Origin of the sequence: Bifidobacterium commune, assembly GCF_900094885.1 — a bacterium.
GTDB classification, from domain to species: Bacteria; Actinomycetota; Actinomycetes; order Actinomycetales; family Bifidobacteriaceae; genus Bifidobacterium; species Bifidobacterium commune.
In genome coordinates this window covers 190,368-248,038 of sequence record NZ_FMBL01000002.1, presented here as the reverse complement: position 1 = coordinate 248,038, position 57,671 = coordinate 190,368, and the positions used below count along the sequence as shown (strand labels likewise).

The window sequence follows — 57,671 nt, the reverse complement described above, 5'->3', positions numbered from 1 at the left end:
GCACATCGCGATGCCCGCGCCCTTGTCCATTTCGGCGGCGGGGTGGGCGAGAACCGGAACCTTCACCTTGAACAGTGGTGAGTAGACATACTCGCCAAAGTACTTTTGGTAGCGTTCGTCGTCAGGGTTGGCGATCAGAGCGCCGCAGGCGGGCAGCAATTCGGGACGCGTGGTCTCGATGTACAGAGGCGTGCCGTCCTCGAAGCGGAATGCGATTCGATGGTAGAAGCCGTCGTATTCTCGGCTTTCCAGCTCAGCCTGTGCCACTGCGGTCTGGAAGGTGACGTCCCACAGGCCGGGCGCATCCTTCTGATAGGCCTCGCCGCGTGCAAGGTTGCGCAGGAACGCCTTCTGAGCCACACGCTGCGGCATCTTGCCGATGGTGTTGTAGGTCTGACGCCAGTCGATGGACATGCCCAAGGAGCGCCACAGCTCCTCGAACAGCTTTTCGTCTTCCTTGGTCAACCGTTCGCACAGCTCAACGAAGTTCTTACGGCTCACCGGCACCTGGTCGCGAGCGTCCAGTTTCTTGCCTTGCGTTCCCTCAAACGGCGGCTTGAAATCAGGATCGTACTTCAACGAGGTATCCACGCGCACACCGTAGTAGTTCTGCACACGGCGTTCGGTGGGCAGACCGTTGTCGTCCCAACCCATTGGGTAGAAGACGTGCTTGCCCTTCATGCGCTCGTAACGGGCGATGACATCGGTGTGGGTATAAGAGAAAACATGACCTACGTGCAGGCTACCGGAAACGGTGGGAGGCGGGGTGTCGATGGAGTAAACGGCCTTGCGGTCCGGTTCACCGTTTCCGTCGCGCGGGATGTCAAAATGGTAGGTGCCGTCGCCGTCCCATTCGGTGCGCCATTTGTCTTCCAGGCCGTCCACGCCGACTCTGTCGGGGAGCGGTGAAAGGCTTGCGTTGATAGTGCTATTGTCCTGATCAGTCATAAGACCCAATGTTAGAAAGAAACAGTGACATCAACGAAGGGTTGCTCACTGATACGGACGAAAAAGAAATCGTGCTACGAAGCGATGAGAAAAGGTCGTATCGGCAACCCGTGAGATTGAAACTACTTTAGCCTTATGTTGTGCAATGGCAGGAGTTCGTCGGTCATGTTTTCCGGATAACCGGTGACGTTGTCTTTTGTGGCGACCATGCTGCTTTCCGTGTAAAGCCAAGCACTGGCGGCGTCGGCACTTACGGTTTTTGAGTATGCGCGCAGGTTGGTCTGATAATCGACGTCATTGGTGGAGGCTAGCGCCTTGCGGTAATCCTGCTGGGCCTGACCGTTCTGATAGCCGAAGGCTCCGTTGGCGAACGCTCCGGTATCGTTGAAGCCCCCCATCGAGGTAATCGCCATTTTGTAATCGCCCGCTGCGATTCGTTGCGCGAACATTTGGTCGTCGACTACCTGAACCACGGGATTGAGCCGTGTGTTCTTAAGCTGGTCGGCAACTTGTTGCCCGAGGGAAGCGTACTCATTCGGCACCAGAAGTGTGATAGTGCCGATGTAGGAGGGGCTGAAATAGCTGATGTCGTTCTGTCCCTCGGTGAGGTTGTGAGGGAAAAGTTCAGACAAATCATCGTAGCCTGGCTCGAGCGGACTGATGGGACCGCTTAATGCGGAGGCTGCATTGGGCTGATTTTGGGCTATCTTCTTGTTGTCGATGATATAACGAACCGCTTTGCGCGCATGGCTGTCGGAAAAAATCGAATCGGCATTGTTGTTCAGGGCCAGCACCACCTTGGATGTCGTCAATCCCTTTGCAACGGTGACGTTTTTGCTTTCCTTGAACGGCTGCGGTGAGTCAGAGGGGCGCAGGACGGCCAGTTGAATTTCTCTGCTGTTGAGTGCAGCGTGAAGGGCGTCGGCATCGCTGTAATGGCGGATCGTTATCTGTGAGCTTGCGGCTTGGTCCTTCCAATACATGGAATTTCGCGCGAGGACGATGGAACTGCCCGGGTCGAAGCTTCGTACGGTGAAGGGACCGCTTCCGCATGTCTGCTTGGCGTAGTTGGTGTTGGAATTCGCATCATACACGATTCCCGCCCGTGATGACAACGCTCGTAACAATCTCGGATTGGGGTTGTTGAGCGTAATCTGCACAGTGGAGGTGTCGGGGTTCTTGACGGTTTTGAGATCCGACAGGTCTTGGGCGCCCACAAAGTTGTTTTGGATGATCTGTTGCAGCGAATAGACCACATCGGTGGAGTCGAGTGCGTTGCCGTTGGCGAAGCGCATATCGTTGTTCAACGTGAACGTGTAATCGAGCCCATCCTTGGAAACTTTCCAGCTTTTTGCGATTGAGGGAACAAGTCTGTTGTTTTCATCACGTCCGATCAGCGTTTCGTAAACATTTCCAAGCAGGGTCTGATCCAGCTCCTTGCCCGGTGTCGTCCGAATGTCGAGTGATTTCGGCGCTGTGCTGTCCAATCCAACCGTCACTTCCGAACCGGAATGGAGCGCAATCGTCATATTGTCTGAGTTCCTGTTCCAACGGATCAGAGTGAAGCCGGCGGAAGCGATCAATATGAAGGCAACAACGACGAACACCAGACTCTTTACTGGTGCGTTTGAGCGTTGTGCGTGTCTTGACATGAGCTATTACCTTACTATCTGGTCCTGAACGATTGCTGACAATCATCCAAAAATGTCAGTCTGGGGCATTGGTTGCCCGAATTCCGTACGCAGACGCAGGTTGGTTTCGTTGCGAGAGGCGAGGTGTTGTTGTCGAGTTAAAGCTTCGGTGGTTTGTTGTTGCGAATGGCGGAAACGATGGCGGCGCATGTTTACTAGTTCTTGGGCGGGCCTCAATGGCAGGCCGTTGGTTGGTGTTTTCATGGCATCAGAGCGGATGCCCGGCGCTTGGGCATGTATCGTTCAGCAGGCACGATTCGCAGTCGGGGTTGCGGGCCGTACAGACGGTGCGTCCGAAAAGAATGAGTCGATGTGAAAGATCCGACCACTCCGACGGTTCGAAATATTGGGTGATTTCTTTTTCGACCTTAACCGGATCGGGGTGCTTGTCACGCCAATCGGTGCGCCAACGCAAGCGTCCCGTCACACGGATGACATGCGTGTCGACGGGGAACCCAGGAACATCAAACGCATCACCCAAAACGACGTTCGCCGTTTTACGCCCGACGCCGGCGAGTTTGGTCAGCTCTTCCATGGTTTGTGGCACAATACCGTTGAAATCGCTGACGATTTGGTTAGCGAGTTTGATGATATGAGCTGACTTCGTGTGGTAGAAGCCCAGCGGATGAATGATGTCTTCGATGTGCTCCGGATTGGCCACCGCAAGTGTTTCTGGGGTGCCGTAGTTGCTGAACAGTTCTGGTGTGACGCTGTTGACCCTTACATCCGTGGTCTGTGCGCTCAGAACGGTGGCGACGAGCAGTTGGAACGGTGTCTGGAAGTCGAGTGTGCAGATCGCTTCGGGGAACATCCGACACAGCACAGCGTATTCGGCGTGGATGCGATCACTGCGTTGCTGCGTGGTTTCCCTTGGCATGGCTTTTCGTTCCTTTCGCTATGCCTGCATGGGCAGGGCTGAACCGGCCGGATTGCGCTCCGCTGGTTGCGGCCTGTGTGCCTCATCTGTATCAGTGCCCTAGGTGTTCCGTGTCGATTTGATGATGCGCGGCACGACGATCCAAGCGGCCCGCCATCGTCAGGCATCACCGTCTGCGCAGTTGTTTTCCTCGCCGGCATCGTCGCTGCCCTGGACGTCGTCATCGCCGTTCGACGCACCATCTTCCGGCGGGTCGAAACGGTAGCCGACGTTGCGTACCGTGCCAATCAGATGTTCGTATTCACCGCCGAGCTTGGCGCGCAGACGACGTACGTGGACATCGACGGTACGTGTGCCGCCGTAATAGTCATAGCCCCACACCTCTTGCAGCAGCTGGGCGCGGGTAAAGACCCGGTGCGGATGCTGGACCAGATATTTGAGCAGCTCGAATTCTTTGTATGCCAGATTGACCGGTTCGCCGTTGAGCGTTGTGGTGTAGCCGTTGGTATCCACCACCAGATCGCCGGAACGGATTCGTCCGCTTTCTTCGTTGTCGCTGGTGTTGTGTGTGGTGCGTGACGCCGAAGGAACCGAGCGGCAACGTTCCGAAACCAGTCGCAACCGGCCCTCGACCTCGGCTGGTGAAGCGTTGCTGACCACCACGTCCGCCACACCCCACTGGAGATTGATGGCGGCGAATCCGCCTTCGGTGACGACAGGAATTACAGGGACTGCGAGTCCAGAAGCATGAATGAGATTGCACAGCGTTTTGGCATTGGCCAGATCGTCCCGGGCGTCGAGGAAAAGAATGGTGTTTTCCGGCAGTTTCACAATGCTCGCCGCTTCCATCGGCAGCACCCGTACGCGATAGGAGAGCAGCGTAAGGCTTGGCAAAACTCCTGCAGGACGAGGGGCCATCGTCATCAACGTCAAATCCGTCATTGAGCCCCTTTCTGCTCAAGCACGACCTCAAAGGCTTCATCAACCCGTCCGTTGACGACCGGTTAGCGCATAGCTTGACACCAAAAGGGGCATCATTGGGGTTCATGCAGTATTCATGCATTGTACCTGCCGGTTGTGGACACAGGCAGGTACCATATAGCCCTATGGAAACCCCTGTATGTGTCGGCGGTGTTACGTCGGGGTTTCAATGGCTTTGAAATTCCGCAAACGATTGGGCGGCAGGACTTTGGATGACCGGATTTCCGTGTCTACAATGGCACAGATGAGAAAGTAAGGCGGGATGCAATTCACGATGGTTATTGCTGTGAACGACAATGACGGAACATTGCGCTCGCTGCGGGCTTAAGCGAAAAGGATGGGAACTGTGAAGACTATGGAATCGGTGAATGACTCCGAAACTCCCTTGAATGACGCTGCGATGAAGGGGTCGACGAGGCGAATGGTGATGCTTGAGATTGCCGTTTATGCCCTCATTGCGGTGTCTTCGCTTGCTTCCTGCTTTGTTGGCCGGCAGTTCGCACTCGGCATTTCAACTGCGACTGCCTTGATTTTGATGATTGCGATCATGGGGATGTGGCCTTTGTATAGCAATGTCGTTGATGCCGTTGTGGGAGCGATTGGCGGGGTCATCATGATTTTTGCCACCCAGCTGATGGTGATGGATGCTTTGCCTGAAATCGACCAGTTGGATGCCGCCGGTAGGACGTTCCGAGCCGCGGCTGTTGCTATCTATCCAACCCTGTTGAACAGCCTGTACGCGATTTGGGCGTTCGCCCTGCTTTTGACGCTTGTTGTCTTTGTTGTTGCGGGCTTCCTGCAGCAAATGCTGCGACGGAACCGCACGGATATGGTGCGTTCCATGTCTCACAGTCTGATGCTTGATGTTGCGTTGGTTGCCAGTTCGGGATGGGTTCTGTCGCCGCTGCTCTTCCGTTACATCGGGACCAATGTCTGGGGAATGCACGGCCCGCTGGTCGTAGTGATTGTCTTGGCGGTTGCAATCGTTTTGTTCTCCGGACTGTCGTGGGCGTCAACGCGCTGGTGGAAGGATTATGTTGCTTCTATGAGTGTTTCATCCTCGGTGCCGGTCAAGCATGACCGTTCGCATCAATCGTGCGCGGCCATGGGTCTTGCTTCGGTGATGTGCGGTGGGTTCGTCGTTTTTCTGGCGCTGGTCGCATTGCTTTTCTTCGTCGGCTGACGGAGGACATCTGGCTGTTATTCGTTCGGCCGCGCATGTCGTATCTTGGACTACGACGTGCGCGGCCGATTGCAATTGATGCGAATTGACCTGCGATATCAGGCAGGGCACGGCTGTTGACGGTAAGTGAACCGGGCAGTTACCAGGTGATGAAGCCGAGATGTTCCAGCAGTGTTTTCAGACCGATGAGAATCAGGACGACACCGCCGCCGATCTGTGCGACCTGCTGCCATTTCACGCCGATGAAGTGGCCCAAGTAAAGACCGGCCACCGAGAATGCCCCTGTGATGACGCCGATGACGCCTGCTGCAACCCAGATGTTAATCGGCATGAACTGGAAACTGACTCCAACGGCAAAGGCATCGATGCTGCATGCAACCGCGAGTGGAGCCATGTGGCGCCAGTCGAACTGCGGTGTTTCCTTGGCGTCCTCCTCGGGCTCTCCAAGCGCCTCGCGAATCATGTTGCCGCCGATCAATGCGAGCATGGCGAAGATAATCCAGTGGTCCACAACTTCGAGGTATTTGCCGAACAGCGAGGCGAAGAAGTAGCCGAGGACGGGGAAGAGCGCTTGAAATCCACCGAACCAAAGTCCGGTTTTGAGTGCATTAAGGGGCTTTACGCGCTTGGTGGCCAGCCCCTTGCCGATGGCAACGGCAAAAGCGTCCATCGAAACGGACACGGCGATAAGAAAAATTTCGATAATCATCAGTAGGTGTGCGCTTCCGTGTTGTTCATCCGCGGTTTCATGCTCGGCAACGACGTAATCCGCAATCGTTGACATCTGCTGTGCACGGATGGGCCTCGACGGTCAATCCCGCCTGCGCCTCGTGTTGGGCATTGAGAACTGCCGATGACTTATTCGTATCCGGCTTTGAATTCCCTATGTGAACGCAGTTCACATGCCATCTGTACGAGGAACACTATAGTCCGAGGCTTGAATGTATGTCGTGGAATTTTTTCTGTCCGTCGGTGCGCGCTACGTTTTGTTGTCCGTCATGGCTTGATTCCTGTTGTTGCTTACTGTTTCGTAAGCTGTAAACGACTTAAACGATATGGGTGGGTTGGACGGCATCGTCGGTGGTTCGGGGATCGGTGATCTCGACAGCCTAGGTATCTGGGATGATTCAAGAAACAGAAAACCGGAACGCTGCATATTGCGCGTTCCGGTCTCAAATCGTGGAAAGGCGGTTGATCCGGACAGCTATCTGTGGATGTAGCCGTTGAAGCGATATCGCTCGTCTTTCAAATCAGACATGTCACTTTGCCTGACCAGCGAGGCGCTCGCGAGCGGCATTGATTTCCTTTTCAGCTTCGGCAGCACCGGTCCAGTAATCGCCGGGCATAACTTCCTTGCCGGGCTCCAGTGCTTTGTACTGCTCGAAGAAGTGCTTGATTTCGGCCTTGTGGTAATTGTTGACGTCGTCGACGTCCTTGATGTCATCGAAGCGTACGTCTGCAGGCACGCACAGCACCTTGTCGTCGCCACCCTCTTCGTCTTCCATGTGGTACAGGCCCACGGCGCGGCACTCAACCACGCAGCCGGGGAACACGGAGTTCGGAATCATCACGAGTGCATCGAGCGGATCGCCGTCCTCGCCCAGGGTTCCCTCAATGTAGCCGTAGTCATCGGGATAGCCCATTGCGGTAAACAGCGTGCGGTCGAGCTTGATGCGACCGGTTTCTTCGTCCATTTCGTACTTGTTCTTCGACCCGCGCGGGATTTCGACGAGAACGTTAAATGTTTCAGCCATGTTTGCTCCTTTAACTTACATCGCGCATACGGTTGGTTGCGTTGCCAAGTCTAGCGCAGATACCCGCCCATAGTAGGTCCGTAGATCGCTATGGCTCGGCAGTCTGCTGGGCGGTCATTGCGTTGGCTGTATCTGCCGGACTGCCTGTGCTGACTTGCTATGCACATTACCTGATCGGTCGTCGGTGTCGGAGCTTGATTCGCGGACTTTGATGTCCGCGACCGCCAGGGCCGTTTGTTTGGCTATTGTTCATCCAGTCTGTGTCAATGCAGGCTGTTGCTGCTTCCTGTTTTCCTACTGTTCCCCCGGTCCGGAAACCCTGAAAATGTAGGCTGCACGTTTGCTTGGGTCGAGGGTGACTTTATTGTTGCTGGACCAAGTGAACTCTTCGCCACCAAGTTCGTCGTGGACGCTGAATACTCGATCGCGAGGCAGCCCGAGCAGTGCCGGATCGAAGTTGACTTCCGAAGTATGCGCAGATTGGCAATCAAGATTGACCACGGTGATGAGGGTGTCGCCGTAGACCTTGGTGTTGTCTTCCGGTGTCGCTCCTGTGTCTGTGTGACAAAGATTCGACGGAATGTGCCGTGCGAAGGCCACAACGTTCGGGTCGCTGGTCCACAGCATCGTCAGATCGTGGTAGCTGCGACAGGCGGGGTGAGAGCGCCTGATGCGGTTGAGTTCGGTGAGTAGTGTCGCGATGCCGTACTCGTCGGTCTTGCTCCAATCTCGCACCTTGATTTCGTATTTCTCGTTGTCGGCCTGTTCCTCGCGGCCTTCCTGCTGGCGGTTTTCAACCAACTCGTAACCGTTGTAGATGCCCCATGAGGGCGATCCCATCGCTGCGAGGACAGCGCGCACCTTGTGACCTTGCGGACCGTTGTCGCGCAGATAATCCGTGAGGATGTCCGGGGTGGTCGGCCAGAACGTGTTGTGCTGGTAATAGGCCTCGTCGCTGTTCGTGGTTTGCAGGTACTCGGCAACTTCGTCCTTGGTGTTGCGCCAGGGGAAATAGCTGTGCGACTGCGTGAAACCGGCAAAGCTCAGCGCTCGCATGACGGCGGGTCTGGTGAAAGCTTCGGCTAAGAAGAGGATTTCCGGGTGGTTGCGCTGCACTTTTTCGATGACGTCCTGCCAGAAGCGCACCGGCTTGGTATGTGGGTTGTCGACGCGGAATATGGTCACGCCGGACTCGATCCACAGGTTCATGACCCGTTCGGTTTCGTGTTCGATGCCGGGCATGTCGATGTTGAAATCGATGGGATAGATGTCCTGATACTTTTTTGGCGGGTTCTCGGCAAAGGCGATGGTACCGTCGGGTTTGTGACGGAACCAGCCCGGATGCTGCTTGACCCACGGGTGATCGGGAGAGCATTGCAGTGCAAAATCCAGTGCAATCTCCAGACCCAGTTTGTGTGCGTAGTCGCAGAATGCTTTGAAGTCTTCCATGCTGCCCAGCAACGGGTCAACGGTATCATGCCCGCCCAGCGACGAACCGATGCCGAACGGGGAGCCGGGGTCGCCTTGTTGCGCGACCAACGTATTGTTGCGGCCTTTGCGGTTGGTGACACCGATGGGACAGATTGGCGGAAGATACACGACGTCGAAGCCTTCGGCCTTTGCGCGATCAAGCCCTGCGAACGAGGTGGCCAGCGTGCCTTGAATGATATCGCGGGTTTCGGGGTTACGGTAGGCGCCTTCTGAGCGCGGGAAGAACTGGTACCAGGCACTGAAGCTCGATGCCGGGCGTTCGACGCGGAAACGTTGCGGGACACTCGTGGTGAGGCCGTCGCGAAGTGGATTGGTCTCGTGCAGTGTGCTGATGGTTGGATTATCGGCGGCGTTGAGACGTTCTTCGGGTGCTAGTGAGGTGTCGGCAAGGCACTGTGCAGCCTCGCGTAGCGTAGCTTGCTGGTGTGCTTCGAGGTGCGCATCGTCATGCTGCGACCAGCGGGTGAGCAGCTGCGAGCCTGAGATTAGGACGTTGTCGATATCGTCGCCGACCTTGACTTTGATGCGGGCGTCGTCAAGCCATGAGGCGTACGTGTCCTCCCAGCCTTCGAGCGTGACGCTCCATTCTCCCAATTCACGACGAACTTCGGTGTAATCAGTATCCCAAGGCTTGAAATTACTGGGTTTTCCGGCCTGCAAGTAGGTCTTCCAGAGATCAAGACCGGGGTTGATGCAGTCCATGGCGACGCATTGACGCTCGATGCCGTGCTGGTCTCGCAATATCGCTGTGGCGCCGGTATGTACGCGGCCTTCGATGAAAATCTGTGCGGTGACGGTGAACGGTTCACCAACCTCTATGCGGGCCGGAAACATGCCTGATGGTTCGGATGGAGTGGCAGACATTATGACCACGCGACCGAACTGGTCTGGTCGGGAGATGGGGATGCTGGGTGTGGCGGGTTCGTCGAATGTGTGGTTGCTGGTGCTGGCTGTCATGGTGTTCCGCCTTGTCGTCGATGTCCGTGAAGTGCTCTGTAATTCTCATTGTAAAGGGAAAACTGAGGTTTTGGTGACCTGTGGACGAACGCTGCTTGATGTGGATAACTGGATTGTGGATCCTGAAATTGTCAACAAACCTGTGGAGGCTTGTTCGGGTTGTGCTTTGAAAGCGGTGAAATGTGGACAAAGTGGACATTGTTGCCCACAGCATGGCAGGTTTTGTCAACCGTTCGACCACAGCGGTCGGAAAGAACTCGAACATCCATTACATTATGAGAGTATGGCATTACTGATTCAGAAAGTCAGGGAAGTGAGAACTCATGGATGACGATAAGAAAGTGAAACATCTCGATGTCACAGACGAAGAGAGCGGCACTGCGGATAAGATGCGCTCGGATGCGACAGAGGCCGATCTCCTCTCGGATGACGCTGCGTTGGATGACGTTGCGTCGACAGAGGCAAGGCCCGTGTTCTGGCATCGTCGTTCGACGTTGGTCGCTGTGGGTGCGGCCGCTCTTGTGATCGTGTTGGCTGCCGGTGGCGGTTTCGCGTGGAATACGCATGAGAGGGATGCGGCGTTGTCGGGTTGTCGCGAGCATGCGGCGTCGTTTTCGAAGTTGAGGGACGCGAAGGACGGCAAGGATGTCGTTGAGGCGTTGGGTGTCGGCAGGGATGGTGTCGCCGATGCGGGGACGTGGGACGCGTTGCAGCGTGCCGACAAGGAGTGGGGCCGTTTGCGCGGGCAGGGTGTTCCTTCGTGTGATGCTTCCTCTCGTCGTGCCGCGCGCGATCGTGAGCGTGAGGCCGCATCGCGGCCGGATTCCCTGCGTGGTGCGCGTGCCGGTCTGGATTCGGCGGCGAAGGCTGTGTTGGGTAGCCGGGATGCGAAGGCGTTGTCTGACGCGAGGGGTTCGTTGTCGGGCAAGGTGGGGGAGTACCGGGGTCTGTTGGAGTCGTCGGCGGGCAATGTCGCCGATGATGCGACCCGCACGGCGCTGTCGCAGCAGCTTGATGCGGCCGGTGGCCTGTTGGGTTCCAAGGATGCGAGGCTTGCCGATCTTCAGGCGGCGGTGCAGTCGTTGGACGGTGCGGCGGATGGTGTGAACGCGAGTGTGCGGGCGAAGGCCGACGCGGACGCCCAGGCCGCTGCTGCGGCGCAGGCTCAGGCGCAGGCGGCGGAGTCGTCCCGTGCCTCCCGTCAGGGTTCGTCGTCGGGTGCGCAGCCGGGTTCCGGTCGTGGTTCGCGTGCACCGCGTCCTTCGGCCCCGTCGTCGGGTTCCGGCGGCCGGTCGTCCCGTCCATCGGCCCCGTCGCCGAGGCCGTCTGCACCTTCTGGCGGCTCATCGCCGTCGGATTCATCAGGCAATTCAGGATTTGATCTGACCCCCTCAGCACCTATTCCGGGCTGTGTGAATCATCAAGGATTTTGTCCTATTGGTTGATTAAGAGATTTGTCGTTTCCCCCGCTGCTGATCTTGGCGGATAGGGCGGGGGATTCGACTCCAATTTTTTGGAAGAGGACCCTTTGGGGGTGCTCTTCCTCCATCCTATCCGAATTGGAGGAGAATAGTAATGAGATTCAGCAATGTAAGGGCCGGGGTCTTCAGGCGTCTGCTGGCCGGTGCGGTCGTCGGTCTGACTGCCGTGGCGATGCTTGCGCCGAGCATGGCCAACGCCGACGGAGGTGCCGGTTCCGGTGGTTCCGGCGGTGCGAATGGCGGAAGAGGCGCCATCAAGTGGACGTATCGGGATTCGTTCGGGACGCCGAGTGACGCGCTCGTGACCGATGTGCTCCGTGGCATGGGCATGTCCGTGACAGGGGGCGATGCGGACATCGCGATCAATCAGGCGATGAGCGGCGCCGTCGGCGAATGCCAGGCGAGATACGGTGCGTCGCACCCAGGGCAGGCGGCGCAGGCGAATTGCCGTCTCGTGTCCGTTGGCGCGATATACACCCCGACCGCCGGAAACAGCTTCACCGGCCATCCTGCAGGCTTCACTTCAAACCAGTGGGCGACGGCATGGAACGCCGAAACGCAGGGGAAAATCTACAGTCATGGAGGTGTCAGCTATTTAACTTCTTCACCTTTTTCAGATGGTTCAACAACCATTAATTCCCTTGTGGCTCGTGAGGCTTCACGGAACGTGGCTCTTATCGTCGTGGTGCTGAGCCAGGACGAGCCGCCGGTGGATGTGCCGCCGGCCCCTCCGTCGAAGGATGTGCAGAGGGGTGTGTCGGCCGATGCGATGGTGAACCGGACGACCGTCACGAGCGGCACGGGCACCAACGGGCGGGAGTTCTCCTTCTCGGATTCGTTCGACGCGCACGGCCAGTCGTACACGGTGTCGAACCAGAAGGTGTTTGATGTGACGACGGGCCGGGACATCTCCGACCGGTTCGCGTTCGACACCGCCGACGGGTCGGCCCCTGCCGGCGACGTCGCGCACGCGACGTGGAAGGGCGGCGACCGTCTGCCGGACGGCCATACGTGGCGTTGGACGCTGGACGTGACGGTGCACGGCCCCTCCACCTCGAAGGTGGACGACACGGCCCGCGTGCATTGGAAGGGCGCGGCCCAAACCGCCGATCAGGATACGCCGTCGCGTTCGTTCCCGACATGGAAGCCGTCCCCCGACAAGAGCTGGGTGAGGCGGGACGATTCGGGCAAATGGCTCGCCGTGGTGGATCCGACGCATTCGAACGCCACGGGCGCCGACGATATGACGTTCCTTGACGGCGACACGGTGGGCAGCGTGGTCAACGGCACCGTCGACGCGCATCTGATCGACGCCCCGTCGGTGTTCTCGCTCGAGGACGACTGGTCGAAGGCCGGCTATCTGGTCGGTGCGGCCAAGGCGTCGGACGTGCGCGTGTACGAGGCGGACGCGCAGGTGGGCGCCAACGGCCATTACGAACGTTCCAGCGTCAATGACATCGCCAATACCGGCCGTGACGTGACCGGCCAGTTCGACATCAGCCTCAACGGGTCCAAGGCGGTCGCGAAGGCCAAGCCGTCGTACCTGGCGAAGCTCAAGGGCATGGCCACGCCGTTGCAGGTGACGATGCTGGTGCCCATGGGTGTGGACTACGCGAACGGCAAGGGCGCGGCGAAGGTGCGCGAGGACTTCGGCAAGGAGCCGGGCGACGAGGTGGCGTTCTGCACGAACCCCGACGGCTCCGGCCTGACCAACGCCGGCTCCGAGACCGTCAACACCCGGAAGACGGCGACCAACGAGCCGAAGGTGTGCGGCTACGTGCCGCCGGCCAAAAAGGACGTGGTGGGCGAGGCGTCGCAGGGCGGCGACCAGTCCAGCGTGGACGGCAAGGCCGTCTATCCGGGCCAGAAGGTCGAGTACCAGCTCGACACCCAGCCGCACCTGCCGTCGCTCGCCTATCCGGTCAAGACGGTGACCCTGACCGACCGGTACGACCGGTACCTTCAGGTGGACAAGCAGACGCTGGAGATCATGGACCTGAACACCGGCCATGCGGTCCCCAAGAGCAAGTACACGACCACATGGGACGACAAGGCGCACATGGTCGCGGCGAACATCACCGACCCGACGCTGATCGCCCAGTGGCAGGCGGGCGGCGCCCCGAGGTTGCAGCTGCGCTTCGAGGGCACCGTGGCGAAGGACGCGCCCGCCGACCACAAGGTGAACAACCGCTGGGTGCTGACGCTGAACAACAGCCTGACGCCCAGCAACGAGGTGTTCAACATCCCCCCGAGCCTCAACCCCGCCAAGCACGACAACCAGTCCGCCAAACAGGGCGACCCGAAGGTGTCGATCGACGGCAGGACGCTGCTGCTGGGCGACACCGGCAACTACGTCATCGACCTGGACGCCACCCAGTCCAACCCGGCCTACAAGGTCTGGAGGCTCGGCATCGTCGACGACTTCGACGAGCGGTACCTCAAGGTGGACCCGTCGGCCGTGAGCGTGACCGGCGACGACGGCAGGGACTACACGGGCCGGTTCAACATCCAGGTGCGCGACGGCGTGCTCTACGCATTCGCCAAACGCGTCGACACGAAGGTGCCCGCCACCGGCGAGACCGTCAAGGGCGACCCCCAGCCGGCCGACCTGAAGGCCTACTCGGAATCGAACGACTACGACCCGCTGAACGACCCGGCCATCGACCAGACCCTGCTCGGGCAGAAGTACCATGTAACCCTGCCCTACACGGTGGCCAAAGTCACCGACGGGTACGTGGTGCGCAACAAGGCCACGCAGGTGCAGAACACCGTGCGCAAAGACACCAACGAGGTAAGCAACCCGCTCAAACCGATCAACCCGGCAAAGGACGTGGTCGTCAAGGTCGGCGGCGAAAGCGTGGACGGCACGAGCATCTACAGGGACCACGTGTTCCTCTACCGGCTCGACAGCTCCGTGCTGCCCGCCAACCGCGCCTACCCCAAGACCGACAGGTGGCGGATCGCGGACAGGCTGGACCCCGCGTACGACCAGTACACGGGCCAGTGGGCCGTGTACGCCGCGCGCGACCTGTACCGCGACGGCAAGGTCGTGGCTGGCAAGGGCGAGAGGATCGCCGGCAGCGGTTTCGACTCCTCGAAGCTGGGCGGCGACATGTTCGCCATGCACGCCGCCTCCGACGGCACCCTGAACATCGAGGCCACTGCCGCCTACCTCGCCCTCGTGTCGGCGGACAACGGGCACGAGCAGGGCTGGCGCGCCTACGTGCAGGCCAAACGCGTGAAGGTCACCGACCGGCACGAGAACAGGTTCACCGAAACCATCAACGACAGGGACAGCGAGTCGAACGTCGTCTGGACCCGCACGCCGGACATGACCCCGGGCCTGCACATCGAGAAATGGGACAGGGACAGCGGATGGCCCGACGGCGACCGCGACGAGTCCAAGGACGCCAAGAAGCTGTGGCGTGACGGCGACACGATCGTGTTCACCATCACCAACACCAGCAACAACGAAGGCGGACAGGGGGCGGTGTACAAGGCCGGCGACCTGAAGCTCGAGGACCGCACCATCGCGGGCGACGGCACCGTGACCGACCTGAAATACCCCGACAACTGGGACACGCTCGTGCTCAGGCCGGGCGAGCACGTCGATGTGACCGGCACCCTCAAAGGCGTGACCGGCCACCACACCGACCGCGCCAAGGTCACCGGCACCCCGCTGGTCGAATGCCCCGTCCCTGCGGGCGACCCGTTCGACGCGTCCAAGAAGAACAACGCACAGCAACCGGCCCCTGCGGACGGCATGAAGCGTGTGCGGGTCGGCGACAGGACGCTGTGCGCCGACACCAAGGTGGAAAGCAACCAGGACGACTGGAACGCCACCCGCGCATCCATGCTCGCCCGTACCGGCTCGGCCGTGCTCGCGGTTGTGCTTGCGGCCTTGCTGCTTGCCGGTGCCGGCTTCGGCCTGATGTACGTGCGTAGTCGCTCCGACGCCGTCGCGCCGAATGCGGACGGCGGGGAGGAACGGTGAGTGTCCTCGCCGTTGCCGTCCTTCGTGGAAAGCGCATGGGTCGCCGGCCTCGTCATGTCGCGGCCGGCGATTTCCTCAGGGCTTGCGAAAGCACTGAATGAAATGAAATGAATGAATGCGGGTGCGGTGCACGTCGGCCGCGCCCGCACCTTTAGACGTCCCGCCGTTTTTCTCTCTTTCCGGCGGGAACGGGCTGCTGGCAGGCAGTCCCGAGATGATATGCGGGCCGAGGGTGTGGTTCTCTCAATTCCCAATTCCCCCACAGCCATCACGGCCCGCATATCCACCACATTGTCTTTATGGCATGACCCTTTGTGTTGTCATGTCTGCTTTTTCGACGGTTCGTTAGGGTTTTAAAGGGGTGTGTAATGTCTGTGGCATCAGTGTCAGAGATGGTTCGGCAAGGTGTTGTCGTTGCCCGACGGCGGCACGTACCATCCGCCGCCTCCCTGTGGCGCCGAGGGTGCCGCCGGTTGCGATGGCGCAGCGGGCGTGCCGTTCCGGTGGCCCTGCTTTTGCTGCAGGGGTGCCGGTGGTGCGGGCCGGTGTGACGGGTGCCGGGGCTGGCTGGGACGGTTCGGGGGCTGCGGGCTGGTTCTCCTGCGCCTGCGTGTCCGCTGCTGTTTTGGCCTGCATGCTCATGGCGACACGGTTCGACGATTCGCTCAGGGCCCGTTCCTGTCGCTTGAGGGAATCTTCGTTCGTTTCCCGACTGTTCAGAAGCCGTTCGGCGGCGCCGAAGCGATCCAGCATGGCCACGAGGTGCTGGAGGCTGCGTGTCCGGGCCTGTCAAGCTTCCATACCACCACCGTGTCACTCTCACGCAACGATTCGATCATGCGGTCGAGCTGCGGTCTGTGCGCTTTGGCGCCGCTGGCGTGGTCGGTGTAGATCCTCTCGCAACCGGCCTTCCTGGGCGCATCAATCTGTAGATCAGCGTTCTCCGTGGTGCTCACCCTGGCGTATCCAATCAGCGTTCATCCCTCATCGTTCCGAAACCCGTTATCCTTCCATTCTACCGGACGTTGAATAAGGAACGGCTTTCGGGGCACACAGATCCGCAATACAGCCTCAACTTTGCCATATTTCTAACTGTGTTTCACAAACGGATGTTTACAAGACGCTCCAAATTGCTGAACGAACTAGATACAGCAGAAAGTCATGGAACTGAATCCAACTCGACTGAGGTAATGCCAATCAGCACCAACCATTAATTCCTTTTATGACTCATATTTAAGCAAAGATAATATAAGATGATGATGATTAATAATAATCATCATATCGAGTGTCACCCATTGATACTCAATATACATACATTTCAATTAAAGAAGGTTTGGAGATAGATGTTTCATTTAGATGCAAACCATAGAATACGAAAAGCCGTGGTAATTGCACTGTCCCTGACAACGTGTGTTTGCTTTACCCCATTATCAGCTAACGCTGCGGATATACAGTTGTCGGATTCACAAGTGGATGGAATCCTTGACGAATATGCCGCACAAATTCAGAATGATTATTCCGGAATAGCCAGTAGAGCAGACGAGAACAACGAGGAGTCACTACTCGCCAAAAAGAACAGCGAGCAGAAAAGTATGGCTCCTGAAAATCGGAATGACCCTAAAGAGCGCTAAGGTCTCACAAAGTGTTGATTCAGTAGTTAAAAAAGGAACAGGATACAGTGTCGTCTCTGAAATCAGCACCGATCTGCAAATGGTTCCGAATCCAGGGGTAACCATCACGATCGCAGGAGAAAACCGTGACCATTTGGATTCGAGCTTTACCGATCGACATGTGATCACCTTGGGTCGCGACTTGAACAGTTCTCGCGCTTATTCGATTACTTCCGACAGGATGAATCCCGATTTCCCCATTTACGACGAGAAAGGGGACGGAGGAAACTGCGCCAATTTTGTTTCCCAATCAATCTATGCTGGTGGACTTCATACAACGCGCGGGAATTCTTTCGACGTTTGGAACGACAGCGTCTGGACCTGGAACCTCAGCGGTATAGCGCGAGCCTCGCACACTTGGTCTGGAGCACAGCGTAATTACAACTATATGAAAGATCATTCAGGAGCTTTCACTGTAGAGAGCAACGCCTATAACGTAGGACTGGGAGGCGTTATTTATGCCGACTGGGAGGGAACAGGCAATCTCGGTCATGCGATGGTCGTCGTAGGCCACATCAACGGAGGCCCTCATCCCTCCCCGTCATTTGCCAGAAAACTGTAAACAGGTTCGAGTACCCCTTCTACGAGACCGTCCAAAACGCCCGGAGAGCACACGGGAACAAGACAATTTGGAAAGGCCTGCAATTCAAATGCGAGTTCTAGGATCCGTCAATGAGTAAAAAGCTGTTCGTGATTGCCACTGCCATAGTTTTGGTTTATTGCGCATGCTGGGTCCTATCCTTCGGCGTCGCCAAAAAAGCGGCCGGTGAATATGCCTACGCATGGAAAGTAAATGACGAGACGATCGCAGCGGCGTACAATACTAAGGATCTCATTCAATCGCAATGCTCCAGAAAAGACGCCAGGGCTCTCCAGTGGAGTCCGGAGCGAATAAGAAATATTGATAGGAGCAACATCGAGGTACATACGACCCCGTTCATCTGGTCTCTGTGGATCCAGACTGTAAAGATGAACAACAACAAGGGAATCGTGCAGGACAACACCTTGGACAACATAACGTACATTGATCAGGCAACACAGGAGTTCATGACATATGCCCATTAAATTGAAGCAACCTGAATAACTGTATGACATTAAAATGATAGTAACGGCACCGAAAGCATAGAAGCTGCTTCAATACGTTTGATGTCAGCGTCTGCAGCCGTTGCTGAATGTGCTGAACGAACGTCCGCACTTCACGCTTACGGTGGTCCAATTCGCCAATGGTGTTGCGGTCGCCTTCGTTGCCTGTAGGCTCTGCAGTGAGTTAACCGTAGTGATCTCCTTTAATCAGGTGCACCACGTTGGTGCGGTGCATACAAGTGAAGCATATCGCAATTCGATACACTGTCAGCGCTGTTATTAATACGCGAGTCTTGTCATAGCCAGTTTTTTGGAGTCTTTCTGTGTTATCATGATATAAAAATCAGGATTGGTTTTATTTTGCACGTCGGAGTGTGTTGATATGAATGATTTCCCGCTGGCCCTCAACAATGTTTCCTTTCACTACGCCTCAGGCGGACTTGGAATCGATGATGTTTCCCTTTCCTGCAAGGCGGGTTCCTGGACGGCGCTGATGGGACCGTCGGGGGCGGGCAAATCAACCTTCCTCTATTGCGCGTCCGGCCTGTTGCCCGTTGAGAACGGAACGGTGTCGGTAGCCGGCAGGGACATAGCGGGGATGCGTGAGTCCGATCTGACACGGATGCGACGCGACCATATCGGGTTCGTGTTCCAGGACTATAACCTGGTCGATGCCTTTACGTGCCTGCAGAACGTGATGTTGCCGTCGCTTTTCGGAGGCCCTCGCATAAAAAAGGAACGTGCCTTCCAGGCGTTGTCGTTGGTCGGTTTGGATGGGTTCGCAGGCTCGTATCCCGCTGACATGTCGGGCGGTCAGCGTCAGCGTGTGGCGATAGCCAGAGCTTTGGCGTCACAGCCTGACATCGTGTTCGCGGACGAGCCGACTGGCGCATTGGACAGTCGCAGCGCGCTGATGGTCCTCGATGCGTTTTCCACTGTGGTGGAACAGGGGCGTACGGTCCTGATGGTCACTCATGATCCGAATGTGGCGGCGCGTGCGCAGCGTACGGTGTTCCTTGTCGATGGCAAGGTGGATTCGGTGTGCGAAGGATACGATGCGGAGCATCTGGCCATGCACTTGGCTGACATGACGTCTATGGTGGCAGGGAGGTCTCGTCGATGAAGAAGTATGGTTCCTCCACTGCATCCCATGGTCTCCGATCGCATTCGTCCGCCAGCCGGGATTCCCTCCGTTCGCTGGTGTGGTCTTTGGTCAAGGCGCATCGCGCCTCCTACACGGTCCTGGCTCTCACCGTATTCGTGACGTCGCTATTACTGTGCTCGACATTGCAGGTGTACACGGCGGGAAAGATGATGGATGGTGCCGTGGGCATGGATTCCATGAACACCTTACGGCGTCTGATGGCCGTCACGCCATATCAGAATGTTGTCGTGCTGTCCACGGTGTCCGTGCTGTGCATCGGACTGGTGGCTGTCTTCCTGGTGCTGGCATCCGTGTCATCGCTGGTGCAGAATCGCCGGCGAGAGTATGGAATGATGCGTCTCAACGGTGCCGGCCGGTTACGCATTATGGTGATGGCGCTGGGTGAGTTCTCCCTCCCTCTAGCCCTTGCCAATGCGGTTGGATGCCTGGCAGGCTCTTTGCTGACCGTCCCCATGGGGATGGCAGTCAATGGTCCCGCGGAGTTTCCTGGTTCGGGAATGCTCTTCCGTCCGAGGATCCGACCGGTGGTGTCCGTCCTTGCCTTCGTCTTCATGATGGTCGTCTGCCTGCTGGGCGTATGGCTGGCGGTACGCAAAATCGGCAAGGCCACGCCATTGGAGCTGATGGGGCAGGAACCGGTGAAGGATACCGGGAGGATGGGCTGGCTTCGGTCTGTCGTTGCCGGCGTCCTGTTGCTGATCACCCTGATCGTGGGCTTCGCCCCGATCGGCGTGACGCTCGACGTGCGTTGCATGCTGCTGGTCATTCTGGTTATCAGTACCGTCTATGCCTCCTCGCCGCTTCTCGTGTCCGTCTCGGTTTCACTGGTTGGCCTGGTGCCGGAAAAACTTGCGGAAGGACCCGGCATCCTGGCCCGCCAGCGCGCCAGGAGAAAAACGGAGGGATCCATGTCGATCGCCCTGCCGGTCATGATGGTGCTGACCATCGTAGTCTCATTCCTGGCGGTGCTGCGCGCCGGGTCGATAGGCGGTAACATGCTGAACCTGCGACCGCTCAAGGCGGATGTGGTCGCCACGGCGGACACCTCTTCCGGTGTCGACAGGATAGACTCATCTATACGGGACCTTGGCGATGCGGTCAATGAAGCCGACATCTACCAGACCCAGCAGTGGGCGGTGGAGGGTTCCGATAGTATCTTCCAGGTCGCATGGCACGAAGGGCCGGGCCGGCTTCCCGGCGGTACCGGGGTCACTGCCCCCAAGGTCGTCAAGGGCAGCCTGGCTGACTTGGGGCCCGGAAGAATAGCGGTCTCGAACGAACACGCCGATTACCGGCTGGGTGACAAGGTCACACTCTTGGACCGGCATGACAGACGGTACCGGTTGACTGTAGTGGCCATAGTCGACCCGCCTGAGGGCATGCCGGAGTTGCCCATGGACTTCCTGTCATCCGCTGACGGGTTGCCGCGCAGCGGTGAGCTGGATGAGCTCATAGCCATGGTATCCGCGTCTTCATCCGTTGCGGTAAACGGCATCCTCAAAGGTCTTCAAGAAACCGGAGTCAGGGGGATGAGGGTGGAAACGCGCGCGGCTTTCATCGACCGGTTTGTACGCCGCGGCGTATCCGGACAACATGCGTTGTCCGTCATGATCGTCGGCGGCACTGTCCTGGCGATGGTGTTCCTGGTCCAGTCCATCGCCATAGCCCTTGCGGAACGTCGCCGACAGGACCACAGGCTCTATCAGATTGGCGTATCGCATCGGTCCATCATCTGGTCGGCGATACTGGAAATCATGGTGGATGCATTCTCCGGCATCCTCATCGCCATGGTCGCCGTCTGCGTCGTGGTGGCTGCATTGGCTGCCGCTTTCAACGGTGCGGGGATAGGGGTCTCCTACACGCCGATCCCTGTAGGATCGTTCTGCCTGATCGGATTGCTGCTGTTGATCATCGGCGTGGCGGCGACCTTCGAGATCTCACGTAGTATGCTCGGAGACCCCGGATCAGAACAATAGGAGAGCCATGAAACCTGTCTGTCTCATCAAGAAATATACCCAAGGGCACATTGTCGCATATATGGTCGCGCTCCTTCTCGGAATATCCGTGCAGGTACTGACTTTGCTGCAACCAAAGTACAGCGGTGAACTGATTGCCGGGGTCGAAAAGCATGTCTCAATCACGAAGACGACCTTGTTCCTTGGAATGCTCATCATCATTGGTGTTGTACTTACAGCCGTTCAGCAAGCTTTGCTAGGCGTAATAGGGGAGAAAACCGTACGTGATGTGCGCATGCGCATGACTGATCGGTTTTTCGGGATGAGCCTGTTGGCCAGAGAAACGAATCCACCGGCATGGTATTCGCAAAGAATCACCAATGACGCCGAACTGATCAAATCCATACCGACGGAGTTCCTCTCATTACTTCAAGGTGTGATTTTGCTGTTGGGTTCGGGGTTGGCGTTGCTGAAATTGAACCCTATTTTTTTCTGATAGTTCTTCTCCCAGCAGGGTTTTCGATGCTGTTTGTCGAATTGGCGGCAAAACCAATCAAAAAATGGCAGAACGATGTGCAGAACGCGTCAATGGATATGACTATGAACGTGCAGGAGGCGACCTCCGCCATGCGTATGCTCAAAGCATACAATGCTGTTCCTTTTGAAAAAGGAAAATTGAGGAATTCCGTATCCAGAGCCTTCACATTTGGGAAAAACTGATTTATCTATATAGTGCAGTGGGACCGTTGACACAGACTGGTCGCAAGTGGTCAAATGGAATTCACCGTTCTTGTCATGTTCCTGATGTACTTCTCTTATTTTTCCAATGCCACCACTTCGATAGTTTCATCGATTGGGCAATTTCCATGCTACAGATGCACAAATTTCTGATGTACTTAAGGAAGTCGGCTTACGAATCGGAAAAGCGAATGAACAGGAGATTCTTGACTGTCAGGTAGGTGAATCTGGTCTCTCCCTATCAGGTGGTCAAAAACAAAGAATAGCTTTAGCTGGGGCACTAATAAGAAAGCCTAAACTCCTTATTATGGATGAGCCGACGTCCAGTCTAGACGGGATCACAGAGGAAACAATTGCAGAGCTTATGAGAAAAAAATTCCGTGATACCACCATCATATATTCCGCACATCGCCTCTCGCTCATACTCGAAGCGGATTGGATAGTGGTTATCAAAGACGGAAATGTTCTAGATGAAGGCCCGCATAAGGATCTTCTTAACCGTTGTGAATACTACAGACATCTAATCACCGCACAAGCCCATGGTAGTCAGGGATAGATAGCAAAGTGGGAAAGGAGCCTCCTTTCGGCGGCTCCAAAGTCCAAAAGCAACGAGATTTTAACCAGTGACCTCAACTCGATCGCCTGAGAATTTAACGACTTCTCTGCTGTCGATATTCCGGCGATTGTTCGTATATCCTCAATCACTGCTATGGATAATAGCAGATTCTTCACATTTCTATTTTCCAGTGGTCTTTTCGTTTGTCGGCCAGCCGTCGAGGGGTTCGTATCCGTAGCTGGTTTCGGTGCTGAATATCCTGAGCAGCAGCGTATGCGGTTTTCTTGACGGCATGCCGCCGACGATGGCGAAGTCTCCCTTGTGAAGGGGCTTGTATGGTGATGCCATACGGTTCTCGACGTAGATTCGTTGCGTTCCTCTGGCCTCGACGTCGATGTATTCGGTCTTTCTGTCGGCGTGGTTGACGGCGACGATCAGGTAGATGACCGTCTCGATGGTGCCCGGACGCATGGCAGGGGTGTGCATCGGGTGATATTCTAAACGGCGGATTCCTAACACGAACCGAGAAAGGCAAGACGATGGACGGCATTGAAGAGACACAGACCGTTTCGCCGGAACGGACCCCGGCATCCGAACCCGGCTCCAAGGACGGGCGGCCGGAGCGCAGGACCGGGCGCACCGCGCTGATCGCGCTCATCGCGTGCGCCGTGCTGGCGGCGGCTGGCGTCGGCGGCTGGTTCGGCTGGTCGCATCACGAGACAACGAACGCCAACGCGGACTGCGCGCGCGCCGTCGCCGAGGTGTCCAGGATCGAAAGCAAGGGTCTTGACGACCAGGTCAGGCAGGCGGCGGCCGTCAAGAGCTCGGACGTCAGGGACGGCAACACCGTCACGGACCTCGATGCCACGCTCAAGACCTTGAAGGCGAAGCCATCGCTGCCGTCCTGCGACGCCGCCAAGCGCGCCGACGCCCGGCGCGACGCGGACGCGGCCAGGGACGCGCTGGCCAAGCTGACCGCCGCCCGCAGGACCGCCGCGTCCCGGGCCAAGGCCGTGCTGTCCGACCGTGACGCGAAGACCCTCGACTCGCTGCGCGCCGACCTCACCGCACGGCGGGACCAGGCCAGGCAGCTGCTCGACTCGACCGGCGGCGCGGTCGCCGACGACGCGACCCGAACGGCCCTCTCCGCCCAGATCGACAACGCCACCAGGCTCCTGGACGACAAGACCGTGAAGGCCGACGACCTGACTGGCGCCGCCAAGGGCCTCGGCGACGCGACCGACGCCGTCAACGCCAGCGTGCGGGCGAAGGCGGATGCGGACGCGCAGGCCGCTGCTGCGGCGCAGGCTCAGGCACAGTCGGCTCCGTCGTCCCGTTCCCCCCGTCAGGGTTCGCCGTCCGGGTCTTCGTCGGGTTCCGGTCGTGGTTCGCGTGCACCGCGTCCTTCGGCCCCGTCGTCTGGTTCCGCTGGCCGGCCGTCGCGTCCCTCGGCCCCCGCTCCGAGGCCTTCGGCCCCCTCGGGCGGCTCCTCCAACAACGGGGGAGACTTCGACTGGAACGCATGGGTATCATCACATCCCGCTAACGATGATGCGGGTTGTGTTGGCGGTAACCGTGGTTGTCCGATTGGGTGATTGTATTTAACTGTCCGTCATTCCCTTTTTGGGTGCATAGACTCCTTTCGTCAACCAACGAAAGGAGTCTTCCTTATGAGGAAAGACAAGATACAAGGACGGCTGGGCCGCCTTGCCGAATATGGCGTGGCCGTGGCGGCCGCGGCCGCGATGCTGTTGCCGGGCGTGGCGGCCGCCGACGGCGGGGGCGGCTCGGCCGGGGGTTCGGGCGGTTCGGGTTCCGGTGTCGGCGTGGTCACGTGGATCGCTGACGACGACATGGGTGCGCCCACGGTCGGCAACATCAAGGCCCAGCTGTCGGCCCGTGCGGGCATCTCGTATGCCGGCAACGTCGCGCACGCGACGTGGAAGGGCGGCGACCGTCTGCCGGACGGCCATACGTGGCGTTGGACGCTGGACGTGACCGTCCACGGCCCCTCTACCTCGAAGGTGGGAGACACGGCCCATACTCATTGGAAGGGCGCGTCTCAAACCGCTGATCAGGACAGTCCCTGGGGCGAGTTCCCGACGTGGAAGTCTTCTCCCGACAAGAGCTGGGTGAAGCGGGACGCTTCGGGCAATTTGACACACTGTCAACACCGGCGTTATACTTCTGGCGTAAAAATTGACAGTGTGTCAATGATATCTATGGTGGCGTCGGTGAGTGTGGTGTGACGCCAGGCGTATGGAAAAGAGTTTTCATGATGCGGATAGTTTCGATGGAAGCTGAGCAGTCGGATACGATGACGTCTTCTGGTATGCAGTATGAGATGAATAAGCGCAAACAAATCGTGCGTGCTGCCCGCGAAATGAGTTTGGAAAAGGGTTTTACGCACATCACGATTATGGACATTGCACACAAGATCGGCATGACCCGCTCGCTGTTCTACCACTATTTCAAAAATAAGGATGCCGTGGCCGAAGCGGTTCTTGACGAAGATATCAATGAGATTATTGCTCGAATCGATACCTGGAATGAGACCAGAGAAGAGGGCAATATCGACAAAGCGTTGGCCGATATCGTCCAACTGATGCGCGATATCCTGAACGATGAGGGCCCATTCAGCCAACGTATGGTCCAATCCGGCAACGCCGAGCTTTATATACGTTTCGTCGATCAGGTCTCGTGTCGTGTTGCGGATTATATCGAGCACACCACTGCCGAAGATTTCGTGCGTGTGCATGGCGAGCTTCCGGTCAAGCATCTTCATGAAACCTTGATTATGTTGATATCTGGTTCGATTGCCATGCTGCGTAAATATCCGCAAACGGCAAATGACACCATCATTCAAATTTTGGCCCAGACTCTCCATCTGGAGCCATATCTCGATGATTGCCCACACCCAGACGATTCCGCCTCTGTGCAGCAGTCTCGAAAACAACACAATGAACAATAATAATTAAAGGAAGTGAGTTCCGTGTTATTTCAAGTCTATGGGCCCGATGCTCTCTATCAATGGCTGGGCTGGGTGCTGGTTTTTGCAGCGCTTATCGGTGCCAATGAGATTGCCCGTCGTAGCAAGGTCGGTGGCCTCGTCTGTTTCGTCGGCATCCCTTCGGTGTTGACCGTCTACTTTATCTCCATTTATGTGGGTGCCTCCATGGGTGCTGACTGGGCTTTGAATAACCCCACCCACACAGAGATGAACGGCTGGTTTCACTACGCCAAGCTTTACGCCGCCGTGGCCGGCTGCATCGGCTTCATGATTTTGAAATACGGCTGGGGCAAGTTGGGCAAGGTCAACTGGTTCAAGTGCTTCCCGTTCATCATCGTCGCCATTAACATCCTTATTGCTGTGGCCTCTGATTTTGAATCGGCATTCCGCGGCTGGGGCACCACCTTCGTTTCCAGCGAGGGTGTGACGCTCATGGGCGGTTGGTTCAACGTCATCAACGGCACCGCCGGCCTGATCGACATCTTCTGCATGACCGGCTGGTTCGGCATCTATGCTTCCAAGGACAAGCAGGATATGCTCTGGCCCGATATGACCTGGGTCTTCATCCTTGCTTACGATCTGTGGAACTTCTGCTACACCTACAACTGCCTGCCCACGCACTCCTGGTACTGCGGTCTGGCTCTGCTCCTCGCTCCGACTTTCGCCAACTTCCTGTGGAACAAGGGCGGCTGGATCCAGAACAGAGCGAACACCCTGGCCATCTGGTGCATGTTTGCCCAGTGCTTCCCGTTCTTCCTCGATGCCAAGCGCTCTCGCTTCGCTGTGGAATCGGTTAACAACCCGAACGTGAACCTCGCTGTCTCCATTCTTTCCTTGGTTGTCAACATCTGCGCTCTTGCCTACATTCTATGGAGGGCCAAGAAGCAGGGCGTCAATCCTTGGAAGCAGGAAGTCTTCAAGGGTACTCGCGACTTCGACCAGGCTATGGCCCGTGCCGAGCAGCCTGCCGTCGCGGCCAAGGCTTAGGCGAGCTCATTCTCAAGGAACCCAAGCTCGTGTACTGATTTGCATCTGAGCGGCGAGTTCCTTCTAACGCAGAGGGGGATCCGGTTCCGCTGGGTCCCCCTCTGTCATCCCCTTTGGCTGCCATTCACTTGAGGTATTCGCGCTTTTTGATAACCAACATCTTCACATATTCACATATCAACGACACGTGTTTAGGTGTCTGACCCAACTGCGCGGATACCGGCATGGACTGGAACGAATTCCGCTCCCCGCCGAATATGCACCTCCTAAACCGACTGAAAACGCAAGACAGGCAGGCACATCTTTGATCGAGCGTCCCGCGATTTGGCGTATATCTCTATAACTCGTATTCTCAGCGGTTATCTGAAAAACAAAAAGGCCCGAAACCATTGAGATTCCGGGCTTACTGGTAGCGGGGGCAGGATTTGAACCTGTGACCTCTGGGTTATGAGCCCAGCGAGCTACCGAGCTGCTCCACCCCGCGACGGCCGTTTAACACGGCAATAAACTAGAGTACGTGTAATAGGATAAAAGTCAAATCTCTCGGCGCGTTTTTGCTATGAGGGCAGAATAGCAAGGATAATGAAAGCATGCCTATCAAGATTGCCAGCGGACTGCCGGCCCGCGAAATACTCGATTCCGAGCGCATCTTCGCCATCGAGAGGCCCGAAGCGGAGCAACAGGAAATTCGTCCTCTGCGACTGGTCGTCCTGAATCTCATGCCCAAAAAAATCGAGACGGAGACACAGCTTCTGCGTCTGATTTCAAAGTCGCCGTTGCAGGTCGACATTGATTTCATGAAGACCTCCACTCATGAGTCGACCCATGTCAACGCCGATCATCTGCTCAAGTTTTATGAGAATTTCGAAGCGTTCAAAGATAATTGCTATGACGGTCTTATCGTGACGGGTGCGCCGGTCGAGCATCTCGATTTCCAACAGGTTGACTATTGGGGTGAACTGACTCGGATTTTCGATTGGGCGCAGATACATGTGTTTTCGACTGTCTACCTTTGTTGGGGCGCGATGGCCGGGCTCAACTATCGTTACGGCGTGAGCAAAGTCGACTTCAAGGAAAAACTGTTCGGCGTATTCCCGCAATATCTGCAGGACGAGTATTGCTTCATAACCAATGGTTTTGATGAGATCTCACTACAGCCGAACTCGCGTGTTGCCGGTGTCGATGAGAATGACATCGCGGCCAATCCGGACCTGCAGGTGCTCACTTGGGGTCCGCAAAGTGGCCCTGGTCTCATTGCAACCCGCGATTTTTCCGAATTGTTCGTACTTGGCCATTGGGAATACGGTAAGTACACCCTGCGGGATGAATATGAGCGCGATGCAGCCAAAGGCTTGACCAACGTTCCCTTCCCGGCTAATTATTTCCCGCACGACGACCCGACTTTGGAACCGCTTTTTTCGTGGCGATCCCACGCAAATCTGCTTTGGCGCAATTGGCTTAATTGGGTTTATCAGACGACGCCCTACGACCTTAAAGAGGTGCCAAAACTTCGCATTGAGCGAAAACTGGGTACTGACCGTTCCATCCGACATGAACCAGGAGCACCACGAAACGATAATTTTACCCCGATGGAACACGATGGATACGGTCTTGTCGAGAAAACGAGAAGCGGCGCCAAACAATAGGAGTTGAGCGGATATCATTGAATCTTCAGCCTAAAACTGAGATTCGCTGAAGTATGACACGCTTATTAGGGGCGCTTACATTTATCGTGAAAACGACGTACAATCGTGGCCGACTCCATGAAGTCGAGACATCAGCGGGACGGTGATCTCGTGTGGCTTCAGTTCGAGCCGACCAAAGGTGAAACCGTTGTGCTGGCAATGGATTCGTGTGGATTTGTGAACAGCGGCGGTCTTATTTCTTTGGTGCGCAATAGACTTGGTAGGTCTAACACGGAATCAGGAGGGTCAAATGATTGGAGCTGTTGGCACGAAAATGCTGTTGGCGGCCGATTCGGGACCACGTTTGCCTGGTGTCAGTGACTTCCTTCCCCCGGAGATTCTTTTCCAAGGCACTCCGTTCGCAATAAACCGCATTATTTTCATTCGTATCGTTGCCACGGTTCTTCTGCTCATTATTTTGGGTGTGACCGCTGCTCGCGCCAAGCTCATTCCGGGTCATTGGCAAGGCCTGGTCGAACTCGGCATGGATTTCGTGCGAGATAATGTGGTCTACGAGACGATGGGGCAGTTGCGGGGCAAGCGTTATGTGCCCATGATCACGACATTGTTCTTCACCATCTTCTTCTTCAATCTTTTCGGTGTAATTCCTGGCGCCAACATGGCCGCTACGGCAACTGTTACCATGCCGCTGGTTTTCGCTATCTGGGTACTTGTGCAGTACTGGATTGCCGCTACGAGAGAAAAAGGGCTGTGGAACTACATTCGTGACGAATGCTTCACACCGGGAGTGCCGTGGCCTGTTTATATTTTGCTGGCACCAATTCAGTTCTTGGAGCTGGTTATCATCCGCCCGGCTTCGCTGACGATCCGACTGTTCGCCAACATGATTTCCGGACACTTGACTGTGGCCACGTGCCTCGCATTCGCGCAGTTCTGGATGATTGAGTCCGCCAACAAGTTGGTGGGTGTTCCGGTCGGAGCGGCTTGGTTCTTGGGCGGCATCATGATGACGCTTTTCGAGACCTTCGTGGCCTTCCTTCAGGCGTATGTCTTCTCGATTCTCGCCACGGTCTACATCAACCTGAGCTATCCGGAGGCTGAGTAGACGATCGGGCCGCGCAAACGGCAACCGAATTGGCCGCCATTAAGCTGAGCAGGCCAATGATTTGATTTTACAATTGAACAAGGCAGTAATTGTTGTACCGGTTTTAATGCCGACACGGCACTGGAAAGGAAAACAAATGGATATCATCACTCTCGCAGCGGTCTCTGGCAACCTGAGCGTTATCGGCTACGGTCTGGCCACTCTCGGCCCTGGCCTCGGCTTGGGCATTCTCTTTGGCAAGGCCATGGAATCCACCGCCCGTCAACCTGAGGCCAGCGGCAAGATTCAGACGATTATGTTCATCGGCCTCGCTCTTGTCGAGGTTTTGGGCCTGCTCGGCTTCGTTGCCGCGCTGGTGCTTGGCTGATTTCAGAGCTTGACATCAGGCAAACGTATAACAATAACGAACGATGAAAGGAGATCGCGATGACATTTGCTGCCTCGAAGGGCGTCAGCCTGTTCATTCCCGAGGTTTATGACATCGTGTGGTCCCTGATCATTCTTGTCGTGGTCGCGGTGTTCTTCTACAAGTTCTTCATGCCAAAATTCAATGCCATTTTCGACGAGCGCGCCGAAAAGATCGAAGGCAACATCGCCAAGGCCGAAAAGGCCAAGAACGATGCGGACGAGGCCAAGAAGAAATACGAGGACCAGCTCAACCACGCCCGTGTCGATGCTTCCAAGATCACCGATAACGCGCGCAGTGAGGCGACAAAGATAATCTCAGACGCCCACACTCGTGCCGACAAGGAAGCAGAGCAGATTACTGCTAACGCACAACGTTCCATCACCTCGCAGCAACAGCAGGCAATGGTGAGCTTGAAGAGTCAGGTTGGCGAATTGGCAACCGCACTCGCTGGCAAAATTCTGGGGTCAGAACTCCAGGACACCGATGTGCAGAGCGACATGCTCGACAACATGATTGGAGATTTAGACAAGAAAACGGGAAACGGGCAGTGACGACACCACGGATGATTCCGGGAACGTTGCCGCAAGTGGATTTGAAAACAGTATCTATTCAACGAAGTGAGGTGAGAAATGCAAGGCGAAGCGTCAGTCAGCGCCGATCGTGAATCGCGTAATTCCCTGGCTCCGAAGTTTAAGGCCAAGGGAACGGACGTGTGGCGCGTTGGTGAGGAGTTGTTTGTTATCACCAATTTGCTTGACCACGATAATCAGGTCGAGCGTTCGCTCACCGATCCATCTCGTCCTGCCGCCGACAAAGAAAAGCTCATCGTGGCGATTCTTGACGGTCAGGCTGATCCGCTTACCGTTGAAATCCTGAAGGATTTGGTCTCTTGCCGGTGGAGTCGTGCTGGCGACATCGCGGACGCCACCGAGGATTTTGCGATTGATGCCATGATGTACTACGCGGATGCAACCGATAGTACGCTTGTGGTTCCGGATGAGCTTGCCGATCTGCATTCCGCACTGCTGAAGATGTCGGTCCTGCGCTCCAAGCTTTCTGACGAATTTGCATCGGCCCAGGCACGCCTCGACCTTTTGCACAAGGTTTTCGGTGCCTCCAACCTCAATAAGGTGACGATGCGGCTGGCCGAACATGCAGTAGCCAATCCGCGTCACCGTAGGTTCCTCGCATCGTTGGAGTGGCTCATCACCAAATTCACCGATCACATGGGTGAGTCAATGGTTACCGTCACCACGGCAACGCCGTTGAACGAGCAGCAGATCCAACGTCTGGTTTCGATTTATTCGAACAAGCTGGGGCGTTCGGTACATATCAACTCATTCATCGATCCTTCCGTGTTGGGCGGCATGCGAGTACAAGTCGGGTCTGACGTGACGGACAATACCGTGGCGGCGCAGCTTCTGCAGCTCAAGCGCAAGGTAACCACGGAGATGTGAGCGGGACGGTCCGACCAAACGGCACTATGCGGTGCCTGAACAAGACTTACAGTCAACAATTAATCAATAAGGAGTGATCATGGCAGAACTTACCATTGATCCTGCGGAAGTGCGAAAGGCTCTTGACGAGTTCGTCGATTCGTACAAGCCCAGTGACACTCCCACTCAAGAGGTGGGTTATGTCGCTACGGCTGGCGACGGCATCGCGCATGTCACAGGACTGCCTGGTTGCATGGCCAACGAGCTGCTGACCTTCGAAGATGGCACGCTCGGATTGGCCTTCAACCTTGATCCCCGTGAGATCGGCGTGGTTATCCTCGGCGACTTCGCAGGTGTTGAGGAAGGTCAGGAAGTGCGGCGTACCGGAGAGGTACTTTCCGTACCGGTCGGCGACGGCTATCTCGGGCGCACGGTTGACCCTCTGGGCAAACCGATCGATGGCTTGGGTGAAATCAAGAGCGAAGGCCGCAGAATTTTGGAAGCTCAGGCTCCCGATGTGATGCATCGTCATCCCGTCGATCAGCCGCTTTCCACCGGTTTGAAAGCTATCGACGCGATGACACCGATCGGCCGTGGTCAGCGTCAGCTCATCATCGGCGATCGCCAGACAGGCAAAACCGCCATCGCCATCGATGCGATTCTGAATCAGAAGAGCAACTGGGAGAGTGGCGACCCGTCCAAGCAGGTCCGCTGCATCTACGTTGCTATCGGTCAAAAGGGTTCCACCATCGCCTCCGTGCGTCAGAGCCTTGAAGAGGCCGGCGCGATGGAGTACACCACGATCGTGGCCAGCCCGGCTTCCGATTCCGCTGGTTTCAAGTACATTGCCCCCTACACCGGCTCGGCAATTGGCCAGCACTGGATGTACAACGGCAAGCACGTTCTGATTGTTTTCGACGATTTGTCGAAGCAGGCCGAAGCTTACCGTTCGATCTCGCTGCTGCTTCGTCGTCCGCCGGGGCGCGAGGCTTACCCGGGAGACGTGTTTTATCTACACTCCCGCCTGCTCGAACGCTGTGCAAGGGTCTCCGACGATCTCGGCGGTGGCTCGATGACTGGTTTGCCGATCGTTGAGACGAAGGCGAACGATGTGTCCGCCTACATCCCGACGAACGTCATCTCCATCACCGACGGCCAGATCTTCCTGCAGTCCGATTTGTTCAACGCCAACCAGCGTCCCGCTGTGGACGTCGGCATTTCGGTGTCCCGCGTCGGTGGTGCAGCACAGAGCAAGGCGTTGAAGAAGGTCTCAGGTACCTTGAAGATCTCGCTGGCGCAGTACCGTTCTCTGCAGTCCTTCGCGATGTTCGCCTCCGATTTGGATGCGGCTTCCAAGGCGCAGCTGACCCGTGGTGCGCGCCTGACCGAGCTCTTGAAGCAGCCTCAGTTCTCCCCGTATTCGATGGAGCAGGAGGTCGTCTCCGTGTGGGCCGGCACCCATGGCAAGCTTGACGATCTGGAAATCGAAGATGTGCTGCCGTTCGAACATGGTCTGTTGGACTATGTCGAACACAACACCGATATCCTCAAGATCATCCGCGACACCGGTGATTTCACCGCAGATACGGAGAAGGCTTTGGATGAGGCCGTTGAGCAATACCGTGCCGACTACGTGACCAAGGCGGGCAAACCGCTGGTTGTGAAAAAGCCTGCTGACGCCATGGATGCGAAGATTGAGCAAGAAAAGATTGTGGCGGGAGATAAGTAGCCCATGGCCTCGCAACTCGGATTGAAATCACGTATCGCCTCCACCGCGTCGTTGGGGAAAATCTTCAACGCACAGGAGATGATCGCTTCTTCGCATATCGCCAGGGCTCGTACCGTGGCGTTGAACGCGAAGCCATACAGCGACGCGATTTTCGATGCCGTTGAGGCGCTGGCTGCACATACCGAAATTGACCATCCGATTGTCAAATCCACCGAGCACAACCCTCGGGTTGCTGTTCTGGCTTTGACATCGGATCGTGGTATGGCCGGCGCATATACCTCGTCGATCATTCGCGAGACGGAATCGTTGCTCACACGTCTTGATGCGATCGGCAAAGAGCCGTTGCTCTATGTCTTTGGTCGTCGCGGCGTTTCCTACTATCGTTACCGCAATCGTGAGGTTGCGGCCACTTGGGAAGGCAACAGCGACCAGCCGGGAGCGGAACTCGCCAGGGAAATCTCTGACCGTCTGTTGCAGGACTACATGAAGACGGCCGCGCAAGGTGGTGTTTCCGAGCTGTACATCGTCTTCACCGAATTCGTCAACATGGTAGTGCAGAAGGTTCGCGTGCTTCGCATGCTGCCCGTGGAACTGATCAAGTCCAGTGATCAGAAGCCGGCGGTTATGACTGAGTCCATCGAGTCCATGAAGGCCAAGGAATCAGAGGATTCGTCGTCTTCGGCAACCGCCTCCACGGTTGAGGGTGACATCACATCGGTGGCAAAGAAAGACGAGCTGTCTGCCTTGTACACGTTCGAGCCGAATCTGCACGAGGTATTGGATTCGATTCTGCCGAAATATGTGCAAGCTCGGATTCACGAGTGCCTGTTGACCGCTGCCGCCGCTGAGACGGCAAGTCGTCAGAACGCAATGCATACGGCTACCGACAACGCCAACAACTTGATCGATTCCCTGACTAGACAGCTCAATGCTTCGCGCCAGGCTTCCATCACACAAGAACTTACTGAGATAATCAGCAGCGCTGATGCGCTGAACAAAGAGGAAGAGTAGGAACGCTTATGGAACAAAACGAGTCAACGACTCAGTCCAGCGTGACCTCAGCCGATTCGGCGAGCAACCTGAATGCCGGACGCGTTACGCGCGTCCAGGGTTCGGTTATCGACGCCGAATTCCCGGCTGGACACCTGCCCGACATCTACAACGCCCTGAAAGTCAAGATCAACACCGTGGGCGACACCGAAGGTGAAAGCATCAAGGAGATCACCCTTGAGGTCGAACAACAGATCGGTGATTCCACGGTGCGCGCCGTTGCGTTGAAGCCTACCGATGGCCTTGTGCGCGGTGCTACCGTCACCGATACCGGTGGCCCCATCGAGGTGCCGGTCGGCGACGTAACCAAGGGCCACGTGTTCGATGTCACGGGCAATATTCTGAATGCCAAGTCCAATGAGCACATCGAAGTCAAGGAACGTTGGTCGATCCACCGCAATCCGCCAGCCTTCGACCAGCTCGAGAGCCGCACCAAGATGTTCGAAACCGGCATCAAGGTCATTGATTTGCTCACCCCGTACGTCGAGGGCGGCAAGATCGGCCTCTTCGGTGGTGCAGGTGTCGGTAAGACCGTGCTTATCCAGGAGATGATTCAGCGTGTGGCCCAGAACCACGGCGGTGTCTCCGTGTTCGCCGGTGTCGGTGAACGTACCCGTGAGGGCAACGACCTGATCGGTGAGATGGATGATGCGGGCGTTTTGGAGAAGACCGCACTGGTCTTCGGTCAGATGGATGAGCCCCCGGGGACCCGTCTGCGCGTGCCGCTTACCGCTCTGACCATGGCTGAGTATTTCCGCGATGTACAGAACCAGGATGTGTTGCTCTTCATCGACAACATCTTCCGCTTCACCCAGGCCGGTTCTGAGGTCTCCACATTGCTCGGCCGAATGCCGTCCGCAGTGGGTTACCAGCCGAATCTGGCCGATGAGATGGGCTCGCTTCAGGAGCGCATCACCTCGACCCGCGGTCATTCGATTACGTCATTGCAGGCCATTTACGTACCCGCCGATGATTACACCGATCCGGCCCCGGCAACGACCTTCGCCCACTTGGATGCAACCACCGAGCTTTCTCGTGAGATTGCTTCGCAGGGCATCTACCCGGCTGTTGATCCCTTGTCGTCCACCTCGCGAATCCTTGATCCGCGTTATGTCGGCCAAGCTCACTACGACACCGCGAACCGCGTCAAGGCGATTCTGCAGCGCAACAAGGAGCTTCAGGACATCATCGCGCTCATTGGTATCGACGAGCTCGGTGAGGAAGACAAGACCACAGTCAATCGTGCCCGCAAAATCCAGCAGTTCCTTGGACAGAACTTCTACGTCGCCAAGAAATTCACGGGTCTCGAAGGTTCGTATGTCCCGGCAGACGAGACGGTCGAAGCCTTCAAGCGCATTTGCGACGGCGATTATGACGAAGTGCCGGAGCAGGCGTTCAACGGCATCGGTGGTATCGATGACCTTGAGCACAAGTGGCACGACATGCAGAAGGAATTTGCGTGATGGCCGGCTCAACCATGAAGGTGAACATCGTCGCGTCCGACCGCCCTTTGTGGGCCGGTGATGCGAAGTCCGTGAGCATTCCCGCCAGCGAGGGTGGTATGGGTATTTTGCCCGACCATGAACCCCTACTGACGGTTATCGAAAAGGGTACGATTTCCGCCGTGGATGAGGATGGAGAGCGTCACAGTTTCGAGGTGACCGATGGGTTTGCGTCCTTTGATTCCAATTCGCTGACCGTCGCCGTTGAAACCGGTGTGGGTACGGATAAGGATCCGACGCAAACCGCCGACTAGACTATTTGTCGATTACCGATTTCCTCGGTTATTCAGTGGAGACATCGCATATATGTGGTGTCTCCACTGTCGTATGCTGGGCTTGATGGGTATCGTCGTTTTAATTCATCGACGTTTCATTTGCGCTTGTATGCTGTATTTTGTTTCCCCGACACACTCGGGTAAAGTGGTAGGGTGCGAATTATTGTTGCTGACTGTGCTGCCATTTATTCCGGAAGACTCACCGCCTCGTTGCCCATGGCCAAACGTGTGTTGATGATCAAAGCCGACAGCAGTCTGTTGATTTTTTCCGAACTCGGCTCATACAAACCCCTTAACTGGATGGCTGCTCCTTGCACCGTTCGGGAGGTCACCTCGGAGCTCAATGAAGAAACCGATACGGACTCGGATGGAGCATCCGCGCGTTCCGAAAGCGAGACCGATGCAAAAACGAACGCCAAAGGCGAGGATGACGTCACGAACGGCACCGCTGGCGTCTCGGAAATGATCGAGGCTTCGGTTCCTAACGGTGACGCTTCCGAAGAGCCCGCCCCCGAAAAGGTATTCCGTGTTGCTTCGAAAAAATCTTCTGATGTCCTTGAAGTGACGGTGAAGCACATCTATTCCGACGTGACCTACGATTTGGGGGAGGATCCTGGCCTTGTCAAGGACGGTGTCGAAGAGCATCTTCAGTATTACTTGGCCCAGCAGATCGAGCGTATCGGCAAGGGTGCGAAACTGGTACGCCGCGAATATCCCACGCCCGTCGGTCCGGTGGATATCATGGCGATTGACGGCGAGGGTCGGCATGTCGCCATCGAGATCAAGCGTCAGGGTGGCATCGACGGTGTTGAACAACTCGCCCGCTATGTGGAACTACTCAATAGGGACCCGCTGATTGCTCCCGTCCGCGGTATCTTCGCAGCTCAGACGATTACCCAACAGGCTAGGGTCTTGGCCGAAGACCGTGGTTTTGATTGCCTCATTCTCGACTATGAGGAGATGAAGGGCATAGAGGACGACAGCCTACGTTTGTTCTGATTCGGTACACTGACACCAATGCAAAATTCCCGGACACTGCGCACTGCACATGTCCGGGAATTTTGTTTCAAACGTCGACAAGTTAACAGCTTGCGATGCTCAATTTACTCACTGGGTTTGTGTTTCACCGTAGTCATAAAGGATGTCGACCACGAAGTAAAGCGTTGAGTTTGCAGGAATCTTGTCTTTCTCCTGATTGCCATATCCCAGTTCCGGCGGAATGACCAGAAGCACCTGCGAACCGACGGTCTGGCCTGCAAGGCCCTGCGTCCAGCCTTTGACAACCTGCTGCAACGAGAACTGTACGGCCTTGCCTTGGGACCACGAGGAATCAAACTGCGAAGGCTTGCCGTCCTTGTCCATCACCCAACCGGTGTAATGTGCATCGATCGTGTCCGTCTCGGCAACCTTCTTGCCGGAACCCTTGATCAACGTCTGCGACACTAGTTGGTCGCCCGGCTTGTATCCGTTGAAATCAATCGATGGAGAGCCATTGGAACCGAGCGTTACCTTGGGAAGGTCGGCGGGGATGTCCTTGACCTTCTCACCCTTGGCGCGGGTAAGTGATTTCGATTGCGAAACCAAGGTGAGCACCATGATGTAAGAGGTCTTGGACTTGTTCTTATCGTTAACACCAAACGCAATGGTCGAGTTGATCTTTTGATCCTTTATCACATCGTAATACGTTTTGTTGATGCCCTCTTCGTTCATCACCATTGAGCAATCCGGGGTGTTCTTTTCCCAAGTGCTCATTAGCTCGCTGCCGTCCTTAGCGTTAAATGCTACCGCCTGGACGCAGATATGATTGTCTTTCTGCAGAGCCGCACCGTTTCCCTCTTGCAGGACCGCATAGGAATTGTTGACCACGGTCATGGGGGTGTGGAATGTAACGGTTGGTTTTTTGCCCGGCTCGCCCGTGGCTTTGACTCCGGCCATTTGAACTCCGTTTGTGTTGCTGGCGGAGTTAGTGGAGGACTTCTTGTCGTCATCGGATCCACAGGCCGCCATCGTCACCGATAAAATGATGACGCAAGCCGCGGCCAGGGTGCGGCTGAATATTTGCGAGTGATTTTTGTTATGCATAAAGTACCACACTAGACCGAAACCTTGATTTAGGGGGTTGCCTGTTGCTGCCGACGATGGTCGGGGTTCGCTCCGGCCAGCCGTGATGGATGTTGTGCGTGCACTGATGTAAAGGTGGGGGTGGGTGAAAGGTGCCCTCGCTCCTTCGTGGCGATTTACACCGCAGGAAACAAAATCAGAATTTTCCTGAATCTATCGAACAGCCCCTGTAGAATATAAACCAATATGACTTCAATAAACAGTAAGCAGAATAAAAGCAACGCAAGGCCGACCAGACATGCGACCATTATGCGTGGCGTTGTTGCGCCGATTTTTGGACTTCTTGCGGTGCTTTTCATCACGTTGGGTGCCCTCAATGCGACTATCTGGAAGCCGTCGCGAGAGGTGAGCGCCAGTACAGAGTTTTCCGGGACCCGTTACGTGGTCACCGATCCGGGGGTGCTTAACCTTCTTGCCAACTCGACGATGGTAACGGTTAAGAACGAAACCCCTAAGGGAAAGGCTTCGTCCCAGTCCGATCCAGATGCGGATGCACAGCCCAAGGCGCAAATGTGTGTTGCGCTTGGTGGCGCCAAAGACGCGGTCGGCTGGCTCGCTGGTCAGAAGTACACCCGTGTCACTGGTTTGAATGGGTTGAAAGCGCTTTCCGGCAAGGATGCCACCGGTCCGAAGCTCGTCACGGCAAAGGATTCCGATGTGGTGGCTTTCAAGGACTCGGACATGTGGACCAGGGTGCGATGCGGAGATTCCTCGGTTTCTCTATCGTTGAACGATGTAAAAAGCAACCAGGTCATGATTGTCGACATGGGCGAAGATGTTTCGGCGAAGGCAAGTGGGACGAAATCCGCTCAGCCCAAGGTGGATGTACAAATGCGTTGGGTGCGTGATCACGTTCCCAACAACGCATTGCCGTTCTTTGTCGCCGCTGGGTTCTGTGTGGTGATGACAATATTGTCGGCTTCCGTTTTTGCGATGATGACCAATGAATCATTCAAGCGCAAGCGCGAACAGCGCCGCAAGATGCGTGAGGAGGCCAAAGCCGAAGAAGTTTCCATTTCTGAGGCGATGACCGGCAGCATTAACGTGTTGCGCAAGAATCTGCCATATAGAGGTCGCAACTATCGTCCGTCGCACAAGCGTCAGCTCTCTGATGGCGTCGATGGCAAAACCGATGGCACAACCGGAACTCCGGGCGATGCCTCGATGGCGTCAGCCGCGGCAGGTGAGGATAAATCAACGCCCAGCATCATCGATCCGACCAGACGCAACCTCGTGGCCGATATGCAGATGCAGAGCGACGGGAACGATGAAGACGGATCGGATGGCGGGGCCGACAATCATGGTAGCGATGACTTGAGCGGGTTTGCTCCTATGCGTGGGAAAACCGGTAAATCATCTGGTTCAGAAAATGGCCCGAATTTCCAGTCACCTACTGCTGATTCGCATGATGATGGCAGCGGTTCCGCTGAGTCAAGCACCGATGGGCCGGCAAACGAGAATTCAGTCTCAGATGCTCTTCGAGATTACCTGAGTCGACTGTCTTTCGAGATCTCGGGTGCCCAGTCCACGCCCTCGGGGGAGTCTGACAGTGCGGATGGCACAAAGAGGGCGGATGAGGAAAGCGCTGAAAACAAGCAGGTCGATCAAATGGATGACCGCGGCAATGAGAAGGCGGAATCTCGCGAGGATAAGAATGCCGATGCGCATGAGAACGAGAGCGCTGACGGTCGCAAAGGAAAATTCGCCTCCCGAGATGCTAAGCGATCGTATGCCGGCGATGGCAAGAGCGCAGACGCCGCGGATGGGAAACCGGATGCTCGGGACGATAATAATGCGAACAGTCGGGGGAGTGAAAAATCTCCGGCCGGCGAGGCTAAGAAATCTCCAGCTAATGGTGCTAAACAATCTTCCGTTGGTAAGGGTAAGGATGCTGATGGGCCTAAGGATGGGGAATCGGCCGCCCGTGACGGCAAGCGGCCTGCAACCTCTGGCGATAAGGACACGCACGGTCGTAAGTATGGAAAATCGGCCGCCCGTGACGGCAAGCAATCTATCGCTGCTGCCGACAGGAAAGCGCAGGAGCATAAAGGTGAGAAATTACCTACACGTGGTGATAGGCAATCTGCTGCCGTTGGCAATAAGAAGCCAGAAGCCCGTAAGAATGAGGTAGCGACTTCTCGCAAGGGTAAGGGTTCGGACACCCATACGAAGAAAACCGATGGCCGCGAGAGCAAGCAATCAGATGTTCGCGACGACAAGAAAGTGACAGGTAAGAAGGACGGGGATGGTCGGTCCGGCAAGGCAAGCGGGGCAATAGGCAAAAAGCCTGCCACAACCAAGGGTGGGGAGAAAAAAGCATGAGTGCGAAAAATGCGAAAAGATTTATGAAGGCGTTGACCGCAGCCGCGCTTGTAACAGCCACCATGGTTGGTGTTGCCGCATGTGGTTCCCAGGTTTCGACCCCGCAGGCCGCTGATTCGTCCGCGCACGCTCCCGACATCACCGAGGCCCAGGAAAAAGCGATCCGCAAGTCTGTTCTTGATGTGCTTGACACCGCCGACAACGCCAAAAGCCCGGACGGACTTTCTGCTCGTGTCACCGGACCTGCGCTTGAAGTAAGGACCAGCGAGCTGTCGATCGCCCAAGCGACCGGTTCCATCGATCCCAAGGCCACCATTCCGAAGGATATCGCGCAGACGATTATCCCTACCCAGTCCGGTTGGCCGCGTTCGATCTTTTCGATTACCACCACGACGCAGGACCAGCAGTCCAAGCGTCTGTTGGTCCTGAACCAGGCGGATCCGCGCAGCAATTATAAGCTCTGGGGTGTGGTACGCCTTTTCCAAGGCGCCAAACTTCCGGAATTTGCAATTCCGTCAATCGGTTCCAGCATGGGTTCTCTGGATGATTCCGGGCTGGTGCTTTCACCGCAGGAAACAGTGGATGCTTATGCAGATGTGCTCTCGCATGGTCAGGAAAGCAAGGACTTCTCGAAGTTCGACGGTGATTTTTTCCGTGATGACCTTGCCAAGCTCTCTGCCACCGTTCAGCAAGGCATGGAGCGCAATCATGGCACCCAGACTCAGACGTTCACTCCGGTCAAAGATCAGATTGCGGTGATGCGTTCCACCGAAGGAGGAGACCTTGTGGTGGCGCAGATCAATTCTGAGTGGACTCGTAGCGCCGGTGAGGGGCGCGAGTCGCAACCGGCCAGTGATGCCGAACGTGCGCTGTTTGGGCAGAACCAGACCACTAGCACCATGAAGGTGACCTATGTCAACGTGGTTGCGTTCTATGTACCGCCGGCCGATTCGGGTAAGAAAGTGAAGGCTGTGGGCGCCGACCGCCAACCGATCAAGGTGGAAGCGATCTGATGCCCGGTTTGCGGGTGTCATAGGCATCTGGGGCAAATACGTTTTATGAAGTAGTTTCTTGCGTTGTACGACGCAAGGGGAAAGAAGGAACTTTTGGTAGCAGCAAACCAGTCACAGAAGAATCCGGGAATCTCATTGGCGGGCGCGGTTGATTTGAGCGCCATCAAGCATCAGGTGCACGCCGAACCAGGGCAGGCCGGAGGTGCGCCTTCTGCTGGTGGATACGTCATTGACGTTACTCAGTCCACGTTCCAGGCGGTTTTGCAGACTTCCGCTACCTATCCGGTGGTGTTGCTGCTTTGGGTTCCCACCGACGACCGGCTGATCGGCATGGCGAAGAAGCTGGGTGACGCCATCAACGGTATGGATGGGAAGCTGCAACTTGCCCGTATCGATATCAACGCGGAACCGGAGATTGCACAGGCATTCCAGATCAAGGGTGCGCCGGCTTTGTTCGCGCTTATCGGTGGCCGTCCGATGCCGATTCTTGAGGGCCTGCCCAGCGACGAGGAATTGCAGCAGATAACCGATACGTTGCTGCCGCAGATTGTGCAGCTGGCTCAGCAAGCCGGTGTGACCGGCATGGCGCCGTATTCAGGCGATGCTAATGCCGAAGGAGACACCGCGGATGACGCCGGACTGGACGATCAGGTACCGCCGGCGCATCAGCAGGCCCATCAGCTCGCGGCCGACGGAGATTACGCCGGTGCTGCGGAAGCCTATGCGCAGGTGCTTGAGGCGGACCCGAATGATGTTTTGGCTGCTCGGGAGCGTTCGAAGGCGTTGTTGCTGGCCCGTTCCGCCAGTGCCGATGTGCGCCAGGTGCGCGCTGCTGCGGCCGCCCGTCCCGATGACGTCGATGCACAGCTCGCGGTTGCCGACATCGACATGATCGGCGGACAGATTGAGGATGCCTTCTCGCGTCTGCTTGATTATCTTGCCGCGGGGCACAAGGCTGAGCTGGACCCGGTTCGCAAGCGTCTGCTCGAATATTTTGCCATCCCTGCGCCCGATGATCCAAGGCTTAAGGCGGCTCGCCGTCGTCTTTCGACGCTGATGTACTAATTTGCCGTGGCGCGGGAACCCAGGTTTCCACGTATTCGGTTGATAAGGACGAACGGCACGATTTTCGGCTGCGTGATTCTGAGCAGTCAGGGATCGTGCCGTTTCGTGTACGTTGACGGTTCCGTCTTTAGCTAGGCATTCGCCGTCAATCCTCGTTGTGGCGGTTTTCGGCCGATGCGTACGCCGCCGCAACGAAACTGCCGTTTATTCGTGACGGTTGCGGCCGTAAATTTGTTCGAAGTGCGGTCCCTGCTCGTTCAGCTCCCGTTCGAAATCCTTGCACCAGGTGCTGAACGGTTCGCCTGCGAGCCCGTCATTGGAAAAACGCTCCTGGTCGGTGATCTCGGTGATACAGAAATCGGGGATGATGAGGTTGGTCACAGGTCGGCTGCGCTTGGCCTCGGCCACTACGAGCGGGGCGTTGTTACCTCCGAAAACGTCGATGTCCCATCCGTCCTCGCCGATCCATGCCGAGAAGCGGTTCTTGATGATGGTCTCGCCGCCGCGTTTGATGAGTTCCGCTGCAATATCGGCATCGATCTGACGCTCGGCTTCATAGCGTGTTCCGCCTACAGAAGGGCCTTTGATGGCCACCGATGCATCCGTGAAGTCGTCGCGGTATTCGTCAAGTACATTCATGGCGTCGGTTTCGGCATTCATAGCGACTTGGGTCTTCCTACTGTTCAGACGCACGCGCAGTGCATAGTTGTCGCAATGAACGTAATAACTTTGCACAATAAGTGTCGGTATGCTGCCTTCGGCCAGTTCCTTGGGCATGTCGCGACAGAAGAAGCGCCGATCGAATTCGAAGTCGTTCATATCTGGGTCCATATTTTGAGTGTAGACGAAATGGCGGCATTGCGCACCATCGAGGTTCATATCCGTGAAGTAAATCGCCGAGAGTCCGGCAAAGCATCGGGTTGTGCTTTCCCGCTCTTGCACCCGATGGCGGAGAAGCGATTGCAATGGTGCCGGTTGCGGTCAGTGTGACTGCAAACCGCTGGTCTCGTTGAGTTCGTGCCGGTTGGTCAGCTACGGTGCTATGCTGTGAGATGTTGTATGGGTCCGTAGCTCAGCTGGATAGAGCGTTTGCCTCCGGAGCAAAAGGTCGTGGGTTCGAATCCCATCGGGCCCACGGAATTGGCTATTGGGCCGGTGGTTCTCAATTTTAGTTGTTTCACTCTTTTTGTAATTGACGAATTGTGAGACATAAGTCTTCGTAACGTTGAGAATCTGATGAAATTATATTTCGCAGAGTGTTGTGGGTGAAGCGATGTTTTCGGGGCGGCTGCCGGTTTTGCGCTTTGCTACGGACCTTTTAGTTCGTTCACAAGACAGGCTAGACTGTGAACCATGAATCCTGAAGTGTTAAGTGAACTTATTTCTGACATTGCCCACGGGCTGGTCGAAGCCGGAGCCGCCGGTGATTTGACGACCGATCTTATTCCTCCGGCCGACAAGCTGGCCGTCATGCGACCCAAGGATCGTGCGCATGGCGACTGGTCGTCGAACGTGGCGATGCAACTGGCGAAGAAAGCCGGCATGAACCCGCGCGCACTGGCCGAAGCATTCGCGGCGCAACTGCGCGACGCCGATGGCATTGCTTCCGTTGAGGTGGCAGGGCCAGGGTTCATCAACATCACGCTTGATTCTGCCTCTGCCGCGGCGGTTGTTTCGCAGGTTCTCGACAAGGTCATTGATGTTGAACCGGTCGATGAGGGGACGAATGCCGGCGCCGGTGCCGCAAAACCCGTGCATTCCACAACGTTCGGTCTGAACAACCATCTGAACGGCAAAACGCTCAATCTTGAGTTCGTCTCGGCTAACCCGACCGGCCCAATTCATATCGGTGGTGTGCGCTGGGCGGCAACCGGCGACTCGATGGCACGCGTGCTTGAGGCCAACGGTGCCAAGGTTGTGCGCGAATACTATTTCAACGATCATGGCGAGCAGATCAACCGTTTCGCCAAGTCGCTCGTGGCTGCGGCGCACGGTGAGCAAACCCCCGTCGATGGCTACAAGGGCGCGTATATCAATGAGATCGCCGACCGTGTCATTGCCGAAGCCAAGGCTGATGGGGTGGATGTGCTCGCTTTGCCTCGCGTCGATGCGGGCAAAGACGAGAACGGAGAATCGCTGGGCGAAGGGAACTCGCAGCAGCGCGAGGAGTTTCGCAAGCGCGCGGTTCCGATGATGTTTGCCGAGATTCAGCAGTCCATGAAGGAATTCCGCGTCAATTTCGACGTGTGGTTCCACGAGAACAGCCTGTATAAGGATGGCGCCGTCGAGGAGGCCATCGACAAGCTGCGCGAAAAAGGCGACATTTATAAGAAGGAGGGCGCAACTTGGTTCGCCTCCACAAAGCATGGGGACGACAAGGATCGCGTGATTCTCAAGTCCAATGGCGAATACGCTTACTTTGCCGCCGATATCGCATACTACTATAACAAGCGTCACCGTGACGGCAATCCTTCGGCCCCTGCCGATGTCGCCATTTACATGCTTGGCGCCGACCATCACGGCTATATTGGTCGCATGATGGCGATGTGCGATGCGTTCGGTGACAAGCCAGGCGAGAACATGCAGATTCTCATCGGCCAGCTGGTCAACGTGATGAAGGACGGCAAGACTGTGCGCATGTCCAAGCGCGCCGGCAACGTCGTGACCATCGACGATCTGGTGGATGCGGTCGGCGTGGATGCCGCACGGTATTCGCTCGCCCGCACCGACTACAACACCAGCGTCGACATCGATCTCGATGTGCTCGCTTCGCATACCAACGAGAATCCAGTATATTACGTACAGTATGCACATGCTCGCAGCTGCAACGTGGACCGCAACGCCGAGGATGCGAAGATTGATGCCAGCGTCGCCGACCTGTCACTGCTCGATACCCCGGCAGACGGTGAGGTGCTTGGTGCGTTGGCCCAGTGGCCGTCCGTTGTTTCCGACGCCGGCGACCTGCGTGCTCCGCATAAGATCGCGCATTACCTTGAGGCGCTCGCCGGTACGTATCATAAGTGGTACAACCTCGAACGAGTGGTGCCGATGGAGCTGACCGATCTCGAAGCGCGCGAAGGGGATGGGCAAAAGCTTGAAGCGATGCGTATCGCCAAGACCCCAGAGCCTGCGCGTGCCGCAGCTCGCCTGCAGCTCAACGATGCCGTCCAGCGAGTGATTGCCGCAGGTCTTGATATGCTTGGTGTCTCGGCACCTGACCGGATGTGAGTTCGGTAGCACCTGAAATGCTTGTAATCCCGTCGGAATCTCGGTTTCGGTGGGATTGTTGTTCTGTGGCTTGCGGGGCCGGTTGATGAGGTTGGTGCCGATGCAATGGTAAGCGCGATGCCACTATGAGGCGGTACCTTAGTGTTTTCATGGTGGTTTGTTATCGTTGGAAGCACTTGAATATCAGCGAATGCAAGGGCGGAAGACATGGGTATCACTCCGATTTGGCCGGAGTCAACAACCTTCGACGGCAACGGTGAACTCACATTCAATGAGCGCAGCGCGGCTTCGTTGCTTGACGAGTTCGGATCGCCGCTTTATGTGATCGACACCGACGAAGTGCGCAAGCGTGCGGAGAAGTTTGTTCGCGCCGCATCGACGGCCTTCAATACCAACACTGCACATGTCAGTTTCGCCGGCAAAGCGTTCCTCTCCAAAGAGGTCGTGCGCATAGTCACACAGGCCGGTATGTTTGTGGACACCTGCTCGATGGGCGAAATGAAGATAGCCCTCGCCGCTGGGGCACCAGGGCTTAGGTTGGTGCTGCATGGCAACAACAAATCCGATGAGGAGATCGAGTTGGCGATACGCGAGGACTTCGCAAAAATCGTCGTGGACTCGCCCGACGAACCGGCACGCATCGCCGCCATCGCCCATCGGCTCGGTAAGCGCGCCCGCGTCATGCTGCGCGTCACTTCCGGTATTCACGCAGGCGGCCACGAGTACATCTCCACCGCCCATGAGGACCAGAAATTCGGTGTTCCGCTGCTGTCGGCCGACCTTGGTCCGGAAGTGCTCGACGTGCTCAACAAACTTGACGGTCGCGCTGCTGACACCAGCGATACCAACGTTTCGCAGCCCGACCGCGAACTCGCTGAAGCCATGAATGCTGTCGCGAACGGGCCGGCGCTCGCGGTGCTCAAGGATATTTATTCACGGCAGGAAGACCTTGAGCTGGTCGGCATCCATTCGCATATTGGCTCACAGATTCACGATGCCGATGCCTTCGTGGTCGCGGCTCGACGTATGATGCTTTTGCGCAAAACGTTCTACGAGACCGATGCCTATATGCTGCCGGAAGTAGACCTTGGCGGCGGCTATTCTGTGGCATACACCGATGCCGAGGATTCGATGGACGTCGACGTCGAACTCGGCCGACTCGCTCAGGCCGTTTGTGCAGTCAACACCGCACTCGGCATGCCCGCGCCTGTAATCTCGTTTGAACCTGGTCGTTGGATCGTCGCCCCGGCCGGTGTGACGCTCTACCGCGTCGGCACCATCAAGCGCGTTACGTTGCCAAAAGACACCAAAGACGATGCGGGTCGGCCGATTTCCGAGCGCACATATGTTTCTGTCGACGGCGGTATGAGCGACAACATCCGTCCGACGCTGTATGGTGCGGATTACACGGCATTGCTTGCGAGCCGTGATTGCGGCGGCGAGAGGAGCGAGAATGGTGGGCTTAAGGATGCCATGCTTGCACGTGTTGTCGGAATGCACTGCGAATCCGGCGATATTATCGTGCGTGAATGCAGCTTGCCGCGCGATCTTAAGAGGGGCGATATCATTGCTGTCCCCGTCACCGGTGCTTATGGTCGTACGATGGCCAGCAACTACAACCAGGCACTTATCCCCGCAGTTGTCGCTGTTTCCGACGTCGATGCTCACATCATGCTCCGCCGCCAAACCTTGGACGACCTCCTCTCCTACGACGCAGGTTAACCCCACCAGCCTGTGGCTCGACCATTCATCCCACTCGCCCCACCTGCTCTCACGCGACCGTTCTCTGGCATCGCCATCGTAGGATGTTTGGAACCGTTCATGTGCACATTCCAAACGACCGTTTTCTTGCATCCTCATCGCTGGGTGAGTGAAACAGTTCATTTGTGTAGCCTGGGTGACCAGTTTCTTGCATTGGCGGCGGCCGATTGCGTGGGATCGGTTGTTGGGTGTTTGCGGCGAGCGGACTTTTGGGCGGTGTCGGATTCGTTTTCTAGGATTGATGAACCAGCCAAATGGTGCGGTATCAGCGGATAAGACGGGAGAGTGGCATGGGCCAGATCGAAGGTTTGTCACAACGGCAGGCAGGGCAGATCGGCAACGAAACGAGCGGCCTCAGCGGCGGTGGTGACAGTAACCGGAACCCGATTCGGCTGGGCCTGCTTGGTGCGGGTACCGTCGGTTCCGAAGTCGCGAGGCTTCTGACCGAACAGCGCGATGAGCTCGAGCAACGCATAGGTCGGCCGGTCGAAATCTCCAAAATTGCCTGCCGTCATCCTGAAAACGTGAGTGCTTCTTGGATTGACACATCCCTGCTCACCACCGATACCGAGTACGTCGCCACGCACAGCGATATCGTGGTCGAACTCATCGGAGGCCTTGAGCCCGCCCGCACGTTGGTTCTGAATGCCCTGAACAGCGGCGCTTCCGTGGTCACCGCCAACAAGGCGCTTCTGGCGAAATACGGTCCGGAAATATATCGCACCGCCGAGGAAAACGGCGTTGATATCTACTTCGAAGCTGCTGTCGGCGGCGCAATTCCCCTTATTCGTCCGTTACGCGAATCGTTGGCCGGCGACAAGGTGACCAGCGTCCTTGGCATCTTGAACGGCACCACCAACTACATTCTTGACGAGATGACCACCAAGGGTCTCGATTTCGAAGTTGCTTTGAAGGACGCGCAGGACAAGGGATACGCCGAGGCCGACCCGACCGGTGACGTCGAGGGCGAGGATGCGGCGAACAAGGCCGCCATCGTCGCCTCGCTCGCGTTCCACACCCCGGTGAGCATCGATGATGTTGCAATGGAAGGCATCACCCTCATCACTGCCGACGACATCGCGCTGGCGACCGCCGAAGGCAAGGTCATCAAACTGTTGGCAGTGGTGGCCAATGCCGAAAACGGGGTTTCCGCTCGGGTCTATCCTGCACTGATTCCCAACGATCACCCGCTGGCCAGCGTCCATGGCAGCTTCAACGCAGCATTCGTCCACGCGCAGGCGGCCGACGACCTGATGCTTTATGGCCGCGGTGCAGGAGGAGCCCCCACAGCTTCGGCCGTGATGGGCGATATCGTCACCGTCGCGCGCCACATCGTTCAAGGCAGCACCGGCCAGCAGATTTCAGTGTACGGCCACTTGCCCAAGGCCCCGCTGAGCAGTTCCCATGCCGCGTTCGCCGTACGTTTCTGCGTCTGCGACCGCCCGGGTATCCTTGCCGCGATTTCCAAGACGTTCGCTGACCACGGAGTTTCTATCAACGGCATTAACCAGGATCTGAAACCAACGCCGCACAATCCAGGGTATTCGGGTGAGCTGCAGACCCTGCGCGTCGTGACGCATCAGTGCAGCGAAATCACCTTGCGTGAAACCGTCGACCAAGTGTGCAAGTTCGATTTCGTCATAGGCAAGCCTTCGATTCTCCGTGAGATGTAAGGAGACGATTATGGCGGGAATGTTGCCGAAAGTTCGGCAAGTCAAAGTGAGGGTGCCGGCCACGAGCGCCAACCTCGGATCGGGTTTCGATACCGTCGGCCTGGCGCTGGATTATCGCGACGAGCTTGTGTTTACCCTCAATGAGGGCGATGCCGTCGATCGGCAAGGCGTCGGGAATCGGCGTGACGGTTCGCAGGATGGTGGTTTCCAAGATGATCAGAGCAGTCAGGCGTCCGCAGGCGTTTCTCCCGACACCGACGCCACGGTCATCATCCACGGTGAGGGGGAGGAAACCCTGCCGCGTGATGAGAAACATCTGGTCGTCTCCACATTCCGTCGGGCGTGCGAAGCATTCGGATTGCAACGTTTCGGCTTCATGCTTGAGGCTTACAACAACATTCCACAGGCACGGGGGATGGGTTCGTCCGCCGAGGCCATCGTGGCCGCCATCGCAGCAGCCTATGTATTCGCGTATGGCTCTGCCGATTTCAACCGTGACACCGTTTTTCAAATGGCTGCGGCCATTGAAGGGCATCCCGACAACGTGGCTCCTGCCGTCTATGGGGGCCTGACGGTTTCATGGAATTCCGAGACTTCGACAGATGCCGGTACTGCGGCTGTTTCTGGACCGCAATCGCTTCGTGCCGGGTTCGATACCGTCAACTATCCGGTCTCGTGCGCGATCACCGCCGCTGTTTTCATTCCGGATTTCGAGCTTTCCACGGAAAAGGCCCGCGAAGCACTGCCGGGAAAGCTGCCATATGGCGATGCGATATTCAACATTTCACGTGTGGCGTTGCTCCCGGCCGCAATGAACCCGACATGCGGTGAAAGCCGTCTGGGGGTGCACAGTCAACTGTCCGACGATGATCTTGAAGAACAGAGTACCGGCGCAACCAACGACCAACACAACGCTTCCGGTCCGGTTTGCCTGTTTGGGAGAGACCAGCGAGACGACCGACACAACGTTTCCCGGTCCTCGCGTGCGAACAGACTTCTGTTTTCGGCCACGCAAGACAAAGTGCACCAGCCTTATCGCAAAAGCCTGATGTCTCCCGCTTGGGATCTTATCGAAACGTTGAGGTCTCAAGGGTTCGCAGCAGCGGTGTCCGGAGCTGGGCCGTGCGTGATTGTGCTTCATTACGGCGACGCGGCATCGCAGATTGACAAGATCGCGTCATCCCAGCTTTCGAGCGGACACTGGCGTGTTCTGCATCTGCCGATCAGTATGCAAGGCGTACAGATCGAAGTAACCGATTAGATGACAGCATAAAAGGACTGTTTGCAGGTCCCATACGTTTGGAGTGATATGTCGATTTCGCTGATTCTCGCCTCCAAGTCGCCTTCGCGACGTAATGTGCTCAACGCCGCTGGCATCAGCCCGACCATCCATGTCTCCCACGTCGATGAACCGGCTGTCCTTGCCTTCGAAGCTAAGGCTCGCGGGGTATCCATCGATGATTTGACATGCGAGCAACGCGTGATGATCCTCGCCAGGGCCAAAGCCGCAAGCGTGTATGAGGCCTACTGTCAGGTTGCCGAAACCGCCAGAAACGCCGATGGTGAGCAGGTTATCGCTTATCCCTTGCGTGCCGAGGAAGTTGGGCTAGCTGATACCGTTTCCGCAGGCAGCCAGAACGTTGAAGCTGCCAACGGCGACGCAACGACCCTGACCCGTGACTTTTCAGGTGTCAGTGTCCCGACGGAAACCGAATCGATGACACTCGCTGAAGCCCGACAGCCCGGTTTTACCGATGCCGCGGTCGGCCCGTTGATCGTAGGCTGTGATTCCATGTTCCTTTTCGAGGGCGAATCGCTGGGCAAGCCACACACGCCCGAAGTCGCGCGGGAACGGTTGAGTGCGATGCACGGCAAATCGGGTGAGCTGTGGACCGGCCATTGCCTGATCGATTTCGCCACCGGTCGGCAGGAACTTGCCTCAAGCCATGCCATAGTGCGTTTCGGGGACTATTCCGATCGTGACATCGAGGGATACGTCGCTTCGGGCGAGCCTCTGGAAGTGGCAGGATGCTTTACGCTGGAAGGTCTCGGCGGGGCGTTCATCGACGGGATTGACGGTGATCCGAGCGGTGTGCTCGGCCTGAGTCTGCCGCTGCTGCGTCGCATGGTCAAGAGCATGGGTGTCGATTGGGCGGACTTGTGGAATGCCGGACTTGGCAAAGTTGCGTCGGCCAATCTGGCAAGGCAATCCGATGGTGCCACAAACAGCACAGCTGCCGATGCGGTCACTGCCGGGCAGCAAGCCACCTCGGTGATTCCTCCGAAAGACAACGTTCACCAGCCCGGCGATGGTTGGGTGCAGTGCGCCTGCGGTCGCCGACATTGGGGGATGAACGGGGCCGCCGGTGTTCTGCTCGCCCGACGCAGCGAAGAGACCGGCGAAGTCACTCACATCGTTATGCAGCATCGTGCCCTGTGGAGTGCGGAAGGCGGCACGTGGGGAATTCCCGGTGGGGCGCTCGCCGACGGTGAAAGCCCTATCGAAGGCGCGTTGCGCGAAAGTTATGAGGAGGCCAACATCACCCCCGAGGACATCGAGGTGGTCGGCACGTATCGTGAGGAACACGGACCTTGGGCCTATACGACTGTTTTCGCTTTCGAACGCCCGGGCCGCAGTGTCGACCCGCATGCCAACGACGATGAAAGCATGGCGATCGAATGGGTTCCGGTCGATGAAGTGCCCAAGCGCAAACTGCTCACCGCAATGCATGCCGATTGGCCCAATTTCATCGCCCGTCTCAACCACCTTGCACAGGAGAAACGCAGCCAGTAGCTGCAACTTCGGTTCAGTGTTTTCTGTCCGCTCAGTTCGGTTTATCGACTTCGGGCCAACATGCTTGCCTCATTCAGCACATTCGTCGGAAGATCCAGTGACAACCGTGTCGCCCCGGCAACACTATCAGTCCAGCAGCGCGGCGATGAGGGCGATGACGGATGGACTGGTAATTGTGGAAATCAGCACCCCGTCACGTGCGAATGTGGTTCCGACGTTGTATCGCGCCGCGAAGTTGTATACATTCTGCCCAGCAGGCAGCGCCGCCAGCACAACGCAGGCATAAAGCACCTTGCCGCGGAATTCCATGATGAAGAACGCGATGAGGAACGCGATCAACGGCATCACCACGTTTTTCAGCACCGTAACGGCAATGACGGCCGGGCGCGAGCTTTTGTTTTCCATCGGCCGTGTGCCGTGCAGCGACATGCCGAATGCCATCAGAATCATTGGCACCGCCGCCTGCCCGATCATGTAGATCGGATCGTAGATGAACTTCGGAATCGGGTAGAAGCCAGTCCGTGCACTGATGACGGAAACCAGAATCCCACCCAATGAACCGATTAGTAACGGCTGTCGAAGAAGTTGCCCCAGCGCTCGTTTGAACGAAATCTTGCCCGTGGCCGCATAGTCCAGCACGGTAAGCGCGATCGGTGCGAAAATCGCCTGCTGCATGACGAGGATGGGGGCCACCAGCGTGGGATTGCCCAAAATGTATGTGGCGATTGGCAGGCCGATGTTGTTGGAGTTCAGATACAGCGAATTGAGTGTGCCAACCGTCGCATCCGCGGGCCCCATATGGAAGAACAATCTGTTGAGCAGCAAAAACAGCGCGCCGGTGGCCACAGCCGAAAAGAAGGCAACAACAATTGACTGGTTGAAGATGTTCGCAATCGGCTCTTTGGAAAGAATCGCGAACATCAGGAACGGATTTGTGACGAAGAATGCATAACGGTTAAGCACCATTTGCGCGCTTGGTCCGCCGATATTTAGCCGTGCCGTAGCATAGCCGGTGCCGATGATGATGGCGATGACCACAAATCCCTGCATCGCACTGAGCAAGCCCACGATCCACTCCTCGCACAAGTCGACGAATCTCGTAACACATACCATGATGCTCGTTTTTTCGCCGTTTGTGAAGTCCTATCTCACAGCGCTACATTTACAACCGGTATTATTGGGCATCATGGTTCCTCCGTTGAATCAACGAATGTATATACGGCGGGATGGGAACGTAACGGCAAGGAAGTGAAGAGGCAAAAAACGTGGGCGGGGCGCCCAATCAAGACATCGCTAATAAAATGGAAGCCGGAATATGGGCACGGGTTCGATAGGATGAGACCATGAGTTTGACGATAAAGCAGTCGGTCACACGCGAGGCCGCGCTCAACGGGCTGTTCGAAGCGTTGATGAACGTATATTCGGTTTCCGATGATGAAACGGCGCTCGCCGACGAGATCGAGGCGTTGCTGCGCGATCAGCCGCACCTGACGGTTCACCGCATGGGCGATACGGTGGTTGCGTCCACCTCCCTCGGCCGTGTGCAACGGGTGGTGCTGGCCGGGCACATCGACACCGTTCCGGTTATCGACAATTTCCCGCCGGTCTGGCTCGAACCGGGCGATGAACGCATTCGTGAAGACGTGGAGAAAGCCAATCCTGGCGAGCGCGTCATGCTCGGACGTGGAGCCACTGATATGAAGGCCAGCGACGCGGTGATGCTCTATCTTGCGGCTACGATGAAGGAGCCGAAGTACGACCTCACCTACGTGTTCTATGACCACGAAGAGGTGGCGGCGGAAAAGAATGGTCTCGGCAAAGTGGCCCAGGTGCATCCAGATTGGATTCAGGGTGATTTCGCCATCATCGGAGAGCCAACCGATTGCGGCATAGAGGGCGGCTGCAACGGCACCATACGCTTCGATGTCGTCACCCACGGCGTCGCTGCCCATTCCGCTCGTGCCTGGATGGGGCAGAACGCAATTCACAAAGCCGCGCGAATCCTCAACCGTCTTGCCACCTATGAGCCCGAAGATATCGAAGTGGACGGCCTGACCTACCGCGAAGGCGTCAATGCCACGCTCATTTCAGGAGGCAAGGGCACCAACGTCATCCCCGATGAATGTCGAGTCCATGTCAATTACCGCTTCGCTCCGGACAAGGATCTGCCCGCTGCCAAGGCAGTGATGATGGGAGCCGATACGGGCGCGGAACTGGGCGCCGGCGAGCATGAGGCCACCGGCGGCATGTTTGAAGGGTTCTCCATCGAGATGAAGGACGAGTCCCCGTCGGCGCGTCCCGGCATGGATGCTCCTCTTGCGGTTTCTTTGGCTGAACTGGTCCAACGTAAGACCGGGCTGGCACCGCAGGCCAAGCTCGGATGGACCGATGTGGCCCGTTTCTCGGCCATCGGCGTCCCCGCCGTCAACCTCGGAGCCGGTTCGCCGCTTTTGGCGCATAAGGCCGACGAGCAGATTCCCGAAAGCCAGATCATCTTGCTTGCCGACATTTTGGAAGAGTGGCTACACTAGCGACGCATATGCCCGATCGCATTCCATAACGGCTGACCGGGTAAAAGTCGGCAGAAATTCACCTGTTTTCCTCCGTTTCGTGCGGTAGGGGATGGCATTCGTCTCTTTGGTTGCCAATATGGACGTATAATGGTAAAGGTAATACTGCAAGTTACCGAATTCCGACGGCGTCGATCCCCTCGCGTGTCAATCAGCGAGTGACGGTGTCCGCTGTCTGAACGTGATGACTTTTAGATTGCCGTCTACAAGCGCAATCGTAGCGTGTTCACGGTGAGAGCGTGGCGCCAGAGCTGTAGGTGGCCGGATAAATCGACATGATTGCAGCATGTCGTCAAGGAGCTTTTGTGCCCAGAACAACCCGAGGCGGGGTCGAACACACCGACGACGCCAAACAAAACGAAACCAGTTCGTCTTCTCCGACTTCTTCCGCGGACGGTACTTCCGCACCCCGTCGTCGCGCAGTGCGTCGCCGTGTGGTTCGCGGCGCAGGAGCGGCCGGTGTCACTGTTGCGCTGAAAGTCGAGGAACAGGAAACCGCGAAGGCTTCCGCCAATGGGGAGAAACCGATAGGGGTACAGCCTGAGGATGCTCCAAAGGCGAGGAAGACTTCAAGAAGCCGTGAAACCGCATCTGAAACAGCCGATGCGTCTAAGAAATCGACCGCGAAGACCACACGAAGGACGCGCACGCGCAGCCGCGTTCAGGAAAACGAAGATGCGAGCGAGGAGCCCGCAACACGAAAGCGCAGTTCGAAGCGGCGTACCGCCGATGAGGCCGAGGAACAGCCGATCGCATCCGGTCGCACACGCCGTTCCGGTGGGCGCGCGCGGTCGCGCAGCAAGTCGTCCGAGGTGGATTTCGCTGTTGAAGTTCGTGAACAGTCCGCCAGCGAAACCGTCAAGGATCACGATGGCTATGCACAGACCCATGAGTCGCATGAGTCGTCAAACCATGACGCGCAACACTCATCCCGTCCGATGACATCCTTGCTGTTTCGCGAGCCGGTGCTTCCCGGTGAGGGCGACGATTATGAGCCCGCAACTTCACGCAAGACCAAGGACGAGGACGAGGACGAGGATGGCGGGCGCAAAATGACGCGTCGCTCCTCTCGTGCAAGCCAGTCGCGCCGTGTCGCCGACGATGCTCCGGAGCAGAATGAGGAACGCGAGTCCCGCGCAGGAAGGTCTTCATCAAAGCGCAGGACGTCGAATGATCGTGACTACCGCAACGAGGGCGAGAACATCTCCCGCGTGGTCGACCGTCTGCCCCGTGTGGACGATGACGACGATATTGACGATATTTACGACGAAGAGGCCGTCACTCGCAGCGAACGCCGCACCCGCCGACGCCGTAGGCTCAACGCCGAGGAGCGTCATGCAGCCGACGAGATCGAGCTGATTGAGGAAGATCTCGAGGACGACGACATCATTTATCGTCCAATCGACGACGTTGAGGCCGAGCAGTCCGGTTCGCGCACGCGTCGAAGCCGGGGCAGCGAGCGTTCGGGCCGTGGCAACCGCGGAAATTCCCGGTCCGGGCGCGCTGCTTTTGATGCCGATGAGCAGGATGACGACGATGATCGTCGCAGTCGCACACGCCGTAGGCGCGAGAGTGAAGAGGACAGCGAAGACCAGCCGCTGACTCGTCGCCGTCGCCGTCGCCGCGGTTCCAAGGGCGAGGAAAGCGAGAGTGATAACCTGCGCGTCTCTTCCTCGCGTCGTTCGCGCAAGCAGCAGTACATCGATGAAATCACCGATATCGAGGGTTCCACCCGCCTTGAGGCCAAGAAGCAGCGCCGACGTGACAACCGTCGCGAACGCAGCCGCCAGAACCAGCTGATCGAGCAGGACTTTCTTGCCCGCCGCGAAAACGTCGACCGCCTTATGGTGGTCCGTGAGCGCGGCCCGCACACCCAGATTTCCGTCATCGAAGATAACGTCCTTGTTGAACATTACGTCTCCGACATCCAGGAAGTCGCCACAGTCGGCAACATCTACATCGGTCGTGTACAGAACGTGCTGCCCAGCATGGAAGCCGCGTTCGTGGACATCGGCCAGCCCCGCAACGGCGTGCTATACGCAGGCGAGGTCAACTGGGACACCACGCGTCTCGAAGGTCAGCCCAGGCGCATGGAACACGCGTTCAAGGCCGGCGATCCCGTTCTGGTACAGGTCACCAAGGATCCGATCGGACACAAGGGTGCTCGCCTCACTTCGCAGATCACGCTTGCGGGCCGTTTCCTCGTTCTTGTGCCTTCGGGCGGCATGACCGGCGTCAGCCGCAAACTGCCCGAGCATGAACGTGGCCGGCTCAAGTCCATCATCTCAAGAATCGCCCCGAAGGGAATGGGTGTGATTATCCGCACCGCGGCCGAAGGTGCCAGTGAAGAGGCCTTGGAGAAGGATCTCGAGAACCTGAAGCGCCAGTGGGACAAGATTGAGGAGAAACTCAATCTTTACCGCAACGGCAAGCGTGCCAAGCTCCTGCAGGGCGAACCGGACGTCGCCATCCGCGTGGTGCGCGATATCTTTAACGATGACTTCTCCAAGCTCATCGTCGAAGGCAACAAGGTTTACGACCGGATTGAGGAATATCTCGACACCATGGCCCCGGATCTCAAGGACCGGCTTGAACGCTGGGATCCCGAGGAACATGAGGGCAAGGATGTGTTCGATCGCTGGCAGATCGATTCGCAGCTGCGCAAGGGCATGGAGCGTCAGGTCTATCTGCCCAGCGGAGGCTCGATCGTTATCGACCGCACCGAAGCCATGACCACCATTGACGTCAATACAGGACGGTTCATCGGTAAGGGCAAGTCACTTGAGGAGACCGTTACGCGGTGCAACCTTGAGGCGAGCGAAGAGATCGCGCGCCAGCTTCGTCTGCGTGACATCGGCGGCATGATCATGATCGATTACGTCGACATGGTGATGCCCGCGAACCGTGACTTGGTGCTGCGTCGTCTGGTTGAGTGCCTCGCGCGCGATCGCACCAAGCACCAGGTGGCCGAGGTCACGTCGCTGGGTCTGGTGCAAATGACCCGCAAGCGCATCGGCCAGGGCTTGGTGGAGGCGTTCTCCGAGGAGTGCCCGACTTGCAAGGGCCGCGGCTTCATCCTCCACAATGAACCCACCATCTCCGTCGATACGGCTGACCCGTACGCCATGAAAGGGGGCGACCCGTTTGTGCAAACCAACAAGCATGGACGCGGCAGTGCTTCCGAGGTACAGGCGCCAAAAGGCTCAAGTCCGGCGGTGAAGGCGAAACTCGCGCAAATCGCGGCCGCTGCAGCGGCCGCGACCGACGAGAGCGATGCAGATTCGGACGTTGAGTCAGATACCGCATCCCATCTGAACAGCTCCGATCGAGATACTTCGGCGCCCGACAAGGACTGAGAACGGAGCGCATTTCCAGTTTCGCTGGTGATGTTTTGGGCCAAGCCGGGAATATAACACTCCGTACCTGTCCCACGTACTGACATGCCGCTACG

At 57.0% G+C, this 57,671-nt stretch carries 49 protein-coding genes and 2 tRNA genes (1 of these 51 only partly in view); 37 read left to right on the top strand and 14 right to left on the bottom strand.

The window, feature by feature from the left end; translation table 11 throughout:
- The 4 genes from valS to GA0061077_RS04910 form a co-directional block, all read right to left on the bottom strand.
- Positions 1 to 948, bottom strand: partial view of a valine--tRNA ligase gene (gene valS / locus GA0061077_RS04925; protein WP_091847829.1) — the 5' end (the start) only. It extends 1,800 nt beyond the left edge of the window; only the first 948 of its 2,748 coding nucleotides appear in the window; the start codon lies at positions 946 to 948; its stop codon lies off the left edge, out of view.
- 122 nt (positions 949 to 1,070) lie between these two features.
- Positions 1,071 to 2,477 carry an ABC transporter substrate-binding protein gene (locus tag GA0061077_RS04920; protein ID WP_159426917.1) on the bottom strand — a complete coding sequence of 469 codons (1,407 nt, stop codon included), beginning with the start codon at positions 2,475 to 2,477 and terminating at the stop codon, positions 1,071 to 1,073.
- Positions 2,478 to 2,847: 370 nt separating this feature from the next.
- Complete coding sequence (gene nth / locus GA0061077_RS04915) at positions 2,848 to 3,516, bottom strand: endonuclease III (RefSeq protein ID WP_091847827.1); 669 nt, start codon at positions 3,514 to 3,516, stop codon at positions 2,848 to 2,850.
- 159 nt (positions 3,517 to 3,675) lie between these two features.
- Entirely contained in the window at positions 3,676 to 4,458 is a 783-nt protein-coding gene (locus GA0061077_RS04910) for a winged helix-turn-helix transcriptional regulator (protein WP_091847826.1), read from the bottom strand.
- Between the two features lie 385 nt (positions 4,459 to 4,843).
- On the opposite strand from GA0061077_RS04910, the gene GA0061077_RS04905 reads away from it, so the two are divergent.
- Entirely contained in the window at positions 4,844 to 5,680 is an 837-nt protein-coding gene (locus tag GA0061077_RS04905) for a hypothetical protein (protein WP_143249609.1), read from the top strand.
- A gap of 139 nt (positions 5,681 to 5,819) precedes the next feature.
- On the opposite strand, the gene GA0061077_RS04900 is transcribed toward GA0061077_RS04905, so the two are convergent.
- On the bottom strand, positions 5,820 to 6,389 hold the full coding sequence (locus GA0061077_RS04900) for a manganese efflux pump MntP (RefSeq protein ID WP_091847938.1): 570 nt from the start codon (positions 6,387 to 6,389) through the stop codon (positions 5,820 to 5,822).
- Between the two features lie 346 nt (positions 6,390 to 6,735).
- Here GA0061077_RS04900 and GA0061077_RS06875 point away from each other — a divergent pair, with 346 nt between their 5' ends.
- Positions 6,736 to 6,900: a hypothetical protein gene (locus tag GA0061077_RS06875; protein ID WP_159426916.1), complete on the top strand. Its 165-nt coding sequence runs from the start codon at positions 6,736 to 6,738 to the stop codon at positions 6,898 to 6,900.
- Positions 6,901 to 6,939: 39 nt separating this feature from the next.
- Here GA0061077_RS06875 and GA0061077_RS04895 read toward each other — a convergent pair whose 3' ends face one another.
- Both GA0061077_RS04895 and GA0061077_RS04890 read right to left on the bottom strand, forming a co-directional pair.
- On the bottom strand, positions 6,940 to 7,434 hold the full coding sequence (locus GA0061077_RS04895) for an inorganic diphosphatase (protein WP_091847824.1): 495 nt from the start codon (positions 7,432 to 7,434) through the stop codon (positions 6,940 to 6,942).
- 294 nt (positions 7,435 to 7,728) lie between these two features.
- Positions 7,729 to 9,882 (bottom strand): maltotransferase domain-containing protein, encoded by a 2,154-nt coding sequence (locus tag GA0061077_RS04890; RefSeq protein ID WP_234696516.1) that lies wholly within the window; start codon positions 9,880 to 9,882, stop codon positions 7,729 to 7,731.
- Positions 9,883 to 10,205: 323 nt separating this feature from the next.
- Here GA0061077_RS04890 and GA0061077_RS04885 point away from each other — a divergent pair, with 323 nt between their 5' ends.
- Positions 10,206 to 11,327: a hypothetical protein gene (locus GA0061077_RS04885; protein WP_091847823.1), complete on the top strand. Its 1,122-nt coding sequence runs from the start codon at positions 10,206 to 10,208 to the stop codon at positions 11,325 to 11,327.
- Between the two features lie 130 nt (positions 11,328 to 11,457).
- The gene (locus GA0061077_RS04880) at positions 11,458 to 15,357 is read left to right on the top strand and encodes an LPXTG cell wall anchor domain-containing protein (protein ID WP_234696515.1); all 3,900 of its coding nucleotides are present in this window, start codon (positions 11,458 to 11,460) and stop codon (positions 15,355 to 15,357) included.
- A 345-nt stretch (positions 15,358 to 15,702) separates the two neighbouring features.
- Here GA0061077_RS04880 and GA0061077_RS07075 read toward each other — a convergent pair whose 3' ends face one another.
- A complete protein-coding gene (locus tag GA0061077_RS07075) occupies positions 15,703 to 16,110 on the bottom strand; it encodes a hypothetical protein (RefSeq protein WP_221182647.1) in 408 nt (135 codons plus the stop codon).
- Positions 16,074 to 16,313 carry a recombinase family protein gene (locus GA0061077_RS07070; RefSeq protein WP_234696514.1) on the bottom strand — a complete coding sequence of 80 codons (240 nt, stop codon included), beginning with the start codon at positions 16,311 to 16,313 and terminating at the stop codon, positions 16,074 to 16,076. The genes GA0061077_RS07075 and GA0061077_RS07070 overlap by 37 nt, the downstream gene beginning before the upstream one ends.
- A 426-nt stretch (positions 16,314 to 16,739) precedes the next feature.
- On the opposite strand from GA0061077_RS07070, the gene GA0061077_RS04870 reads away from it, so the two are divergent.
- From GA0061077_RS04870 to GA0061077_RS04835, 8 genes are all read left to right on the top strand, one after another.
- Positions 16,740 to 16,988 carry a hypothetical protein gene (locus tag GA0061077_RS04870; RefSeq protein ID WP_143249608.1) on the top strand — a complete coding sequence of 83 codons (249 nt, stop codon included), beginning with the start codon at positions 16,740 to 16,742 and terminating at the stop codon, positions 16,986 to 16,988.
- A complete protein-coding gene (locus GA0061077_RS04865) occupies positions 16,969 to 17,589 on the top strand; it encodes an amidase domain-containing protein (protein ID WP_091847821.1) in 621 nt (206 codons plus the stop codon). Before GA0061077_RS04870 ends, GA0061077_RS04865 begins: the two co-directional genes overlap by 20 nt.
- Positions 17,590 to 17,699: 110 nt before the next feature.
- Positions 17,700 to 18,092 (top strand): hypothetical protein, encoded by a 393-nt coding sequence (locus GA0061077_RS04860; protein WP_091847820.1) that lies wholly within the window; start codon positions 17,700 to 17,702, stop codon positions 18,090 to 18,092.
- A gap of 400 nt (positions 18,093 to 18,492) precedes the next feature.
- On the top strand, positions 18,493 to 19,233 hold the full coding sequence (locus GA0061077_RS04855) for an ABC transporter ATP-binding protein (RefSeq protein ID WP_091847819.1): 741 nt from the start codon (positions 18,493 to 18,495) through the stop codon (positions 19,231 to 19,233).
- Positions 19,230 to 21,251 (top strand): ABC transporter permease, encoded by a 2,022-nt coding sequence (locus GA0061077_RS04850; RefSeq protein ID WP_091847818.1) that lies wholly within the window; start codon positions 19,230 to 19,232, stop codon positions 21,249 to 21,251. Before GA0061077_RS04855 ends, GA0061077_RS04850 begins: the two co-directional genes overlap by 4 nt.
- 7 nt (positions 21,252 to 21,258) lie before the next feature.
- Positions 21,259 to 21,726, top strand: coding sequence for an ABC transporter transmembrane domain-containing protein (locus GA0061077_RS04845; RefSeq protein ID WP_091847817.1), 468 nt, complete (start codon positions 21,259 to 21,261; stop codon positions 21,724 to 21,726).
- Positions 21,727 to 21,752: 26 nt separating this feature from the next.
- A complete protein-coding gene (locus GA0061077_RS06870) occupies positions 21,753 to 21,950 on the top strand; it encodes a 6TM ABC transporter family protein (RefSeq protein ID WP_091847816.1) in 198 nt (65 codons plus the stop codon).
- Positions 21,951 to 22,083: 133 nt separating this feature from the next.
- Positions 22,084 to 22,524, top strand: coding sequence for an ATP-binding cassette domain-containing protein (locus GA0061077_RS04835; protein WP_091847815.1), 441 nt, complete (start codon positions 22,084 to 22,086; stop codon positions 22,522 to 22,524).
- 180 nt (positions 22,525 to 22,704) lie between these two features.
- Here the strand turns inward: GA0061077_RS04835 and GA0061077_RS04825 are convergent, their stop codons facing one another.
- Positions 22,705 to 23,010: a hypothetical protein gene (locus tag GA0061077_RS04825; protein WP_091847813.1), complete on the bottom strand. Its 306-nt coding sequence runs from the start codon at positions 23,008 to 23,010 to the stop codon at positions 22,705 to 22,707.
- Positions 23,011 to 23,063: 53 nt separating this feature from the next.
- Between GA0061077_RS04825 and GA0061077_RS04820 the strand changes: the two genes are divergently transcribed.
- The 4 genes from GA0061077_RS04820 (at position 23,064) to GA0061077_RS04805 (ending at position 26,521) form a co-directional block, all read left to right on the top strand.
- Positions 23,064 to 24,119, top strand: coding sequence for a hypothetical protein (locus tag GA0061077_RS04820; RefSeq protein WP_091847812.1), 1,056 nt, complete (start codon positions 23,064 to 23,066; stop codon positions 24,117 to 24,119).
- 75 nt (positions 24,120 to 24,194) lie between these two features.
- On the top strand, positions 24,195 to 24,773 hold the full coding sequence (locus GA0061077_RS04815) for a hypothetical protein (RefSeq protein WP_091847811.1): 579 nt from the start codon (positions 24,195 to 24,197) through the stop codon (positions 24,771 to 24,773).
- A gap of 44 nt (positions 24,774 to 24,817) precedes the next feature.
- Entirely contained in the window at positions 24,818 to 25,495 is a 678-nt protein-coding gene (locus GA0061077_RS04810) for a TetR/AcrR family transcriptional regulator (RefSeq protein WP_091847935.1), read from the top strand.
- A gap of 21 nt (positions 25,496 to 25,516) precedes the next feature.
- Complete coding sequence (locus tag GA0061077_RS04805; protein ID WP_091847810.1) at positions 25,517 to 26,521, top strand: DUF5692 family protein; 1,005 nt, start codon at positions 25,517 to 25,519, stop codon at positions 26,519 to 26,521.
- Between the two features lie 407 nt (positions 26,522 to 26,928).
- Here GA0061077_RS04805 and GA0061077_RS04800 read toward each other — a convergent pair.
- Positions 26,929 to 27,005, bottom strand: a tRNA-Met gene (locus GA0061077_RS04800).
- 106 nt (positions 27,006 to 27,111) lie between these two features.
- On the opposite strand from GA0061077_RS04800, the gene GA0061077_RS04795 reads away from it, so the two are divergent.
- The 10 genes from GA0061077_RS04795 to nucS all read left to right on the top strand — a co-directional run bounded on the left by GA0061077_RS04795 (position 27,112) and on the right by nucS (position 36,672).
- Positions 27,112 to 28,167 (top strand): homoserine O-succinyltransferase, encoded by a 1,056-nt coding sequence (locus tag GA0061077_RS04795; RefSeq protein ID WP_091847809.1) that lies wholly within the window; start codon positions 27,112 to 27,114, stop codon positions 28,165 to 28,167.
- Positions 28,168 to 28,456: 289 nt separating this feature from the next.
- A complete protein-coding gene (atpB, locus tag GA0061077_RS04790) occupies positions 28,457 to 29,272 on the top strand; it encodes a F0F1 ATP synthase subunit A (RefSeq protein ID WP_091847808.1) in 816 nt (271 codons plus the stop codon).
- 136 nt (positions 29,273 to 29,408) lie between these two features.
- Positions 29,409 to 29,639, top strand: a complete 231-nt coding sequence (gene atpE, locus GA0061077_RS04785; protein WP_091847807.1) for an ATP synthase F0 subunit C — start codon at positions 29,409 to 29,411, stop codon at positions 29,637 to 29,639.
- Between the two features lie 59 nt (positions 29,640 to 29,698).
- Positions 29,699 to 30,232, top strand: coding sequence for a F0F1 ATP synthase subunit B (locus tag GA0061077_RS04780; RefSeq protein ID WP_091847806.1), 534 nt, complete (start codon positions 29,699 to 29,701; stop codon positions 30,230 to 30,232).
- A gap of 78 nt (positions 30,233 to 30,310) precedes the next feature.
- Complete coding sequence (locus tag GA0061077_RS04775) at positions 30,311 to 31,138, top strand: F0F1 ATP synthase subunit delta (RefSeq protein ID WP_091847805.1); 828 nt, start codon at positions 30,311 to 30,313, stop codon at positions 31,136 to 31,138.
- Between the two features lie 79 nt (positions 31,139 to 31,217).
- Complete coding sequence (atpA, locus tag GA0061077_RS04770; RefSeq protein ID WP_091847804.1) at positions 31,218 to 32,846, top strand: F0F1 ATP synthase subunit alpha; 1,629 nt, start codon at positions 31,218 to 31,220, stop codon at positions 32,844 to 32,846.
- Between the two features lie 3 nt (positions 32,847 to 32,849).
- The gene (locus GA0061077_RS04765; RefSeq protein WP_091847803.1) at positions 32,850 to 33,857 is read left to right on the top strand and encodes a F0F1 ATP synthase subunit gamma; all 1,008 of its coding nucleotides are present in this window, start codon (positions 32,850 to 32,852) and stop codon (positions 33,855 to 33,857) included.
- Positions 33,858 to 33,865: 8 nt separating this feature from the next.
- Positions 33,866 to 35,359 (top strand): F0F1 ATP synthase subunit beta, encoded by a 1,494-nt coding sequence (gene atpD, locus GA0061077_RS04760; RefSeq protein ID WP_234696512.1) that lies wholly within the window; start codon positions 33,866 to 33,868, stop codon positions 35,357 to 35,359.
- Positions 35,359 to 35,652: a F0F1 ATP synthase subunit epsilon gene (locus GA0061077_RS04755; RefSeq protein WP_091847802.1), complete on the top strand. Its 294-nt coding sequence runs from the start codon at positions 35,359 to 35,361 to the stop codon at positions 35,650 to 35,652. Before atpD ends, GA0061077_RS04755 begins: the two co-directional genes overlap by 1 nt.
- A 174-nt stretch (positions 35,653 to 35,826) precedes the next feature.
- The gene (gene nucS, locus GA0061077_RS04750; RefSeq protein WP_091847801.1) at positions 35,827 to 36,672 is read left to right on the top strand and encodes an endonuclease NucS; all 846 of its coding nucleotides are present in this window, start codon (positions 35,827 to 35,829) and stop codon (positions 36,670 to 36,672) included.
- A 108-nt stretch (positions 36,673 to 36,780) separates the two neighbouring features.
- Here the strand turns inward: nucS and GA0061077_RS04745 are convergent, their stop codons facing one another.
- On the bottom strand, positions 36,781 to 37,755 hold the full coding sequence (locus GA0061077_RS04745; RefSeq protein WP_091847800.1) for an FKBP-type peptidyl-prolyl cis-trans isomerase: 975 nt from the start codon (positions 37,753 to 37,755) through the stop codon (positions 36,781 to 36,783).
- A gap of 225 nt (positions 37,756 to 37,980) precedes the next feature.
- On the opposite strand from GA0061077_RS04745, the gene GA0061077_RS04740 reads away from it, so the two are divergent.
- The 3 genes from GA0061077_RS04740 (at position 37,981) to GA0061077_RS04730 (ending at position 42,194) form a co-directional block, all read left to right on the top strand.
- A complete protein-coding gene (locus tag GA0061077_RS04740) occupies positions 37,981 to 40,116 on the top strand; it encodes a hypothetical protein (protein ID WP_143249606.1) in 2,136 nt (711 codons plus the stop codon).
- On the top strand, positions 40,113 to 41,129 hold the full coding sequence (locus GA0061077_RS04735) for a hypothetical protein (protein WP_375773994.1): 1,017 nt from the start codon (positions 40,113 to 40,115) through the stop codon (positions 41,127 to 41,129). The genes GA0061077_RS04740 and GA0061077_RS04735 overlap by 4 nt, the downstream gene beginning before the upstream one ends.
- Before the next feature lie 93 nt (positions 41,130 to 41,222).
- The gene (locus GA0061077_RS04730; RefSeq protein ID WP_091847797.1) at positions 41,223 to 42,194 is read left to right on the top strand and encodes a tetratricopeptide repeat protein; all 972 of its coding nucleotides are present in this window, start codon (positions 41,223 to 41,225) and stop codon (positions 42,192 to 42,194) included.
- A 204-nt stretch (positions 42,195 to 42,398) separates the two neighbouring features.
- Here the strand turns inward: GA0061077_RS04730 and GA0061077_RS04725 are convergent, their stop codons facing one another.
- Entirely contained in the window at positions 42,399 to 43,025 is a 627-nt protein-coding gene (locus GA0061077_RS04725; RefSeq protein ID WP_091847796.1) for a CYTH domain-containing protein, read from the bottom strand.
- A gap of 230 nt (positions 43,026 to 43,255) precedes the next feature.
- On the opposite strand from GA0061077_RS04725, the gene GA0061077_RS04720 reads away from it, so the two are divergent.
- The 6 genes from GA0061077_RS04720 to GA0061077_RS04695 all read left to right on the top strand — a co-directional run bounded on the left by GA0061077_RS04720 (position 43,256) and on the right by GA0061077_RS04695 (position 51,650).
- Positions 43,256 to 43,329: transfer RNA gene (locus tag GA0061077_RS04720), tRNA-Arg, on the top strand.
- A gap of 218 nt (positions 43,330 to 43,547) precedes the next feature.
- Complete coding sequence (argS, locus tag GA0061077_RS04715) at positions 43,548 to 45,422, top strand: arginine--tRNA ligase (RefSeq protein ID WP_091847795.1); 1,875 nt, start codon at positions 43,548 to 43,550, stop codon at positions 45,420 to 45,422.
- A gap of 207 nt (positions 45,423 to 45,629) precedes the next feature.
- Positions 45,630 to 47,144 carry a diaminopimelate decarboxylase family protein gene (locus GA0061077_RS04710; RefSeq protein WP_091847794.1) on the top strand — a complete coding sequence of 505 codons (1,515 nt, stop codon included), beginning with the start codon at positions 45,630 to 45,632 and terminating at the stop codon, positions 47,142 to 47,144.
- Positions 47,145 to 47,515: 371 nt separating this feature from the next.
- Entirely contained in the window at positions 47,516 to 48,856 is a 1,341-nt protein-coding gene (locus tag GA0061077_RS04705) for a homoserine dehydrogenase (protein WP_234696532.1), read from the top strand.
- Between the two features lie 19 nt (positions 48,857 to 48,875).
- Entirely contained in the window at positions 48,876 to 50,117 is a 1,242-nt protein-coding gene (locus GA0061077_RS04700) for a homoserine kinase (RefSeq protein ID WP_091847933.1), read from the top strand.
- A 48-nt stretch (positions 50,118 to 50,165) separates the two neighbouring features.
- Positions 50,166 to 51,650 carry a Maf family protein gene (locus GA0061077_RS04695; RefSeq protein WP_091847792.1) on the top strand — a complete coding sequence of 495 codons (1,485 nt, stop codon included), beginning with the start codon at positions 50,166 to 50,168 and terminating at the stop codon, positions 51,648 to 51,650.
- 126 nt (positions 51,651 to 51,776) lie between these two features.
- On the opposite strand, the gene GA0061077_RS04690 is transcribed toward GA0061077_RS04695, so the two are convergent.
- The gene (locus GA0061077_RS04690; RefSeq protein ID WP_183193267.1) at positions 51,777 to 52,721 is read right to left on the bottom strand and encodes an AEC family transporter; all 945 of its coding nucleotides are present in this window, start codon (positions 52,719 to 52,721) and stop codon (positions 51,777 to 51,779) included.
- Between the two features lie 272 nt (positions 52,722 to 52,993).
- On the opposite strand from GA0061077_RS04690, the gene dapE reads away from it, so the two are divergent.
- Both dapE and GA0061077_RS04680 read left to right on the top strand, forming a co-directional pair.
- Entirely contained in the window at positions 52,994 to 54,181 is a 1,188-nt protein-coding gene (gene dapE, locus GA0061077_RS04685) for a succinyl-diaminopimelate desuccinylase (RefSeq protein ID WP_091847791.1), read from the top strand.
- Between the two features lie 461 nt (positions 54,182 to 54,642).
- Positions 54,643 to 57,576 (top strand): Rne/Rng family ribonuclease, encoded by a 2,934-nt coding sequence (locus GA0061077_RS04680; protein ID WP_234696531.1) that lies wholly within the window; start codon positions 54,643 to 54,645, stop codon positions 57,574 to 57,576.
- Positions 57,577 to 57,671: the final 95 nt, after the last annotated feature.

Bases quoted from the DNA above. Each gene is read 5' to 3' on its own strand.
- GA0061077_RS04920 (WP_159426917.1), bottom strand. From the start codon at position 2,477: ATGACGATTGCGCTCCATTCCGGTTCGGAAGTGACGGTTGGATTGGAC.
- nth (WP_091847827.1), bottom strand. From the start codon at position 3,516: ATGCCAAGGGAAACCACGCAGCAACGCAGTGATCGCATCCACGCCGAA.
- GA0061077_RS04910 (WP_091847826.1), bottom strand. From the start codon at position 4,458: ATGACGGATTTGACGTTGATGACGATGGCCCCTCGTCCTGCAGGAGTT.
- GA0061077_RS04900 (WP_091847938.1), bottom strand. From the start codon at position 6,389: ATGATTATCGAAATTTTTCTTATCGCCGTGTCCGTTTCGATGGACGCT.
- GA0061077_RS06875 (WP_159426916.1), top strand. From the start codon at position 6,736: ATGGGTGGGTTGGACGGCATCGTCGGTGGTTCGGGGATCGGTGATCTC.
- GA0061077_RS04895 (WP_091847824.1), bottom strand. From the start codon at position 7,434: ATGGCTGAAACATTTAACGTTCTCGTCGAAATCCCGCGCGGGTCGAAG.
- GA0061077_RS04890 (WP_234696516.1), bottom strand. From the start codon at position 9,882: ATGACAGCCAGCACCAGCAACCACACATTCGACGAACCCGCCACACCC.
- GA0061077_RS04885 (WP_091847823.1), top strand. From the start codon at position 10,206: ATGGATGACGATAAGAAAGTGAAACATCTCGATGTCACAGACGAAGAG.
- GA0061077_RS04880 (WP_234696515.1), top strand. From the start codon at position 11,458: ATGAGATTCAGCAATGTAAGGGCCGGGGTCTTCAGGCGTCTGCTGGCC.
- GA0061077_RS07075 (WP_221182647.1), bottom strand. From the start codon at position 16,110: ATGCTGGATCGCTTCGGCGCCGCCGAACGGCTTCTGAACAGTCGGGAA.
- GA0061077_RS04865 (WP_091847821.1), top strand. From the start codon at position 16,969: ATGACCCTAAAGAGCGCTAAGGTCTCACAAAGTGTTGATTCAGTAGTT.
- GA0061077_RS04860 (WP_091847820.1), top strand. From the start codon at position 17,700: ATGAGTAAAAAGCTGTTCGTGATTGCCACTGCCATAGTTTTGGTTTAT.
- GA0061077_RS04855 (WP_091847819.1), top strand. From the start codon at position 18,493: ATGAATGATTTCCCGCTGGCCCTCAACAATGTTTCCTTTCACTACGCC.
- GA0061077_RS04850 (WP_091847818.1), top strand. From the start codon at position 19,230: ATGAAGAAGTATGGTTCCTCCACTGCATCCCATGGTCTCCGATCGCAT.
- GA0061077_RS04845 (WP_091847817.1), top strand. From the start codon at position 21,259: ATGAAACCTGTCTGTCTCATCAAGAAATATACCCAAGGGCACATTGTC.
- GA0061077_RS06870 (WP_091847816.1), top strand. From the start codon at position 21,753: ATGCTGTTTGTCGAATTGGCGGCAAAACCAATCAAAAAATGGCAGAAC.
- GA0061077_RS04825 (WP_091847813.1), bottom strand. From the start codon at position 23,010: ATGCACACCCCTGCCATGCGTCCGGGCACCATCGAGACGGTCATCTAC.
- GA0061077_RS04820 (WP_091847812.1), top strand. From the start codon at position 23,064: ATGGACGGCATTGAAGAGACACAGACCGTTTCGCCGGAACGGACCCCG.
- GA0061077_RS04815 (WP_091847811.1), top strand. From the start codon at position 24,195: ATGAGGAAAGACAAGATACAAGGACGGCTGGGCCGCCTTGCCGAATAT.
- GA0061077_RS04810 (WP_091847935.1), top strand. From the start codon at position 24,818: ATGGAAGCTGAGCAGTCGGATACGATGACGTCTTCTGGTATGCAGTAT.
- GA0061077_RS04795 (WP_091847809.1), top strand. From the start codon at position 27,112: ATGCCTATCAAGATTGCCAGCGGACTGCCGGCCCGCGAAATACTCGAT.
- atpB (WP_091847808.1), top strand. From the start codon at position 28,457: ATGATTGGAGCTGTTGGCACGAAAATGCTGTTGGCGGCCGATTCGGGA.
- atpE (WP_091847807.1), top strand. From the start codon at position 29,409: ATGGATATCATCACTCTCGCAGCGGTCTCTGGCAACCTGAGCGTTATC.
- GA0061077_RS04780 (WP_091847806.1), top strand. From the start codon at position 29,699: ATGACATTTGCTGCCTCGAAGGGCGTCAGCCTGTTCATTCCCGAGGTT.
- GA0061077_RS04775 (WP_091847805.1), top strand. From the start codon at position 30,311: ATGCAAGGCGAAGCGTCAGTCAGCGCCGATCGTGAATCGCGTAATTCC.
- atpA (WP_091847804.1), top strand. From the start codon at position 31,218: ATGGCAGAACTTACCATTGATCCTGCGGAAGTGCGAAAGGCTCTTGAC.
- GA0061077_RS04765 (WP_091847803.1), top strand. From the start codon at position 32,850: ATGGCCTCGCAACTCGGATTGAAATCACGTATCGCCTCCACCGCGTCG.
- atpD (WP_234696512.1), top strand. From the start codon at position 33,866: ATGGAACAAAACGAGTCAACGACTCAGTCCAGCGTGACCTCAGCCGAT.
- GA0061077_RS04755 (WP_091847802.1), top strand. From the start codon at position 35,359: ATGGCCGGCTCAACCATGAAGGTGAACATCGTCGCGTCCGACCGCCCT.
- GA0061077_RS04745 (WP_091847800.1), bottom strand. From the start codon at position 37,755: ATGCATAACAAAAATCACTCGCAAATATTCAGCCGCACCCTGGCCGCG.
- GA0061077_RS04740 (WP_143249606.1), top strand. From the start codon at position 37,981: ATGACTTCAATAAACAGTAAGCAGAATAAAAGCAACGCAAGGCCGACC.
- GA0061077_RS04735 (WP_375773994.1), top strand. From the start codon at position 40,113: ATGAGTGCGAAAAATGCGAAAAGATTTATGAAGGCGTTGACCGCAGCC.
- GA0061077_RS04725 (WP_091847796.1), bottom strand. From the start codon at position 43,025: ATGGACCCAGATATGAACGACTTCGAATTCGATCGGCGCTTCTTCTGT.
- argS (WP_091847795.1), top strand. From the start codon at position 43,548: ATGAATCCTGAAGTGTTAAGTGAACTTATTTCTGACATTGCCCACGGG.
- GA0061077_RS04710 (WP_091847794.1), top strand. From the start codon at position 45,630: ATGGGTATCACTCCGATTTGGCCGGAGTCAACAACCTTCGACGGCAAC.
- GA0061077_RS04700 (WP_091847933.1), top strand. From the start codon at position 48,876: ATGTTGCCGAAAGTTCGGCAAGTCAAAGTGAGGGTGCCGGCCACGAGC.
- GA0061077_RS04695 (WP_091847792.1), top strand. From the start codon at position 50,166: ATGTCGATTTCGCTGATTCTCGCCTCCAAGTCGCCTTCGCGACGTAAT.
- dapE (WP_091847791.1), top strand. From the start codon at position 52,994: ATGAGTTTGACGATAAAGCAGTCGGTCACACGCGAGGCCGCGCTCAAC.